Raw genomic sequence first — 57,052 nt, 5'->3', positions numbered from 1 at the left:
GCGGCGGGGCACAACGTCCGCGCGAGCGTCTCGGGCTTCTTCTCGCGCTGAAGCGCGCCGCTCGAGCAGCCCGCCGGGACGGGTGCTCGAGCGGCGAGCCGTTCGAGCCGTGCGATCAGCCAGCCTCGGGCGGCACCGGCGTGTGGAGCAGCTGCTGCTCCCACAAAAACGCGATCCCGCTGCCGGCGAGGTGGTCGATGAGCACCTCGGTCAGCTCGCCGGCGTGCTCGGTCCGCGCCCAGTCGCGCTGCCACTCCGCCGCCAGGGCCAGCCAGGTCATCATGTTGGCCCCCGCCGCGATCATCCGCTGGATGGCGACCTCGTGGGCCTCCACCGAGATCGCGCCGGAGGCGTCGGTAATCACCGTCACGTCCCACCCCTCGCCGAGCGCCTGGATGACTGGCATCGCCACGCAGATCTCCGTCCATAGACCGGCGATGATCAGCTGCTTGCGCCCCGTCGCACGGACCGCGTCGACGACCCGGGCGTCCTCCCAGGTGTTGATGAAGGTTCGATCGATGACCTCCTGATCGGGAAAGACCTTGGTGATCTGCGGGAAGATGAGGCCGCCGCGCTCGGCGACGACGCTGGTGAGGATCGTCGGGACGCCGAAGGCCTTGGCGGACTTCGCCAGCGCCACCGAGTTGTTGACCACGGCCTGGGGGTCGTGGCTGTTGAGGTTGGCGAGCTGGTAGGGCTGGTGGTCAATCAGGACCAACACCGAGTCTTCGGGTCGAAGGAGGGAGTCGAGACCGTTGCGAATCTTCATGGAAGGAGGATTGCCGGTCCCCGATACGATACGGTAGTGTCCCAAACTGCGAAGGTGTGTCGCAGAAGGTGGAACGCCGGCTTGGACATCGACGAACTCAGGACCTTCGTGGAAGTGGCCGATGCGAAGGGTATCTCCGCGGCGGCGCGTCGCCTCGGCATCTCGAAGTCGATCGTCAGCCGGCGGCTCGCCCGGTTGGAGGCCGAGCTGGGCGTCCAGCTCCTCGCCCGGAGCACGCGCGGAGCGGCGCTCACCGAGGCTGGCGCGCTGTTTAGCGAGCATGCCGCGAGGGTCTGCGCCGAGCTCGACATCGCCGAGGAGACCATCCGGCCCGAGGGAGACCTACGCGGGCGCCTGCGCATCGCCGCCCCGCTCTCGTTCGGACCGACCCACCTGGCCCGGGTGATCGCCGACATGGCGCGACGGCATCCGCGGCTGCACCTGGACACGTCCTACAGCGACCGCTTCGTCGACCTCATCGCGGAAGGCTTCGACTGCGCGATCCGGTTCGGCTACCTGCCGAACTCCAACCTCCTCGCCCGGCGCGTGGGACCGTTATTCGGCCAGCTCGTGGCGAGCCCCGACTACATCGCGTCGCACGGCCAGCCCGAGACGCCGTGTGAGCTCGTCGATCACGAGGCGCTGATGCAGGGCACCGAGGCCTGGCTGCTGACGGACGGGGACGAGACCGTGTCGATCCATCCGCGGGGGCGCTTCAAGGCCGACAACGGCACCGCCTTGGTCGCAGCGGCCGTCGCCGGACTCGGCATCGCCTACCTGCCCGACGCCCTCACCAAGGCGCACCTGGCCTCCGGCGCGCTCGTGCCCGTGCTGACGGACTATCCGCCGCCTCAGGCAGGGGTCTATGTCGTGCGTCCGCCGGGGCAGCATTCCTCGCGGAAGGTCCGGGTGCTCACCGAGATGTTGATCGAGTGCTTCGAAGGGCCTTGATGGATCGCTCAACTACGCGGGCAGCAGCAGCTCGGGCGTGCCCTGGGCCTCGCCGCGAGCTCCTGACGCAGTGCCTGCTGCATCCTGACCTCGCGCAGATCGACCCGCTCGACCGTGGCCGGGAGTCGCTCGATGACCTTCTCGAACCCCGAGATGTAGGGCAGCGAGTCCCCGAGCGCCCGGAGCTTCAGCTCGCGCAGGCGGCGAAGCAGGGGCGCTCGAGCATCTCGAGCAGGTGGCGATGCAGCGGGCCCTTTTGCTGATCCCAGTAGTCGTGGGTGTGGGTGGTGAAGCCAAACCGCTCGATCGCGGGAGCCTCGAGGTGGTCGAAGGCGGCGGCCGGGCTGTCGCCGCCTCGAGGTCGAGGACGAGTGGCATCCCCGCCGGAGCCGGTCACGTGGCTCCAAAATGCGCTTGACACCGCATCTGCTTGACACCGCATCTGGTTGATGACTACGGTGTTAGGATGCGAAACCTGAGAGAGACGCGGCAGGGTAGGATATGGTTCACAGCTCCGTTTGTGGGGGCCGGCATTGGCGTCGCTAGTGGAATTTTTGCACCCACCACAGGATGCCTGCTACCCGACTACTGCATCAAAATTGTCGCGGCAGGAGAAAACAACTGTAACTACCTGGCCGACGCCGTGATGTGGCCGGCGGGAAAACCGGAACTGGCCGAGCCAGTGCCTGGGTCACACAGCGCGCCCGGTCCGGCGGGGTGCACGTGTCTCAATGCTGCAGAGCAGGAGATCATCGATTTCGAGGTTCCCGCTCCGCAATACGCCGCACTCTTCGACGATATCGAACTTGCCACCCGACAGGCATGCGACGCGATCGTTCCCGCAGGTTGGAATCACAATTGCTTATCGACTCTGGAATGGACGCTTCGACCATTGTGCTGAGCCACCCGTTTAAGGATGGTCTGGGGGAGTGTGTCGGCGACTGTGCGTACGCCAATCCTCCCCCAGGTGGAACCTGCCCCGATCCAAACCCTTATGAGTGCGACGAAGGGGGAGGAGAGACTGGCGGCGGAACTGGCACTGAAACCGATACTGAAACTGACACCGAAACCGAAACCGATACTGACACCGAAACCGAAACCGATACTGGCAGCCCTCTCGGCGCAGGCGACTACATCGACTGCGACGGGAACACGTGTGACATCGACCTCGGTTTCGCGCAGATGTTGTTGGCAGAATGTCTCTGCTGCTCGGCGAGGACACCACGCTCGTCTACGACACGACCGCTAGCCGGTTCGCGTTTCAAGGGGTCACGACGGGGTCTCTGTCGGCAGAGCTGGGTCTACGAGATGGAGATCGGCTCGAATCGGTCAATGGCACCACGATCGACGACCTCGAAGCGGCGCTATACGCGATCTCCGAGAATGATACTGCGACCGAACTTCGCGTTCGGGTCCAACGAGGAACACAATGGGTCGACTTCACATACACCTTGGTGCCCTGACGCTTGGCTTCGCGTTGGCGTTGACCATGGCCGCGTGCCAGGACGACACGGTCGTGGCCGTGCCGGACGAAGGTGAGCGAGCCTGCGCACGGCCGTTGTCGTACGGTCACTGGGAGGATGGCACCCTTCGCGCGATCGGGGAGGCCCGTCACGTTTGCCTGTGCATGACAAAGTCCGAGTACGAGTCGAAGTCTCGCATCGCCGAGCTCAACGAGGCGCTGCTCGCGGACTGTGAACTCGACGCCGACCAGTACGACTTCGACTGGAACGATTGCGAGCAAGACTTCGCTTCGAATCAGTGGGTTGGTGAATCAGGCGAGAGGATCACTTGGCCGACGACAACCGGTGTCGTCAATCCGCCCGGCTCGACGCTCGTGTGCCGGTGAGTCTAGATCGTGCAAAGGGAGGCCGCGGCCGCGTGATGGATGTTGAGTGTGCCCACGGTACCAGAGTAGAGGGCCTGCCAATCGACGGCGTTCGACCATGGCGACGTCAACGCTCTGGACCATCGAGCTTTGCCTTCAGATCCCCGTCACCCGCCAGGACCTGCCGGGCGGGTCACGAGACGTCAAGTTGGCGTGGACGTCGCGCGACCGCCGGTTGCACGTCGTGTAGCTTCGTGTGGCGGCCGCGCGTGCCTGAGCAGTAGCGAGACCTATTTGCGCTGCGAGTCGAGCGGCTCTTGGTTCCTCTCGACCTCCTGCGCGTTGTGGTGGCTCTCGAGCAGCAGCTGGTAGCTCGGAGCGACGCAGGCGAACAGCTCCGCCCACGCTTGCGCGTCGCCACGGTTCCAGGTTCCCTGGACCTCCGCGAGCGCGGCGGCGGTGTCGATCGGCACGACGCCAGCCTGCATCAGACGTGCGAGCGTCACTTCCTGGGCCATCTTCGAGTAGTCGCCGGAGGCGTCGAACACCGCGAAGACCTTGTAGCCGTCGTGCGCCGCCGCGATCGCCGGGAACGCCACGCACACGCTCGTGAGCACGCCAGCCATGATCAGGGTGTGCCGGCCTGTCGCCTTCACGGCGGCGACGAATTCTGGGTTGTCCCAGGCGTCGATCTCACCGCGACGCGGCACATAGGTAGCATGCCGCGCATATTGCTGTATCTCGGGTATCATCGGGCCATTGGGCCCCTGCGGCACCGAGGCGGTGGTGATCACCGGGATGTTGGCCAAGGTCGCTGCTTTGGCCAAGACGGTGACGTTGGCGCGCACGCGGCTCATCGGTGTGTCTTCGACGAGCTGGAACAATCCGCTCTGATGGTCGATCAGCAGGATGACCGCGTCGTCCGAATTGATGGTCGGTTTGGATCCATTGAAATTGGCTGGGCTACTCATTGTTTGAAAGGGTGCTGTGCAATGCGGGGTAGGGGCACCACGCGTCGCACGGCCAAATTTGCTGCTGTCGACAATTTGCCCTCTGCGATTTGATTGGATCCCCGACGCAGCGGCGCGCCAGTACTCCTGGACGAGCCGCTCGAGGTCGACGAACATCTCGAAGGCGTCCCTGAGGCTGGCTTGCGCCCGCTGGAACCCGCCGGAATCCCCTTGGGCGCGGGCGCGGCACCGGGTGGGTCGCGGTCGCGGCGATCTACCGGGTCACCCCGCGATACAGACCCCGACATCCTCATAACCCATCGGCGCAGCATCAGGCTCGAACATCGGCACGCAGCTGGTCCCGGGGATCGCGTCGCACTGCGCATCGCCCACCAGCAGATCGCAAAACTGCGCGCAGCAAGTGGCATCACCACAACCTGGGACCACCTCGCCATCGAGGCAGATCAGCCCGGCCGCGCAGCTGTCGACGACGTCGCACGCACCACCGGGCGGCACGGCGGGCGCTGTGTACAGACAGAAAAACCCCGAGCCGGTCCACATGCAGGCTTCGCCGGGCTCGCAGTCTTGCGTGAGCGGATCACAGCTGGGAACGCACAGGTTCACGGTGCCTTGGAACCCGGTGAGGCACCCGTTCGGGGCAGCGCACATCGGGTCGTCGGGGGGGCCATCGCAGAACTGTCGGCAGGTGCCGCCGACCCACTCGCGATCTGACTCGTGGGCGTTCCAGCAGAAGCTGTCGGCGTCGCAGTCGTCGGTTGACTCGCTGGGCCCGCCGAACATGCAAGGTTCGCCCGGCGGGAGGTCGCCGAGGACCGGCACACAGATGGTGCAGTCCCAGCTGACGCCGAACGCGACTGGCACGCACTTCTCCCCTTGGGGACAGTCTTGCGCCCAGTTGTCGCAGCTGCATCCATCGGTACCGAACTCTGATATGGGGACGAAAGTCAGGCTCCCATCGTCGCTGGTCTCGGTGGTCTCACCGTCACCATCACCGTCGCCGTCGCCGTCGCCGTCGCCGTCACCATCACCATCACCATCACCATCACCGTTGCCGGTACTCGTCTCGCTCGTCGTGCCGGCTCCGGCTCCCGGTATCGGTGGCCGCCCGCAGGCAATGATCGGGAGCATCAACATGACAGCGAGGAGGGTAATACGATACATGAGCCACTTCGCAGACTGAGCCACGGCCACGATCCGCGCACTGGGCCGGTCCAAACGGTCGGCCCGCGCTGACCACTCACTCTTCGTTCGCAACGACCTCGAGCACGCGCGCGAGCTTGGTGCCCTGCAGCAGCCGCGCGAGCACCTCGGCGACGCTCTCGCCCCCCAAAATCGCCAGCGGCGCCATGCTCTGGGCCATCTTCTCGGCCAGCGCCTGATCCCCAAACGCCTGCAGCGCGGCGATCAAGTCGGGCGAGATCGCCTGGGCCTTGTCGGCGACGGCCTTGACCTCGGCCTCGAGCTCGCGCAGGCGCATGGCCAGCTGCTTGTCAGAGGTCTCGAGGTCCAGCGTGCTGCTGCGCCTGTCCCGGGCCAGCTTGGCGTCGTGGACCGCGTCGACGGACTCTTGCTCGGCGCGCTCGGCCTCGAGCCGGCGCTTGCGGCTGTCGAGCTCGGCCTCGATCTTGGCGAGGTCGAACCCGTGGAGGGCCTCGACCTCGCTGCGCTGCAGGCCCAGCCGCTTTTGCTTGGTGGTGGCCTCGATCGCGTCGATCTCTTGCTTGATCGTCTCGCGCTCGCGGGTCTGCTCGAGCCGGCGGCGGTCGCCCTCGAGGGTGAGGGTCTGCTCGACGACCGCGTGCTGGGCCTCGATCAGCAGCTTCTCGATCGCGTCGTCGCCGATCTCGACGTCGAGGACCTCGACGTCGTAGATGCGCATGCCGTTCTCTTCGAATCGCCGCCCGGGTCGCTTGCCGTCCTCGCCCTGGGGCCCGAGCACGACGTCGCGGACGTCGCGGGCGACCTGTGGATGGAAGCTCTGGACGGTGCGCTGCTTGATCGCCGCGCGCAGCAGCGAGCGCAGGTGCTCGGTCAAGAATTTCACGTAGTTCTCTACGTTGAACCAGTGCTGGGGGTCGCCCTCGAAGTTGACGCGGTACGACAGCCGCACGCGGACCTGGACCAGGTCAGCGGTCTCGGCCTCGACCACGTCGGAGACCTTGTTGTAGAGCACCCGCAAGTACACGGTGCGCGCGAGCCTGTCGTCGGACTTGGGCGTGCCCGTGCTCAGCTCGGCGGCCTGCAGGACCTCGTCGTACTCGAGCATGTAAGTGGAGGGGCCAACAATGACCTTGCGCTCGCCGGTCTTGCTGACCACCAGCACCGCGTAGCCTGTCCACACGCCGACGCTCACGGCCCCGTCGTAGCGGGTGTCGAGCGTGATCGTGCGTGGCGGCGTGTAGGTCTGACCACGGTTGAAGTCGTCGCCCGCGTACTCGTCGCTGACCTCCTTGCGCCGCTTGCCCTTCTTGGTGGACGACGACTCCTCGAGCTCCGCGTCTTCGACGAAGTCGCGCTTGCCACCCTGGACCGCGGCGAGCCGCCGGTTGTGGGCGAGGGCCTCTTCATTGCCGGGGAACCACAGCTGGACGTGACGCGGATCCAGGATCCGGCGGACGATGACCTCGCGGCGGGGGTCGGGCAAGAAGATGCTGGGGCCGCGCTCGAGCCGAATGTGCCCGGTGTTGCGATCGAGCACGTAGCGGGCCTCGCCGGCCGGGATCGCAACTGCGTAGCTGATTGTGTGATCCCCGTATTTGATCGCCGCGTGCTCGGGCCGGGGGAAGTAGATCATTTGATCTTTGCCAGTGATGAACAGCTCGTCGCCGACGTCGTGCGACACGCCGGGTTGGTCACCCTTGGGATCGTCGCGGTATGGCGCGATCACCTTGACATAGATGCCGCTGTTCTCGTTGAGCTCGATCGCCCGATACTTGTTGGCCCCGCCGCGCTCGACGAAGGTCTCGGTTGGGCTGGGGAACACGACAGCCGGGCCTTGCAGATAGCTCTTGTTGCCGTCCTCGTCGAGCAAGATGCAGTATTCGAGGCGCTCGAGGGTCACGGCGTCGCGCACGTACTCGCCCGATTCGTCGGGGACGACCTCGATCCCAGTCGAGGGAATGTAGAACGACACATCGGTGCCCTTGATGACCAGCTGCTGGCCCATGGTGAGATCCGGGGTGAGCTCCGCCGCGCTCGGGACCTCCGCCGCTGAGGCCTCTTCGCCGCCCGCGGCCTTGGGCTTGATCACCGCGTTCTTCCAGTTGGCCTTGGCCGCCTCTTCGTCGTAGACGCGGACGATCAGGTACTGGTTGGAGCGCAGGTTGTGGCCCTGGATCGTCCGCACCATCTGCCCAGGCCACAGCGCGAACGCGGCCGGGCCGGGGCGGTTGACCTTGCGGCCGATCTCGAGCTCGATGAGGTTGTTGATCGCCCCGGTCTTGGGGTGGGTCCCATCTTTGGCCGGGTTCTTGAGCACCAGGTACCAGCCCGCTGGCGCGACCGCGAACGCCCGGGTCGCCGCCTCGAGCGAGCACCGCTCGAAGCGCTTGCTCTCGGGGTTGAAGACGACCGGCTGATCCGTGTTCGCGAGGCTGGTCTTGTAGGGGCCGATATAGGCGTTGATGTTGCCCTTGGTCTCGTCCGCGATGAACGCGTACTCGTTGGGTGCGAGGATCAAGTCTCGTTCACGGGCGCGATCGTTCATGGCGGCGCCGAGCATACTCGCGGGGGGTGCCGGCTGCTCGTGAGATCCGATCCAGTCCCCGGGGTGCGACCACGCTTGGCCTGGTTCCACTCGGCCTTGGTCGAGAGCCGCTTGGCCGCTCGGCCGGGCTTGGGACGAGGTTCGCGACGCGGTCACGCGCCCGCAGCCGAGCGAGCGAACGCGAGCGTGCCGAACCGCTCGCGCCGGAGTACAGTCTTTGCAGTGCTGTTCCACTCCGCGACCTTTGCGGTCTTCTTCGCCGTCACGTGGGCGCTTTACTGGGCGCTGCGCAACCACGCGCGGGCAAGACTGATCCTGCTGACGCTGGCCAGCTGGGGGTTCTACTCGGCCTGGGACTGGCGCTTCACGGGTCTGTTGCTGCTGTCGACGGGCGTCGACTACCTGTGCGGCAGGCAGCTCGCGCGCAGCGAGGGGTCGCGCCGTCGCTGGTTGTGGCTGAGCCTCGTGGTCAACCTCGGGGTCCTCGCAACGTTCAAGTACCTGGACTTCTTCGCGGCGTCGACGGCCGCGGTGCTGCAGTCGGTGGGGCTGGAGGCGGACTGGGTCTCGCTTCACATCGTGTTGCCCGTGGGCATCAGCTTCTACACGTTTCAAACCCTGGGCTACACGATCGACGTCTACCGCGGTCGCACCCAGGCAACCGACGACCCGTGGCAGTTCGCGGCCTATGTGGCGTTCTTCCCTCAGCTGGTCGCGGGTCCGATCGAGCGCGCGTCTTCGCTGCTGCCTCAGCTCGTGAGCACGCCGCGGCTAGGCGCCGCGGATCAGCTCGAGGGCGCGCGCCGGTTCGTGGTCGGGCTGTGGAAGAAGATGATCATCGCCGACAACCTCGGCGCGTATGTTGATTGGGTGTTTGTGATCCCAGCCGATCAGGTCGCGCCGCATCAGGTCTGGCTGGGTGTCCTCGCCTTCGCAGGTCAGATCTGGGCCGACTTCTCTGGTTACACGGACATGGCGCTGGGCGTGGCGCGAATGCTCGGTATTCGCCTGGCCGAGAACTTTGACGCGCCCTACCTGGCTCGGGGACCCCGCGATTTTTGGCGGCGCTGGCATATCAGCTTGTCGACCTGGCTGCGCGACTATCTGTACATTCCGCTGGGTGGCAATCGGCGCGGGCCCGTGCGCACGCAGATCAACCTCGCGGTCACGATGGTGTTGGGCGGTCTGTGGCACGGCGCCGCCTGGACCTTCGTGGCCTGGGGGGCCTTTCATGGGTTGTGGCTGGCGCTCGAGCGCGGGGTGTCGCGGTTGCGCGGGGCCGCCGAGCGCGAGGCAACCGGGCTCGTGCGGGCGTCGCTGGGTGTCGCGTTGACCTTTGTCGCGGTCTGTGTCGGCTGGCTGTTGTTTCGAGCGCCGAGCTTGGGGGTCGCGTGGGGGTTTGCTGGGGTCGCCGTCCAGGGTCTGGGCCAAGCGGCGAGCTGGCGCGATCCGGCGGCCTGGGTCGACGGACTGTACGTGCTGCACTTCTTCGCGCCCGTGGTGATCGTCCAGATCATGCGCCGGGCGATGCGGGCCGACGACGGATCCGCAACGAGCGAGCGCACGCGCGCCTACGTCGGCTGGGTGCTCGCCGCGTACGCCCTGCTCGCTCTGTTCACCGAACCACACGCGAGGCCTGATGCCCCCTTCATCTACTTCCAGTTCTGAGCCCAGCTCCGAGTCCAGCCCTGGGCCCGAGTCGGCCCGGACCCGCGCGGGGCTGGCAGCTCTGGTCACGCTCGCGGTGCTCGCGGGGACGAGCTTGATCCCGCTCGAGCCGCTCACGCACAACCTCGCGGGTGCTCGCGTCGCGTATCGGCATGAGATCTACGAGCTCGATCCAGCCTGGGTCGCGGACGCGGGGCCGCGATCTCGCCACGCCAGCAATGGTCAGGGGCTGCGCGGTGACGTGATCGTGGGTCGAGGGTTCGAGGTGCTGGTGCTTGGGGGCAGCACGGTCGAGTGCAGCTTGCTCGACGAGCCCGACACGCTCACGGCCCAGATCGCAAGCGCGGGCAGGTCCCAGAGCGATCCAGGCGTGCGGGCGGCGGCGCTGGCTCAGGCCGGGCTACCGCTGAGCGAGCTGTTGCCCGAGCTCGAGGTGTTCACCGAGGGCGGGCGGCGGCCCGAGCTGTTCGTGGGCATGTTTGGCGCCAACGAGGCCCAGGCGTTCTTCAACCATGCGCCGTGGGTCGGCTCGGCACCGGGCGCGGCGTGGGACGTGTGGCTGGATCCGGCCTCGCCGTTTGGTGTCGAGGGTCGAGCGCAGACCTATCGTGGTTGGTATCGGCCGGGAAATCACGGCCAGTTCCTGGCGGCTCCGCGCGCGGCCTATGCCGATCCGCGCGGGTGGGTCGTCGAGCTGCACCCTGGGCACGTTGCGATGCTTCGGACTGCGCTGGCTGACTATGTGCAGAGCCTGGTCGCGCTCGACGAGCTCGCTCGGGGTCGGGGCGCGCGTCTGGTGCTCGTGACCCAGCCGGTCGCACCGTGGGCGGAGCCGAGCGCGGGTCGGGGTTGGGCGCCGTTCATGTATGCGGGGCAAGGGGAGGGGTTCTTGCCTTCACCGGACCTGACCCGGCAGCTGGTCGAGGCCTTCAACGCGCAGACGCGAGGGTTTGCGCGCGAGCATGAGGTCGTGCTCGTGGATCTGGCGGTCGAGCTCGAGGGGTGCGCGGATTGTTTTTATGATCAGTGGCACTTCAGCGACACGGGGGCCGCGAGGGCTGGGGCCGCGATCGCTGCGGTCAGCCAATGACTCCAGGGGCCGGGCCGTCACTTCAGTGGCTGTGACAAGGGCGGGTCAAGGCCCCTCGGCTGGGGTGTTCACCCCAATCACAAACGCCGAGTCGCTTTGCACCGCGTGTCAGACCACGGCACAATCGGGGCGTGCCACCGACATCGCAGCGCATCCGTGTGGTGCTCGCGGATGATCACCAGCTGGTCCGCGAGGCGCTCGCGCGCTTGCTCGACAGCGAGCCCGACATCGAGGTCGTGGCTACATGCGCCGATGGAGACGAGGCCTTCACCGCGGTCGTGCGCGAGCGCCCGGACGTGGTCGTGCTCGACGTTTCGATGCCGCGGCGGACGGGGCTGGAGGTCGCGGAGCTCCTCACCGAGTCCGACGCCGTGCCTGCGGAGCTCCGAATCGTCATCTTGACCGCGCTGCGGGCCCCGGAGCTGGCCCGTCGGGCGTTCGAGCATGGGGCCCAGGCGATCGTGCTCAAGGACGACGCGTTCGCGGATCTGACCGAGGCGATTCGCTCGGCCGTGATCGGGCAGGCGTTCGTCAGCAGCGCGCTCGGAGGGGCGGTGCTCGAGGCCGAGGCCACGGGTCGCGTCTTGCTCAGCGCGCGCGAGCTCGAGGTCCTGCGACTGATCGGCCAGGGCCTGACCAACAGGCAGATCGGGGTGGCGCTGTCGATCAGCGCCAAGACGGTCGACAACCACCGCACACGAATGATGCGAAAGCTCGACGCTCACGCGGTCGCGGATCTGGTCCGTCATGCGATCCAGATCGGGTTGGTCGAGGCTTGAGCGCGAGCCTGCTGGCGCGGATCTTCGACGCCATCGTCCCCAAGTCAGATGGGCTGCACGTGGGTTTCGAGCGCTACGCCCAGCGCCTCGCCCAGCGCAACGGCGTGGTCTTGTGCGGGGCATTCTTCATCGCCACGTTGCTCGGCTGGCCTTCGGATCTGCTGCTGTTCCCCGATCGCCCGGAGCTCGTCGACGCGTTCACTCGCTGGCGCATCCAGATCCTGATCATCACGGCGCTTGCGATGGTTGCGCCGCGTGTGGTCGCGCGCCAGCCATCGCTGACCTCGACGGTAATCGGCCTGATCGGGGTCGCCCTCGCCGTGTCGACGGGGGTGATGCTCGCGGCCGCGGGTGGGCCCGATCGGCCATGGTTTCACACCTCCTACATCGCGCCGCTGGCGATCCTGCCCCTGAGCCTGCCGCTCGGCGCCCGCGTCCTGATCACGGTCATGGTCAGCGCGGCGCTCACCGGCGCGTACTTCGTCGCGGAGCCGGCGTACCTCGGGGTCGACGGCCTCGGGACCGTGGCGATCGTGATGGTGTTGACGACCGTGATCGCCTGCGTGCTCGGGCACCTGCAGTTCCAGTTGCTCGGGCGCTCCTATGATCAGCAAGTCCTGCTCGCCAGGACCAACGAAGATCTCGAGCGTCGCGTCTTCGAGCGGACCCGTCGTCTGCGTCAGCTCGCGGCGCACCTGCAGCACAGCCGCGACCAAGAGCGGCAGCGTCTCGGACGCAACCTCCACGACGAGCTCGCGCAGCTGCTCACGGCGATGCGCCTCGAGCTCAACTTGACCCGGCGCGAGGCTCCCCCCCACACGGCCAAGGCGCTCGACACCATCGACGGGATCGTCGCCCGCCTGTTCGACGCGAAAGAGCGGCTGGTTCGTTCGCTCAAGCCGCTCGCGTTCGAAGAGCTCGGCTTCGCCGGAGCGCTGCGTCAATACGCCGACGAGTTGCGTGAGCGCTCGCAGCTGCAGGTCGAGCTGCAGCTCCAGCTTGGTGAGCCGCTGCCATCAGAGGTCATCACGATTGCGATCTGTCGGATCTTGCAAGAGGCGCTCAGCAACGTCGCACGTCACGCGAAGGCCCAACGCGTGCAGATCAGCGTGCGCCAAGTCGACGTGTTCGTGGAGCTCGAGCTTCGCGACGACGGCGTCGGCTTCGACCCAGCGAAGGTGCCGGAGGGCCACTTCGGGCTGCTCGGGATCGGCGAGCGCGTCGAGGCCCTGGGCGGGCAGATCTCGATTGAGTCGAAGCCGGGTCAGGGCACACGGATCCGCGTGCGGCTGCCTCCGGCCTCTGCCGACGCTTCCTATGTGTAGGTCAGCCATCCGCGGTCGACCCCGGTGAGGGACCGACCGCGGCAGCCAACCTGGTGAAGTCAGCGAAAGCCCAGCTGGGCGGGCGGCCCCTCGAGCGGTGCGGCGAGCCCAGACACGGGTGGCGCTGGCGCGCCAGCGTTGGCCTCTCCGTCGAGCTCGACCCAGTCCGTGAGATCCTCATCACCATCGAACTCACCGTTCGTGCAACACAGCAGGTTCTGGTCGCGCTCGGCCTGGCTGATGATGGCGTCCGCGCGCGAGGTGATGCCACCACGGGCCTGGAACTCGGCGAGCAGATCGTCGGAGATGAAATCAAACCATGACAACAGCCGGCGCTGACCGTCGATCTCGGTGCTCACGGCGATGCCCGAGTAGGTGTCGCTGCCATAGTGGGTGCCGAGGACCTCGCCTTCGAGCAGCATCGCGCCCACGGCCAGCGGTGACTCGAGCTCGATATGCCACAGCAAGAAGTCGAACTCGGGGTGCTCCGTCGAGCGGATCTGCACGCGCGTGCCGAACATCTCCTCTTCGACCGCGATGACCTCGCCGGCGATCGGCGAGCGGATCTCCACGGTCGCCCAGTCCACCTCATCCAAGGGGTGGTGGTAGTGCTTCATCGCTCGGCAGTACTCGAAGTCGTCGGAGTAGTCGAAGCCGATCGTCGACCGGTACTTGCTGATCCAGCCGATGTCGTCGAGGTCGATGTAGCTGGTGTCGACAAAGTGCGGCCAGTCGTCGGCGGGTGGGTCTGGCAGCGGCCACGGGGCGGGGTTCGGGCACTCTTCGATGTCCGTCGCCCACTTATCGACCAGGTGCTGCTCGATCTCCGCGCGGTCGCTCTCGGGCAGGACGCCAGCAAAGATCACCAGCTCGGCGAGCTCGTAGTCGACCGCGTACGCGCCCGCGTAGCCGTCCCAAGCGTACAGCAGCATGCCGAGCCCGACTCCGTCGGAGCCCTCTGTGTAGACCTTGCTCTCGTCGGTCATCTGACCGCCAGCGAGCCAGTGGCGTCGGCGGTCGTCGGGGGTCCCCTCCAGCACCAGCGACGACACGACGCGCGTGCCGAGCGCGGCCCCAGTCGGGGTGTGCGAGCGCTTGTTGAACCCGTTCTCCTGGGCGACCCAGATGTTGGGATAGCCGCCGAGCCGACGGACCACGGCGAACGCGGTGATCGCTTGGTGTGTCGAAGGCCGCAGGTCGAGATCGCGGATCTCCATGAAGTCCTGCTCGAAGCGAACGGCCGGCCGGCCGCCGAACGCGCTGGTGTCGAGCTCGGCCTTCTTGCTTGGTGCGTAGGCGATCGCGTGGTGATCGTGGCCGCTCTTGTCGCGCCACTCGTCGATCTCTTGGCCGTCGACCGCGGGCTCCGAGTTGGCCAAGGTCTGGGCGCGGTCGGCCCCATCGAGCCACAGCAGCAGGTCGGGCCCGCAGTCGAGCGGGTCGTCGCCGAGCCGCTCGACCGGGCCGCAGATGTTCCCGAGTACACGAAAGGCCATGTCGCGGTCCGGAGTGGGCTGGTACCCAAGCGAGTACGACATGCCGTCGGGGTACGGGTCCAGGCATGAGCCGTGGGCGCCCGACTCGCCCCATTCATGATACAGGCGCATCGTATAGGCGCCGGGCTGGAGCAGAGGCGCGTCGAGGAAGGTGAATGTCTGCCAGTCCGGGACCTCACCGGGGAGCTCGCCGTTGTCCCGGGGCAGCAGGTTGACGCGCTCCGACGTCGCGATCAGCGAGCCCCCGGGGCCGTCGCCTGTGGACAGCTCGACGCGCAGGTGGGTGGGGTCGTGTAGATGGGGGATAATCCACAGCTCGATCGCGTCGAGCGAGGTCGCGTGTGAGAGCAAGAAGCTCTGCGAGACCGTGCCGCTGTTCGCGAGCGAGTAGCAGCCCTCGACATCGACTTCAATGATCACCTCGCTGTCGCCCGACAGCCCGGATCGGATTGCGTCGTGGGTATTGGGCTCGTCGCTGTCGCAGCTGGTCGCGAGCGGTGCGGCAGCGGAGAGGGCAACGAGCATCGCCGCCCGCTGGCCTCGCCCCCGGGGAAACATCTGGTGTTGGTTGCGCATGCTTCACTCTGGGCCCGGTCGGTGATCGGTGCGATGAGGTGAAGCCGCCGTGGCCGTGGGGGTGAATCCCTCATTCGGCGATCGACCTGTGGGGTTGACTCAGTAATCGTCCGCGTCGTCGTCGGAGTCATCGAAGCGGATCTTGGCGACCAAGCTGACAGCAGCCTGCGACTCGTCACCCTGCGACACCCGCACGAACGCGTCGCGGTCGAGGCTCAGCAGCTTCGCGCCGTTGGGCCCGGCGCGAACGGTCGTCGGTCGCGGGCGGCCGTCGATCAGCCCGATCTCGCCGATACAGTCGGGCGCCTGGATCACCCGCAGCACCCGCGGCTCGCCCATCAGGCTCTCGGCCAGCTCCTCGAGCGACCCCGACGCGACCAGGAAGTAATTCTCTGCTGGGTCGCCATGCCGGAACAAGGTCGTGCCGGCCTCGAGCTCGAGCTCGAGCACGTGCCCGTGGCGACCGAGCCGAGGCATGCGCCGACCCGTGTCGAACAGCTGGGCGATCAGGGCGCCCGCGTGGCGACGCACGGCCAGGTCACCGAGCTCGCGGGCGGTGATGTCACTCTCGACGACCGCGCGGGCGAAGGTCTCTTCGTCGACGCTCAGCAGCGTGACCGGCCCCTCGGCGCGGACCGTGGCGACCCGCGGCAGCCCATGCAGGATCCCGATCTCGCCGACGACCTCGCCCGGCCCCAGGGTTGCGAGCTCGACCACCTCACCGTCGCCACGATCGGTGGAGACCCGCAGCTTGCCGTCCAGGATGAAGTACAGGCAGTCGGGCTGATCACCCTGGGCGAACAGCAGCTCGTCGTCGGCGAGCGTGACCTCGGGGGCCCCGTCGATCGCGTCGAGCATCGCGGCCGACAGCGAGTAGCGCTGGGTCGGGCTGCGACGACGCACGCCGGGCGGCGGCGCGACCGTGCGCCGCTCGATGACCCGCATCTGGTGTTTGGGGTCGGGCCCCGGCAGCGCGTCGAAGATCGTGTTGAGCTTGTACGGTGCCTCGAGCTTCCAGCGGTACAGCACGCTGCCGACCACGACCATGGTCAGCGCCTCGAACACCCCCTGGGCGACGCACGCGTGGTGGCCCAGGCCGAACGGGTTGTAGACGTAGCGCTGGCGATCCTCGCCGCGCTCGGGCGAGTAGCGATCGATGTCGAAGCGCTCGGGGTCAGGAAAGAACTCGGGCAGGAAGTGCGTGGCCGACAGCGGGGTGAACAGCCGATCCCCGACCTCGAATTGATACCCACCAAACTCGAACGGCTCGCCGACCGTGCGCTGCAAGGTGACGGCGGTCGGGAGGATCCGCAGGGTCTCCTTGACGGCGGCCTGGGTCGCCTCCATCGAGGCGATCTCTTCGAGCGTGAGCTCGTCGTCGGCCATCACCCGATCGATCTCGGGCAGGACCTGCTCGAGCACCTCGGGGCGCTGGACCAGCTGCATCAGCACGTGGTTGATGACCCGCCCGGCGTAGACGCCCATGTTCTTGAACGGGATCTGGCCAAACACCACGCGCTCGCGCGCGGGCAGGGGCGAGCCGTCGGGCAAGGTGCCGCGCAGCAAGAAGTCGAAGTAGTCGGGAGCGCGGTCGCGACCGGGCGGGGTCTGCTCGTGCTCGGCGAGGCGCTGCTCGATCATGCCGTCGAGCGCCTCGCGGGCCCGCTTGGTGCGGCCGAAGTTCAGCGCAGCCAGCGGCCACCCCAGCGCGAGCACCTGCGTGAACGAGATCGCGTACTTGCGGATGTCCTCGCTGTCGCCGTCGAGCTCGCGACCGGTAGCGAACAGCGAGATGCAGTTGAGCCCGATCCGCGAGGTCTCCTCGGTCACGCGGATCACCTGCCCCGGGCTCCAGCGATCCACGTACTCGCGCACCCACGACATCATGGCCGGGAGGTGCGGGTCCGCGGCTTGGCGTGAGAACCCCGGCGCGACCTGCCGACGAAGGTGACGCTGCAGCGCGCCCTCGGTGAAGCTCGGGTGTAGCTCCGTGCGCAGGACCTTGGGCGCCTTGGGGTAGGTCGCCTTTTGGTTGAACAGGTGCGCGCCCTCTTTTGCGACCAGCTCGTTGGCTTCGCGACCGGCGATCACGATCCACGGCTTGCGGTCGGTCGGGATCGCGACCCGGTAGACGGGGCCGAGCTCCAGGTACTTCTTGGGCCACCACGTGTAGGGATCGCTGCGCAGCTGAAGGGCCGAACGCAGGGGGATCTTGCTCGCACGCGGGGCCGTGCTGGCCAGCGGTAGGCTCGTCATCCGTCTGTCCTGGGATCTACCGCGACTCGCGGGCATCTGCCCAACTTCGGGGTCTCGACCGCGGTGCCCTCGAGTTCGGCGATTTGTTGCCACGTGCGGTCTGAGAATCTGTACAGTTGGTGATCATAACCCAGTGAACCGATCGACGGCGGCGCGGACCACCGACAACAGGAGCCAACCACCGTGATCCAAGACCCCAACCGATCCCCAGCGCCCACACGCCGCCCGCACTTCGCCCTCTACCCGAGCTCGGAGCTGCGTGGGCGGGCCCGACAGGTAGCGGTGGTCGGCTGCGCGATGGCTGCGTTGTTCGCGGGGCCGCTGCGTGCTGAGGCCGGCCAGCCGGACGCGCCGCAACCCACGCCTCCGGTCGCCAGCCCGACCTCGGCACCCGGCGTGGCGGTCGGCACGGAACCCGGGGCCGCCGTCCCAGCGCCGCGGGTCGACGACCAGCTGTCGCTCACGGGCCGCGCGCTGTGGGACGGGTTGCAGGATCAGCGCGTGATCCTGCAGCTGGTCAACGGGGCCCAGCTCGCGGGCACGATCGTGGCACACAGCGGCGCCGACCTCGCGATCGCTCGGGCCTCGGACGGCGCGGTGGTGTCGGTGCCCAAGGCCGAGGTCGCTGGGGTTCGGGCGCGACCTCGGGTGACCAGCGACAGTCGCGGCGACCTCCCGGTGGGGAACCGGCCGCTCGACTCGGGGCGCAAGCTGCATGGTGGTGGCGTCGCGCTGCTCTCGGTTGGTGTGCCGTTCAGTCTGGCGGGTACGGTCATGCTCGGGCTCTGTCTGTCCTGCCTCCACATTCACCTGCCGCTGTTGTTGCCAGGTATCGCGCTGGTCACGGGCGGGTCGATCGCGCTCAAGCGGTCCAAGCAGCGCAATCAGGCGTTTCGCCAGGCCTGGGGGATCCCGCTCGCGCGGCGCATGGAGCTGACGCCAATACTCGCGTTCGCGCGTGGTGGCGGCGAGGTAGGCTTCGCGCTGCGGTTCTAGATGTCTCTAGATGTCTGACGTTGCTCGCCTGTTCGTTGCCCTCGCCGTGTGGATGTTGGCGGTGCTGGCCTGTGCGCGCGTCAGCGGGCGCGACGAGCCGCGCGAGCGGTCGCGCTACCTCGGCGTCGGGATCGCAGCGATCGCCAGCGTGGCGCCGCTGCTGCTGCCGTCTGGGTGGATCGTGGGTCGGACGATCCTCGCGATGCTGGTCACGGTCAGCCTGGGTCGGGCGCTGGATCTCGCCCGGCGCCCCGCGGGGTTGTCGTTCTGGGGGCGCGTGTGGATGTTGACGGCGCTGTTTGACGTACGCGCGCTCCGGCGCCGTTCGTCGCGCTACGACCGGGCCGAGCTCGCGTGGTTTGTCGGCCACCTCGCGCTCGTGCTCGTGACCTGGGTCGCCGTCTTCGAGCTCGCGCCGGGTCTGCGCGGGGTCGGTCGCTGGGCGCTGCGGTGGGGCGTTGGCCTGGTGCTCTGCTACGCCAGCATCGAGACCGTGCACGCGCTGGTGCTGATGATCTACCGTGGCTTTGGCCTCGAATTTCCGCGGATCAACGACCGGCCGATCCTCTCGACCACGCTCAGCGAGTTCTGGGGGCGTCGCTGGAACCGGGCGGTGTCGGGCTGGCTCCACGACAATTTGTTCTTGCCGCTGGCGCGTCGCCGTCGCGCCACGCTGGGGATCTGTGCCGCGTTTGCGGCCAGCACCGCGCTGCATTTTTGGTTTGCGTGGGTGCCACTCGATCTCGTCGCCGGGGCGCTGATGGCCAGCTTCTTCGTCGTTCATGGCGCGGGGTTGCTGCTCGAGCGACACGTGGGCGTGGCTCGTTGGGGGATCGGCGCCCGTCGAGCGTGGACGGCCGCCTGGATCGCCGTGCCGTCGCCGTTGTTCGTGGAGCCAGCGCTGCGACTGTTGGCGGGCTTCATCCCGTCTTGATCCGCTACAATCTGGGGGGCCTGCGCGTGACAAGCTACACTTGCGTGAGGAACTGACATGAAGACGATTTTCCGAGTTTCAGGAGCGAGCTTGTTCACTGTCTTGTTGGCGTTCGGCTGCGGCGGCGACGACGTGGGGATCACCGGGAGCGGCGGCAACGAGACCAACGGCGACACGACCGGCACCGGGACCGACAGTCAGGAGGGGGCTGAGCAGGAAGGGGGCGACGGAGACGGAGACGGAGACGGCGACGGCGACCCGGGCGATGGTGACGGCGATCCGGGCGATGGTGACGGTGATCCGGGCGACGGAGATGGAGACGGCGACGGAGATGGAGACGGCGACGGAGATGGAGACGGCGACGGCGATGGAGACGGGGATGGAGATGGAGATGGAGACGGGGATGGAGATGGTGACGGCGACGGGGATGGCGATGGTGACGGCGACGGTGACGGAGATGGTGACGGGGATGGTGACGGCGACGGCGGCGTCTGCGATCCGGACCTGCAGGACACCCCCTGTTCCACGTGCATCAAGGCCAACTGCTGTGATGAAGCCGAAGCGTGCTTCAACGACGCGGCGTGCACCTGCGCGTACGACTGCGTACTGATGGGCGGCGATCCGCTGCAGTGTCAGGCCATGTGCAACGCGAACACCCCCGCGACCACGGCGTTGCTCATCTGCGGTCAGTCCAGCTGCGCCAACGAGTGCATCCCCTGAGTCCGCGGGGGCTCGAGCTGCCCGGCGCGCGGCCGTGTTCGATCAACGCGGCGCGTCGCTCGGGCGCTCGACGGTTGCTCGTCGGAACGGCGCTGGCGTCGGCGCTGGCCTGCGAGGGCCCGGCGCCAGCGCGTGACGTGAGCTACTTTCTCGAGCGCCTCCACAGGCTCGACGCGCTCCCGCTGCTCGAGCCCGGGCACGCGGAGCTGGCGAGCACGTACGACCGCGACGGCCTCAACGCGCTCGACGGCGCGACCTACCCGTGGGCGGACGGCCACCGCAACGTGTTGCTGTCCGTCGATGGGCCCGGCTGCATCCACCGGATCTCGACCGGGGACATCGCGGCGGTCGCCGACACCCGCGTCGAGATCATGCTCGACTACGGCGAGCTGCTGTCGATGACGGTCGGCGAGCTGTTCGATCCGGTCACGGGTCCGTTCGCGGGCGGCTTGGTCCACTCGGGGCCCTATCCGGATATCCACTACCCAACCGTGCGGATGCCGATCCCGTTCGCCGAGCACGCCGAGATCCGGCTGATCGACGCGGACCAGCGCTGGGGCGTGTTCTGGCAGATCGGCTACACCCGCTACGACGCCGACACCCCGATCGAGACCCTCACGCTGCCGCTCGATCCCGGCGCCGCGCGAGCGCTCGACGAGGCCGGGCAAGCGTGGAGCGACGCGGTCGCGGGTGCCCGGCGGCCGCAAGCGCCGAGCGTTCGCGTGACCGAGTCGCTCGAGCCCGGCGCCAGCCTGCGCTGGGAGGACAGCGGGTGCGGGACGATCGAGCGACTCAGCGTCGAGCTCGACCCGAGCCAGGCCGCCACCGCCTGGCGAGCGCTGCGGCTGCGGGTGATCTGGGATCGCGCAGACCAGCCCGCGATCGAGCTGCCGCTGGCCGAGTTCATGGGCGCGGGTGACAACGCCGACGAGCCCGAGGCTGAGTTTGACAGCCTGGTCATGGGCGCCACCCAACACCGCGCGTACCTGCGCCTGCCGATGCCCTACCGCGAAGCCGCGCGCATCGAGCTCCACAACGACGGTGACGCGCGCGTGGGCGTCGAGCTCGGGCTGTGGATCCGCCGCTGCGTCGAGCAAGATCCAGACTTCGGCTACCTCCACGCGCACGTGACCTCGGCCCCGGCCGCCACGCCAGCCAGCCCCCGCTCTGGACCCGCGCAGGTGCCCGTGCACCGCCTGTTCGATCACCGCGGCCGCGGCAAGCTCGTGGGGGTGCTGCTGCGGGTCGAGTGGCCGTTCGAGGATCTGTGGTGGGGCGAGGGCGACTGGCAGATCTGGACTGATCAGCCGATCGACGCGTGGCCGCCCCGCTATCACGGCACGGGCACCGAAGAATTTTTCGACGCCGGTTGGACGCACTTCGATCGCAAGGCCCTGGCCGGGGCGATCAAGGCGCGGCCGGGGCTGGTCAGTGTCTACGGGTTCATGCTCAACGACGCGTTCACGTTCGAGCGACAGCTGCGGGTGCAGGTCGAGACCGTGGGCCTGTGGCTCGGTGACCTGGTGATCACCGAACTCCATCCAACGTGGAGCAGCACCGTCTATTGGTACGACGAGCAGCCATAGCGGACCGTGGTGCAATGCCTCGCGTCGCCTCGCTTGACCTTTTCGCAGAGGATCTCTCCCAGCAGGTAACATCTCCCACCAGGAAACATCTCCCGTCGCACCAGATCGCGCTGGGCTCCTGACCCCCGGGGCCGTCTCCATCTCCATCTCCATCTCCATCGCCGGTGGTCGAGGTGTCAGTTTCGGTTCCGGTGGGCGGGGTCTTGGTTGGGCAAGCCGTGAGGCCGAGCGGAATCGAGCAGGGGATCGACGGTGTGTGAGTCGCCTTCATAAACTCCTATGTGGGAGACGGCGCAATCCGAATCCGAAAAATACGGATCCAATCTTCGGCGCACCAGCACCCATGAGCCATGAACCATTCTCTTCTTCCTCCCGTGCCCACCATCGCTCGACTCGCCTGTGTGGCGGGCCTGGCCGCGGTGGGCGTGGTCCTCCTCGGCGGCTGCCCGGGCTCCGGTTCTCCAAGCGGGACTGCCTCGACCACCGACACCACCGACACCACCGACACCACCGACACCGAAACCGACGCCGACACCGACACCGAAACCGACGCCGACACCGAAACCGAAACCGAAACCGAAACCGAAACCGAAACCGACGAGCCAGATTTGTGCGGCAACGGGACGCTCGATCCGGGCGAGAGCTGCGACGACGGCAACGACAGCAACTTCGACAGCTGCACCGAGCTGTGCCAGGAGCCGACCTGCGACGACGGGATCTTCAGCACCGGCGAGACCGATCTCGACTGCGGCGGCATTTGTGACGCGCTGTGCGATGACGGACAAATGTGCAACCAGTCCGACGACTGCGTGTCCGGCTGCGCCGACGGGACCTGCGTGACCGCGCTGAGCTGCGCCGATCTTGGAGCCCGGCTGCCAGACTCCGACACGTTCAATTACACGATCGATCCCGACGGCGACGACGGCTCGGGCGAGCCCTACGTGGTCTGGTGCGAGTTTGGGAATCAGCAGTTCGACTACGACGGCGGCGGCTGGACCTTGGTCCTGATCTCGGCCGACGACGGTGTCGACACCTGGACCTGGAACGGCCGCGAGTTACTGACCACCGATACCACCACGGTCGGCAACATCCCCGGGCCCAACGGCGCGGACTACAAGAGCCCCGCCTATCACGACCTTCCATTCACGGACCTGATGTTCCGCCACATCCCGTCCGGGGAGTGGGCGGTCTACAAGGACATCGGCGACGGCAGCGTCGACATCGGCGAGTTCATGGCCAGCCTGCCCTCGCCGCAGTGTGACGAAACTGCCGGCTATCCGATGGATCAGGGGACCGTCATGGTCCAGGACGAGCTATGCAGCACCGACCTCTACTTTCACTGCGGCGATCGTGACGGCTTCAGCGTCGCGCAGTGCGAGGCGCTGGCTGATCCGCTGCTGATGCGGCCCACCTACGGCCCATGCTGGAGCCGCGAGGGCAACAACGGCTGCCCGCTCGACGATACCGCCGGCTCGGGCATCGGGCCGACGACGGGCTCCCCCGACATCGAGGTCAACGGCCGCGGCTTCGGCTACGTACTCGGCCTCAACCCGATCGAACCCGCCAGCGACGGCACGGTGTGGTTCGAGATGCTCGTCCGCTGAGCTGCCGAGCGGGAGGCAGGGGCGGCTGGTGTGCCAAAGTAACCTTGCCTTCACTCGCCAAGGTACTTTGGCAGCATGTCCAGGCGCGCGTCGAGGTCGGGCTCCTCGGCCTCGGCTACGCGAGGCAGCTCGGCGATCCAGAGCGCGCCGCGTTGCTCGAGGTCGAGCTGCTCGACCACGTCTCGACCGCGCTGGACCTGGCCGGCGAGCCCGAGCGCGCTGAGTCCAGCTCACGTCAGGCGCTCGCCACACTGCTCGCGCTCGACGGCCCGCACGTGGTCCAGGAGGCCCGAGTCCGGGCGAACCTCGCGGTCGTGCTCAGCAACCTCGACCGCAACGCCGAGTCACAGGGCGAGATCGAGGACGCGCTGAGCCAGCTCGAGGCCGTGTGCTACGAGCGGGCGCTTGTGAGCCTCAACGCAGGCCGGCTCGAGGATTCATGCTCAACGACGCGTTCACGTTCGAGCGACAGCTGCGAGTGCAGGTCGAGACCGTGGGCCATAGTGCAGACGCGGAAGATTTGCACGATCGAGCGGCCTGAGCCCGCGTAAATCTCGCTGGCCTGGCGCGAATGCGGTGGGACGTTTGGAGATGTTCGCGTGTGCCCACGCGAACAGGGATCACGCCGTGTCACGGATCGTCTACGGAATCTATCCGAACCGCGAGGCAGCCGAAGCCGCCAAGCGCACCTTGCAGACAGCGGCCACGCACCGCGATCGCGAGCACGAAGTCGCGACCGCCGCGATTCATGAGCACGAGATCCGCCCCGAGGATCTGCCGCCGGCGGGCCGCTCCGTGCGAGAGGCGGGGTTGATCGGCGGTGTGTTCGTCGCGCTGTGCGTCGCCCTGGTGCTCGGCCTGCTGCGGAGTGGGGCGTTCGCTGGGGTCGGTGGACCCGACGCGCTCCTCGGTGTCAGCCTGGGTGGCGTCCTTGTCGTGTCGCTCGTCGCCGGCGTGTTCGGCGGGGTGGTGTCCGGCCTTGGCGGCTCGGCCGAGAACCGCGCCGAGTTTCGGCGGCTCGAGAACGCGGTGGCGACCGGCAGCGTCCTGCTGACCATCGAGACCACGCGCGAGCGGGTACGCAAGCTCGCGCGCGCGATGAAACGCAACGGCGCGCGCCGAACTGGATCGATCTGACAGGTATGAACGAGACATCGACTCCCCACAAACACACGCGGGCGCCACGGGTATCGGGTGCAGGTTTTCGGCTTGGGCGGGCATTCGGCGTGGAGATCCGGGTGGACTGGAGCCTGCTGATCATCTTTGCGCTGATCGCCGGCGAGCTCGGCTTGGCCGTGTTCCCGCGCTGGCACGCCGACTGGCACCCCGCGTTGATCTGGACCACGGCGCTCGCGGCCGCGCTCGCGTTCTTCGCCTCGATCTTGGCCCACGAGCTGTCCCACGCGATCGTCGCCAACGCCCGGGGGATCCCGGTGCGTGCGATCACCTTGTTCTTGTTCGGTGGCATCGCGCACCTCGAGGCCGAGCCCGACTCGCCGAAGTCCGAGTTCCTGGTCGCGATCGTCGGGCCGCTCACCAGCTTGGTGATCGGCCTGAGCGCGACGTTTGCCGCGCTGTGGCTCGCGGGTGATCCCTTGCGTGCGGCGGCCGCCAGCGGTGATCTCGAGGCGACCCATGCGGCCCTGACTCTGATCGGACCCGGCGCCACGCTGCTGCTGTGGCTGGGCCCGATCAACGTCCTGCTCGCGCTGTTCAACGTGATCCCCGGGTTCCCGCTCGATGGCGGTCGGGTCCTGCGCTCGATCCTGTGGGCCATCACCGGGAACCTGCGCAAGGCGACGCGCTGGGCCTCGCGCGTGGGCCAGCTGTTCGCGTGGACGCTGATGGCCTTCGGGGTGATCGAGCTGTTCGCGGGTGCCTTGATCTCGGGCTTGTGGCTGCTGCTGATCGGGTGGTTCCTCAACAACGCCGCGCGAGCCAGCTACCAGTATCTGCTGGTGCGCGAGGGGCTCGAGGACGTGCCGATCAGTCGCGTGATGCGGTCCTCGCTGGCGCGCGTCAATCCGGGGCTGAGCGTGGAGCAGTTCATCCGCGACTACGCGCTGCCGAGCGAGCAGCTGACCTTCCCGGTGGAGAGCACAGACGGGCGTCTGCTCGGACTCGTCAGCCTCGAGCAGATCGGCAACCTCCACAAGACCAGCTGGGCGAACACGCCGGTCGCCGAGATCATGCTCCCGGCCGAGAAGCTGAGCACGCTGCCGGCCACCGCCGAGGCCGGGCGCGCGCTGAAGCAGCTCATGCGTGGCGAGGTCGATCCGCTCGTGGTCAGCGATGGCGATCACCTGCTCGGGCTGGTCAGCCGCAGTGACTTGCTGCGCTGGCTAAACGTGCACGAGCGGGCCGAATTCACGGGTTCTTAGGCAGATTCTCGGGTTCGCCCCGATCTTGCCGCGTTGCTGATAAATTCGGCACATGGCTCGATCGCATGCCCGTGTTCTGGTTTTGTGCTGTTCGTCCGTGCTCGCGTGCACGAGCGGCGGACCCGACGGCGCCGAGACTGACGCGGCCGAGACCGCCGACACGAGCAGCGGCGACGGAGACGGCGACGGCGACAACCCGGGCGACGGCGACGGCGACGGCGACGGCGACGCCCTGCGCCCCAACTGGCACCAAGACGTGGCCCCGCTGGTGACCGAGGCGTGCCAGGGCTGCCACACCGACGGCGGCATCGCCCCCTTCGCCATGCAGGACTACGCTCAGACCGCGCCATGGTCCGCGATCATGGCTGACCAGGCCGAGCAAGGGCTCATGCCCCCGTGGCACGCGCTCGAGACGGCGCAGTGTCAGCCGCCGATGCCGTACAAGCACGACGCCCGTCTGACCGACGCGCAGATCCAGCTGCTGCGCGACTGGGCCGATGTCGGCAGCCCCGAGGGCGATCCGGCCGACGCCGCGCCGCTGCCCTCGCCGCCCAACCTCGACCTCGCCAACCCCACGACGACCGTGACCATGGGCTCGCCCGTGTCGATCGACGCGCAGGGCAACACGCTCGACTTCTTCCACTGCCTGAGCCTCGACCCGGGCAACCCCGAAGACGTGTACCTCGACGGCATTCAGCTGATCCCGGGCAACCGCGAGATCGTCCATCACGTGCTGATCTACGTCGACGAGGCCGCCGCGTCGGCGAGCTGGCCCGGCGGGGTGCTGCAAAACTGCGGGGGTGGCTCTGGCGTCAGCGGCCAGCTAATCAGCGCTTGGGTCCCCGGCGGACTACCGATGGAGCCGCCCGCGGGCGTCGGGATCAGCTTGCCGGCCGGGTCGCGCCTGGTCCTCAACGTCCACTATCACGCGACCGGTGGCGGGCCCACGCCCGACGACGGCACCGGCCTCGCGCTGCGCTGGAGCACCGACAAGCCCGAGTACGGATCGATCTTCACGTTGCTTGGCGCGCCCGGGGCCGGCACCTCGCTGACCGGGCCGTTCTCGATCCCAGCGGGCGCGTCGGACCACGTCGAGGAGTACGAGTGGGTCGTGTCCAGCAACGGCAACGCGTTCCCCGACAGCGTCGAGGCCCGGATCTGGGCGGTCGCCAACCACATGCACCTGGTCGGGGTCGACATGCGCGCGTGGATCGAAGACCGCGACACTGGCGAGCAGACCTGTCTGGTCCACACGCCCAACTGGGACTTCAACTGGCAGCGAATCTACGAGTACGACGCGCCCGCGAACCAGGGCGTGCGGGTCAAGGCCGGCGACATCGTGCGGGTCCGGTGCGCGTACGACAACAGCATGAACAACCCGGCGCTGGTCAACGCGCTCGCCGAGGTCGGGCTCGACACCCCGATCGAGGTGAACCTGGGCGAGGGCACCCTCGACGAGATGTGCCTGACCGCGGTCGGGGTCGGCATCAAGGGGCTGTGACGCGGCGCCGCTCAGGCCCGATAGCGGCGCATGTACTGGCGCATCAAGAACCGCCGAAACCAGATGTTGAAGCCCGCGAGCGGGAACACCAGCCGGCCATACACGATCAACGATCGCCCCCCGATGCTGACCCCATGCGGAAAGTCGGACCACAGCGGGTGCGGCTCGAGCGGTGGCACGCCGTCTGGGTAGTCGGGCGGGTGCCGGGCGAGGGTGAGGATGTTGGCGGCGATCGTCTTGGCCGCGAAGATCGCCTCGATCGCGCGCTGCATGGTCGGCCAGCGACCGTCGCCGCCGTAGACCCGGGCGACGTCGCCACCCGCGAACAGCTCGGGGCGCTCAGTCGAGCTCGACACGCACTGCAAGGTCGGCCCCACGCGCAGCCAGCCGTCTTCGGTGTGGGGTAGATCGATCGCTGCGAGCACAGGCGGCGGCTGGAGTCCGCCAGCCCAAAACCCGAGCGCGCAGGGGATCACGCGCTCGCCCTCAGGTCCGTGGACCGTCGCCGAGTCAGCGCCGACCGAGACCAGCCGGGTGCCGAGCAGCAGCTCGACGCCCTGAGCCCGCAGCGCGGCCTCGGCCCGCTGGCCCGCGCGCGGCGTGAGCCCGGGCAGCAGGTGGTCGCCGCCGTGGACCATGACGAGCTTCGGTGCGCGCCAGGTCGACGGCCGCGCCTTCACCAGGTGCGCGAGCTCGCCCGTGATCTCGACCCCCGAGATCCCGCCGCCGACCACCAACACGCTGGGCGGCTCACCCTCGCCGGCCAACACCCGCTGCAGCGCCGCGCGACACTGCTCGAACTGCGCCTTGGACTTGTACGCCAGCATCCGCGCGCCGCCCGGCAAGCTCGCGGGCGCGCGGATCTCCGAGCCCAGACCAAACACCACGAAGCGCGCACGAAAGCGGCGACCGTCGTCGAGCTGGGCCTCGTGGGCGGCAGCGTCGAAGCCCACCAGCTCGCCCTGGACCCAGCGCACGCCCGGCGCCGCGATGGCGAAGCGCTCGGTCTCGAGTTCGGTGTCGCCCGCGACGGCGTAGGTCATGCGCTCGGTCAGCAGCTCGTGGCCGAGCGGAATGTACGGGTGCGTGCGCTGACGATCGATGACGATGACGCTGAGCTTGCGCCCGCGGCGGTGGTTGCGAACCAGCCGCAGCAGCTCGACGCCCAAGAAGCTGCCGCCGAGGATCAACAGGTCCGCGTCGTACCCGTTGTCAGTCATGTCCGAACACGAACACCTTGTCGCGCACGCTGGCCGGGAACCGGTCTTGCACGACGCGCTCGGCGAACGCTCGCGAGTGACGCAAGCTGCGGTGCACCAGCACCAGCGCCTCGCCCTCGAACTTCTCGACGTGCTCGATCATCTCGTCGACGTGGGTGTGGCCGTAGCCTCGCGTCGACGCCACGTCGCGCTGCTGATCCCAGGCCGTGACCTCGTGGACCAGCACCTTGCAGCGGCGCATCAGGTCGCTGCTCAGGAAGGTGTCGATCGTGGTGTCGCCGGTGACGCACAGCAGCGGGGTCACGACCTCGTGGGTGATCGGCACGCCCTGGGCCCGCAGCTTGGCCAGCTCGTCTGGCGGGCGACCGCGGTAGGCGTCGTCGAGCCGGTGGGTGGTTCGCTCGATCGCCCACGCCAGGCTCGGGACCCGGTGCACCGTGCGGATCGCCGTCGCCGTCAGATCGCGGCCGATCTTGAACCGCTCGCCGGGCTTGGCCGGGCGCAGCTCGTACTCGTACTCGAAGCCCTCGATCTGCGACCACGCGCCCAGCACCGTGTTCAGCGGCGCGACGATCTCCTCGGGGACATGCAAGATCGCCGGCCGCAGGCCCATCATCTTGCGCTGCGAGATGTAGTAGTGGATCCCGGCCAGGTGATCATTGTGGCCGTGCGAGACCAGCACGCGATTCACGTTCAGCGCCCCGTGGGGGACCATGCCCAGGTCGAACATCAGCTTGAGCTCGGGCACGCGGATGTTGGTCTCGACCCCGCCCTGGCTGATTCCCACCAGGTGCAGGTTGCAGACCTCGAGCTTGTCTTCGGGCGGGCGTGTCATCAGCTTTGACTGTCCCGGCCGGTCTCGGCCGCCTCCTCGACGAGCAACACGAACTCGCGCCACACCGTGCCCTGGCCGTGCTCCTCGGCCAAGCTCGCTGTCGCCTCGGCGCACTCGCACGCCTCATCCCAGCGGCCCTGCTCGAGGTGCTCGACTGCATCGCGGGCCAGCTGCTCGGCCTCGGCGGCCGGGTCATCGTCTGGATCTTCACAGGTCCACGTACCAGCCGCCCGCGCGCAAGCCTTGCGAGCTGCCGTGATCGACCGGACCGTACGAGGATCAGCGAACTCCATCACCGCGGCTCCTATCCTAGTACGCCTTCGCCATCAGCACGCGCTGCTTGGACGGCTGGCCCGAGAAGATGCACACGCCCGGCTCTGGCGCCGGCCCCTGACCCTCGAGGGGGACGCAGCGGATCGTGACCTTGGTCGCTTCTTTGATCGCCAGCTCGGTCTGCGTGGTCCCGTCCCAGTGACACCACGCAAACTTGCTGTCCTCGCCCGCGAACGTGGCCAGGAACTGGTCCCAGGTGTCGAGCGTGACCGTGTTCGCCTCGCGGCGCTCACGGGCTTGCTCGAGCAGCGCGGCCTGGTAGTCGAGCAGGCGCTGCTGCGCGCTGGCGATGAAGTCGGCCTCCGGCAGGAACTGCTTGCCGCTGACCGCGGGCGTGTCCACGCGCATCTTCAGGCACACCTGGCCCTTCTCGAGATCCTTGGGCCCCAGCTCGATCCGCATGGGCACGCCGCGGCGCTCCCAGTCGTAGAACTTGGCGCCGGGCCGCAGGTCGCGGTCATCGATCACGACCTCCAAGAAGTCGCGGAACCGGGCCCGCGGGGTCGAAAGATCGATCTCGCTCAGCGCGGCCTTGATGCGCTGGGCCGCCTCGAGGACCTGGGCCTTTTGCTCGTCGGTGCGGAAGATCGGGATGATCGCCACGTGGATCGGGGCGACCAGCGGCGGCAGCACCAGGCCGGCGTCGTCGCTGTGGGTCATGACGAGCCCGCCGATCAGCCGGGTGCTCACGCCCCACGAGGTCTGCCACACGTACTCGAGCTCGCCCGCCTCGTTCTGGAATTTGACGTCGAAGGCCTTGCCGAAATTCTGGCCGAGGTCGTGGCTGGTGCCGGCCTGCAGCGCCTTGCCGTCTTGCATGTAGGCCTCGATGCAGGTCGTGTCCAGCGCGCCCGCGAACCGCTCGGTCGCCGTCTTGGTCCCGCGGATCACGGGCATCGCCAGGACCTGCTCGGCGAAGTCGCCGTAGACATCGAGCATGCGCCTGACCTCCTCGCGGGCCTCGTCGTGGCTGGCGTGGGCGGTGTGCCCCTCTTGCCACAAGAACTCGGTGGTCCGCAGGAACATGCGCGTGCGCAGCTCCCAGCGCATCACGTTGGCCCATTGGTTGATCAGCAGCGGCAGGTCGCGGTGCGAGTCGATCCACTTGGCGAAGAAGTGGCCGATGATCGTCTCCGACGTGGGCCGGATCGCGTAGGGCTCTTCGAGCTCGGCGCCGCCCGCCCGGGTCACCACCGCGAGCTCCGGCGCGAAGCCCTCGACGTGCTCGGCCTCCTTGGTGATGAACGACATCGGCACCAGCAGCGGGAAGTAGGCGTTGCGGTGGCCCGTGTCCTTGAAGCGCCCGTCGAGATCGCGCTGGATCTTCTCCCACACCGCGTAGCCATGCGGCTTGATGACCATGCAGCCCTTGACGACCTTGGCCGGCTCGGCCAGCTCGCCGAACCGGATCACGTCCTGGTACCACTGCGGGTAGTCGGCAGCGCGCGTGGCGATCGCAAGCTCGTGCTGCTTGCCCTGCTGCTTGCCCTGCTTCTGGCCCTGCTTTTGGCCCTGCTTGTGCTTCTGGCCCTCTTGGGACATGGGGCGGAGTGTCGCTGATTACGGGCGGGGCGCAAGGGCAGGCGCTGGGCCGGGGCGGCCGTGCTGTGTACGCTGCAACCCGTGACCCGCGCCGAGAAGGCCCAGAAGATCCTCGCCATTTTGGACGAGCTCTACCCTGATCCACCGATCCCGCTGCGTCATCAGGACCCGTTCACGCTGCTGATCGCCGTGCTGCTCTCGGCCCAGACCACCGACGCGCGGGTCAACGAGGTCACCCCCGCGCTGTTCAACGACGGCCCCACGCCAGCGACCATGGCCGAGCTCAGCACCGCGACGATCCTCCACCACATCCGCACGCTCGGACTCGCGCCGACCAAGGCCAAGCGGGTCAAGGCGCTCGCCCAGCAGCTCGTCGACGAGTTTGGCGGCGAGGTGCCCCGCGACTTCGCCGGCCTCGAGTCGCTGCCCGGCGTCGGCCACAAGACCGCCAGCGTCGTCATGGCCCAGGCGTTCGGCGTGGCCGCGTTCCCGATCGACACTCACATCCACCGGCTCGCCGCGCGCTGGGGCCTGTCGAGCGCGAAGAACGTCGAGCAGACCGAGCGCGACCTCAAAAAGTGGTTCCCCGAGTCACGCTGGGCCGACGCGCACTTGAAGATCATCTACTTTGGTCGTGAGCACTGCCCCGCGCAGTATCATGAGCTCGAGGGGTGCTTGATCTGCGGGTGGGCGGCCAGCAAGAAACGGATCACCGCCGAGCGTCGGACCAACGATCGAGCGCGCCGCGACGCCAGCCTGAGGCTCCGCGCGGCCGCGGCTGGCAAGTCGTGATCCCGAAGGCCAAGGCGACATTCTCCCGAGGCGCCCTGTGGGGGTCGAGGATTCCCTGCTAGGCTGCAATTGTGTTCCTCGCCGAGCCCCAGACCACCAAGTTCGACCTGCACTTCTCGGTCGGCAAGATCCCCGTCCGGGTGCACCCCATGTTCTGGTTGATCTCGATCATATTCGGCGCCGTCGCCGTGCGTGGCGCCAGCATCAACATCTTCGTGGGCATGGCGCTGTGGACCGCGGCGGTGTTCGTCTCGATCCTCACCCACGAACTCGGCCACGCGGTCACCGCCAAGGCCTACGGGTGGCCGCCGCGGATCGTCCTGCACAGCATGGGCGGCCTGGCGATCTTCAGCCCCGGCAGCCAGAGCCGCAAGCAGCGGATTCTCATCGACTTCATGGGCCCCGGCGCCGGCTTCATCTTTGGCGGCCTGATCTTCGCGGGTGTGCTGCTGAGTGGACACAGCGCCAACTTGCTGCCGGGGATCGGGGTCCCGGTCGGCAGCGGGCCGCCGCTGTCGGGTGGCGGTCGGCTCGAGCTGTTCGTGCTGTTCCTGCTCTACGTGAACATCTTTTGGGGGCTGATCAACCTGGTGCCCGTGCAGCCGCTCGACGGCGGGCACATCGCCAAGGCGATCATCGAAAAGTTCCGCCCGCGTGACGCCTGGCCGATCGCGCTCAAGCTCGGGATCGGGACCGCTGGTGTGCTGGCTGTGACGGCGTTGCTCGTCAGCGGCGACTTCTTCATCGCGATCATGTTCGGCCTGCTCGGCTACAACAACTACCAGATGTTGCAGCAGGTCCAGGCCCATCGCTGACAAGCCTAGAGCGTTCCGAGCACCTCGCCGCTCTGGGTCTCGCACTCGCTGCGGCTGACCTTGATCCAGCCCTTGCCCTCGCACGCGTTCTCGCCCGCGCACGCGTGCTCGATCCCCAGGTCCGGCTTGTTGACGGCGCACACGCTCTCGCCCGAGCAGCTGTTGATCCCGAAGCACTTGACGTCTTCGTCGGCGTTCGAGGCTGGCGCGGTGGCGGTGGGCTCGGCGGTTGGCTCGGCGGTTGGCTCGGTCTTCTTGCAGCCACCCAAGAACAGGGCGGCGGCGGACAGGGCGAAGGCGGACACGAATTGCTTGTTGTTCCTGGTCATGGCGTCGGTTCCAAGCTTGGCGGGCGTGAAGGCGCAGGGTCAAACGCCAACGCCGAACGACCGCGAGCGTTGCCCCTCCCAGGCTCTGGCCCCCATTCGCGTGGGGGGCCCCAGGTCAGTCGCGCCAGCACGGGCGACAAACCCGGCCGACGTGGCCGCACCCGCGACCAAGTTTGCGGGTCGCCCGATTGGCAGATTGTTCGACATGCTCGCGTGTACCTGCGTAGACTGAACGCTCGTTTGCGCGATGACGAGCCCGAAACATGGCACCGACCGGCCCTACATCGGGCATGGGGTCGGCCTGAGGACCCGGCACTACGCTCGCGCGCTCGACGGTGAGCTCGACGTCGACTGGGTCGAGCTCGTGAGCGAGAATTTCTTTGGTGACGGCGGGCGACCGGCGCGGGTGCTCGAGCGCGTGCGCGAGGCCATGCCTGTGGTCCTCCATGGGGTGTCGTTGGGGATCGGCTCGATCGACGCTCCAGACCGCGAGTACCTCGAGCGACTGCGCGCGCTGATCGATCGGGCCGAGCCCGCGTGGGTCTCGGATCACCTGTGCTGGTCGACCCACCAGGGCCTGCACAGCCACGCCTTGTTGCCGCTCCCGCTCACGCAGGCGAGCCTGGCCGCGGTCGCCGAACGGGTCGCGCGCGTGCAAGACGTGCTCGGCCGCCAGCTGTTGCTCGAGAACACGTCGAGCTACGTGACCCACTGCGGCGACGAGCTGCGCGAGTGGGAGTTCTTGTCGGAGCTGTGCGCTCGCACGGACTGCCTGCTGCTGCTCGATCTCAACAACGTGCTTGTCAGCTGCACCAACCATGGCTGGGATCCGCAGGAGTACCTCGACGGGGTCCCCGGCGAGCGCGTGTGGCAGCTTCACCTGGCCAACCACAGCGATCGCGGCCACTACAAATTCGACTCCCACCTGGGGCCCGTGCCCGATGACGTGTGGGCGCTCTACCGCGACGCGCTCACGCGCTGGGGGGCGATCTCGTCGCTGGTCGAGTGGGACGAGGACACGCCAGCGTGGTCTGTGTTGCGGGCCGAGCAGCGTCGGGCGGCGCAGATCGCCGAGCAGGTGCTCGACCAGCTGCCCGAGCACGCGCCGCCTCAGCCACGGCCCGCGCAGATCGATCTGGATCGGCTCCACGCCGAGACCCAGGCCACCGACACGAGCTCACTCGCCGCCGCCCAGGCGCTGCTGTGGAAGGTGATCTGCTTCCCGACCGGCGCCGCCGACATGCTCGAGTCCAGCCCCGCCAGCGTGCGCGAGGCGGTGGCGCGCACGTTCGCGGAGACGGACACCTTCGGCCGCGTCGAGCGGCTCGAGGTCTACGCCAACGACTATTACTGGCGGCTCGCGGGCGTGCTCGAGCAGCACTTTCCCACCGTCGCGTGGATGCTCGGTCACGTGCAATTTCACAACCTCGTGACCGACTACGTGCTGGTCAGCCCGTCGCGCGAGCCGGACCTGCGCCGCTACTCGCGTGACTTCCCGAGCTTCATCAGCCAGCACGAGGCGGGCGTGAATCAGCCCGAGCTGATCGAGGTCGCGTGGATCGAGCTCGACCGCGCGCAGATCCTCGCCGTCGCCGATGAGCGCCCGCTCGCGCCCGCGGACCTGGCCGAGATCGAGCTCGACAGCTGGCCGCAGCTGCGCTTTGTCGCGGGTAAGACCGTGCGCCTGCGCGCGACCACGCGGCCATTCTCGCCCATGTTCACGCTCTGCCGCGAGGGCCAGTCGCTCGAGCTCGCGCGCAAACATCACCCGCCCAGGCTTGGACATACACTGATCTGGCGGCGGGACCTGACCGTGTATCACCGCGACCTCGAAGCCAACGAGGCCGCGGGCCTGCAGGCGCTGCTCGAGGGCAAGTCCTTCGTCGAGATCTGCGTGGCCGCCTCGGGGGCGGGGATCGATGCCGACAGTCATGATGGGATCAATGATGCAGAAGCCGGCGACGCCGCGAGCCCCGAGCAAGTCGCTCGCTGGCTGCGGGATTGGGTCGAAGCCGGATTGATCGCGGCCGTGGCTCCCCACATCCCGTGAGTGCGGGCTGGCCCGCCGTGATAGCCTTCCCGCCGCCATGCAGATCTTTCGAACTTCAGTGGTCGTGTGCGCGCTCGCAGGCGTGGGCGCGTGGGGTTGCAGTGGCGATGACGGCCGCAACCTCAATCCCTTTCTCAGCGCGGGTGACGGTGATGGCGACGCCGAGACCGACAGCGGAGACGGCGATGGAGACGGAGACGGCGACAGCGACGGCGGCAGCTGTGGGGATGGCGTGGTCCAGCCCGGTGAGCAGTGTGATCTTGGCCCGCAGAATTCCGAGCAGGGCCAATGCACGCCGAATTGCTTCATCGCGTCGTGCGGTGACGGCTACGTGTACGAGGGCATCGAGGCCTGCGACGACGGCAACCCCGACAACACCGACGACTGCGTGGAGGGCTGCATGGTCGCCAGCTGTGGCGACGGATTCGTGCACATGGGCGTGGAGGAGTGCGACGACGGCAACGACATCGACGGCGACGAGTGCAACAGCCAGTGCATGCCCGGCACCTGCGGCGACGGGGTGCTCCAGGCTGGCGAGCAGTGCGACGACGGCAACGTCGACACCACCGACATGTGCCCAGCCTGCGATCTGGCGTTCTGCGGAGATGGCTACACCCAGGCCGGGGTCGAGGAGTGCGACGACGGCAATGATCTCGACACCGACGCCTGCCTGACCACCGTTTGTGCGCTCAACGTGTGCGGCGACGGCTACGTCCACGCGGGCGTCGAGGGGTGTGACGACGGCAACGACGATGACACGGACGCCTGCCCCACGAGCTGCGCCGAGGCCACCTGCGGCGACGGGTTCGTGCAGGCGAACGTCGAGGAGTGCGACGACGGCAACAACGTCGACGACGACGGCTGCGCCAACGACTGCACCGCCAACAACTGCCTGCAGGACTGGCTGGTCGGCGAGCTGCCCTGCAACCCGATCCACGGTCCGTGCCAGGACTCCGAGCCCGGCTACCACTGGAAGGGCTTGTTCATGCAGAACAACGTGCAGTACGCGTGCTGGTGGCACACCAAGAACCAGGGCTGGAACACCAGCTCCAACACCAACTTCTGGAAGCTCGCCGAGCACTTCTTGCTGAACACGGGGTCTGGGACCTCGAAGTGGTGCTACCCGTTCGCGTCGAATCCATGCAGTACCGGCGCCTGCGCGCAGGGGCCCGACCCGGCCAGCTACTTCATGCAAAACAACGTCGGCGCCTGGGGCTGGTGCGGCGGCAACCCGCTGGAGAGCGGCGGCTTCGTGTGTATCCCGGCGCCGATGGGTGTCGCCTGCGAGTGAGCGCTGGCGGGAGCGGGCCGATTGGGGGCCGCCGGGGCCTGTGACTGCGCGTCTGGCCAGGATGTTCGCGGAACCGATTCGGGCCAGACCCTCCCGCGATGCGTGCAACCTTCGGTTCAACCCACGATCCTCGCGACGCTCCGTGATACCCTGACCACACATGGCGCGGCGAACGGCACCTCAGCGACGTGTGGTCGTGGGCGGCGAAGGGGGCGCCCGGCGGATGATCATGGCTCCGTCCGTGGCCCCGCTCGACGAGCTCGCGCTCGATGATCGCCCGCTCGCGATCGAGCGCAGCGCAGACGCGCGCCACCTGATCGTCACGCTCCCCTACGAGCTGTGGATCATCGACGCCAAGACGCTCGCGGAGCAGCGCACGATCCCGCTGAGCATGGCCCGACCGTCGGTCGTCGAAGGCTGGGAGGGCACGCTGTGGATCGGCGGCCAGCATTTGTTCCGCGGCAGCCTCAGCTCGACCACGGTGACCAAGGCCGGCACCAAGCTCGGCGGCTACGTGGATCACGTGACGCTGGTCCGCGACGATCTGCTGTGTGGCGTCGGGACCCAGGGTGAAATGCTGTGGGACATCGACCGCGGCGCGCCCGTCCACAAGCGCAAGTCTCCGGGCCCCGCTGCGATCGCCGTGGTCGCCAGCGCCGACGGCCGCGCGGTGTTCAGCGATGGCAGCGCGACCGCGTGGGTGATCGATCCAGCCCACCCCGCTGGCTACGCGCAGCTACGCCTCAACGCGACCAGCCCGGTGCCCGTCAAGGCCGAGTCGATCGTGTGCCTTGGTCGCACAGATGGCACCCGCGGCGGTCGGGTGTTGCTCGCGGCCAAGGACGGCGCGGTCGGGTGGACCGCACGAGATCTGCGGCTGGCCGGCGAGCGGGTTCCAGCTGGCAAGCGCGACATGACTCCGCTGGCGATCGCTGGCGACGAGCGGTGGGTATATGTGCTGCGCAGCCGCGGCACCTTGCAGCGGTTCCTGATCGCCCAGCCCAACCCAACCCGCGGCGGCGCGGCCGGCTCCAAGCACAAGGGCAAGAAGCGTCACCCCCAGCAGCCGCTGCCCGGTCAACAGACCGGCGAGCTCGAGCCGCCGCCGCTGCCCGAGGCGCAAGAGGTCCGGCTCGACAAGTTGGCCGAGTGCATGACCTTGCTCGTCGACGACGACAAGCGCAGCTTGGTGCTTGGCGGGCCCAAGTCGGACGCCCGGCTCGGTCGGCTGTGGACCGTCGATCCAGACGCGCTCGAGTGGACCGAGCTGCAGCTCGGCGAGCGCACGCTCGAGCCGCTGCCGCCGCCACCCGACCCAGACGCCGAGCCACCGCCGCCGCAGCGGCCCAGCTTCATCGCGACCAAGCACAAGCTCAGCGGGCCCAAGATCTCCGCCGTGTCGGTCGACGACATCGTCGGCAAGGTGGGCGACGCAGGGGTCGAGTACTGGCTGACCCACGGCAGCGGCACGCTGCTAGATCGGCCGACCGAGCGCCGCAGCGTCGAAGACACCCTGCCCGGCGACGCGATCTTGCTGCCCGCGATGGTGCGCTTCAAAGCGGGCACCGCCCGTCCAGCATTGCTGGTCTGGCCCGGCGTCGTCGAAGACTACGACGGCGCGCCGCCGGAGCCCCAGCTGCTGGTCTGGGGCGACGATCCACGCGCCTGGATGGCCCTCGAGACCCCGCAGCTGCGCGATCAGAAGTGGGCTCGGACCGACGTGTTCCCGATCCAAGTCGCGCTCAGCGGCGTGCCCCAGGGGCTCCCCGGCAAGCGACACCCGCTCGATCCCAAGTGGAACGATCCGCAGCACTTCGAGGCCATGGCCAAGGAGTGCAAGAAGCTGCTCAAGGTCCTGTGGTAGCTCGGCTCAGGCCGAGGCAGGCAGGTCGGGCAGCTTCCGGTTCGCCGGCCGCAGGAACCACGACGCAAACGTCAGCGCGACCAGGACCAGCGGGGCCACGATCTCACTGGCTTCGTTCGACATGATGTGCGCGTAGGCTGCTCCGACAAAGTCGATCACCACCCCGGCGTAGGCCCACTCCTTGAGCCGCGCGAACTTCGGAGCCAGGATCGCGGCCGCCGCCAGCAGCTTGGCGACGCCCAGCAGCGGCGGCAGATACAGCGGCAAGCTCAGCCGGGCCATGGCCTCGACCAGATCCGGCGGGCCGACCAGGTCCATGATCCCGCTGGCGATCAAGACGAGGCCGAGCAGGCCGGTCGTGACCCAGTAGCCAATCTTGCGTGCCTTGGAGTCTTCGGACATGGCGCAGTCTCGCTCATGTCGTGGGCTGGGAGCCAACTTCGTCGATATCAGTCGTGCGTGAGTGACGCGTGCCGGGCCTTCTCGCTGCATGTATGATCTCGGAGCATGGGCGAGCCAGCGACGCATGCGACCTACGCCGAATACCTCGCGCTCGAGGCTGCCAGCGAGGTGCGCCTCGAGTTTGTCGACGGGTGCGTCTACGCCATGGCGGGCGGGACACCCGAGCATGCTCGTTTGGCGATGGCGATCGGGGCAGAGCTGCGCGTGATGCTCCGCGCCAAGGGCTGCGCGGTGTACAGCAGTGACCTCAAACTTCGCATCGACGCGACCAACCGCAGCACCTACGCGGACGTCGCCGTGGTCTGTAGCGAGGAGCAACGCTCGGACATCGATCCAAACGCCGTGACCAACCCGGCGATCATCGTCGAGGTGCTCTCGCCTTCGACGGAGGCTGCCGATCGCGGCGAGAAGTGGCGCCACTACCAGCGCCTGCCCTCGCTGCGTGAGTACGTGTTGATCTCTCAGGGCGAGCCCTACGTAGAGGTCTTCCGGCGCGAGGGTGACGAGTGGATCTTGCGGACCAGCGTCGCGGGAGGGTTGCTCGAGCTGCCCTCGCAGGGGGTCTCGATCGCCGTCGACACGATTTACGCGGATCCACGCTCAACCTAGTCGCCCCATCCAGATGGCGGCGGGCGCGAGTGGCGCGAGCCACGGCGCGGTCACGTGAGGTAGACTCGAAGGGTGAGTGAAGTCAAACCTCGCTCGCGCTTCGAGCAACTCTACGAGGAGTACCGCGCGCTGCCGCCCCACACCCGGGCCGAAATTGTCGCAGGCGAGCTCCGGGTACTTCCGCGCCCACGGCCTCGCCACACACGCGCCGCGAGTGCGCTCGTCGTGCGCCTCGGTCACGAGTTTGGCTGGGACACGAAGTCGGGCCCAGGTGGCTGGGTGATCCTGGTCGAGCCCGAGCTTGCCTTCGGTGAGCAGATCCGCTGTCCGGACCTCGCTGGCTGGCGGGTCGAGCACTACGTCGAGCCGGAGGACAACCCGATCACGCTGGTCCCCGATTGGATCTGCGAGGTGCTCTCGCCCTCGACTGCGCGCAGCGATCGCGTGGAGAAGATGCCCCTGTATGCCGAGCACGGGTCGGACACCTGTGGCTGGTCGATCCCCTCGCCGAGACCCTCGAAGTGTACCGTCGCGAGGGCGCGCTGTGGCTCGTGGTCTCGACCCACGGGGCCGCGCCCGACGCTCGCCCCGAGCCCTTTGGTGCCGTGCCTTTCGACGTCGGGGCTCTGTTCCGCAAGCCGGGCTAGGACCGCAACCTCGAGGTTCTGGTGGTTCTTGGTTCGTGATCTGCGTCTTCACCCGACACGCAAGTGCGAACCGCGAGCGTCGCCGTCGCTGATCTGACTCTCTTACGAAAAGTTACGCGTCGCGTTGCTTTGCGCGAGAGGGTTAGCAATGGCGAGTCCGTGGGCGCACGCTACGGTCAGGCAGGAAGAGCCTGGGGGTTCACCCACTCAACCGGGAGGAAGTCAGGGTCGAGAGGCAGGAAGTCCTTGTCCGTGGTGAGAAGCCACCCGTTCGCGGCCACGGCGACCGCCGCGATCCACAGGTCGTTCTTGCCCATCGTGTTCCCGTTCTTCCGCGATGCGAAGTCGATGTCCGCGTAGGCGTCGAGGACGCTCGAGTCGTTGATGTCCACGACGACGAGCTGTTTCAACAAGTCGAGGAGTACCTTCTCCTTCTCGGATCCCCAGCCAAACTGCTTGGCGAGAGAGAGGCACTCTCCAACGGTTGTCACCGAGATGAGGGGCCGTACCGCGGCCGAAGACAACTCGTAGGTGCTGTCCAGGTGGCGGCCGGGGGCCTTGCCACGGACCAGATGAACCAGGATGTTCGTGTCGAGTACGACCAGCCCCGGCCTAGCTGTCACGAGATCTGCCCCAGAGCGGCTGCGATCTCATCGTCAGTCTCTTCGCCGGGCCACTTCCCAATGATCGCGGCAAGCCCCGAGCGCGGACCCTGAGCCACGCGGTACTTGTCCGGGCTCGTCCTCTCCTCCAACAGCGGCCGGGGAATCCGGGACCAGATTGAGGTGGTCTCTCCGGCGGGCTCCAAGTGCTTTGCTTCAACGCGGAGGAGGCTCCCGCTGGGCCGGAAGACCGCTTCGCCGCTGACGATGACGAGCCGACCGAAGTGTTCAGCAAGCTCGTCCGGCGAGATCGAGTCATCGGCGACGCCGTTCAGCGAGCCCTCGTCCATCAGAAGCGTGAAGCGTCGGTTGCTGTGCTTGATCTGCTCGAGCTTGCCCGCGACACGAACCTGTCGGGAACCGGGCACCGTGGCTTTGAGGCTTCCGATCGCACCCATGCGCTCGGAGTCGATGACCAGCTTCTTGGCTCCGTCGAACTCGATCTCGGCGAAGCCGCGACGAAACACGCGGTCCAAGCGGCCGAACGTCCGCAGCAACCCCGCGTCGAAGTAGTCGCTGTTGGTCTCGTTCGCCGCAGCGTCGCCCAGTCCGACGAGGAACAGGTCGAGCGCCGACTGCTCCGTATCCACCTCGTCGAACATGTCGGTCTGCGCGAAGTAGTCCGGTGCCGCCGTCCTCAGCGGCTGCGTTGCGACCACCACTTGGGTCGAGCCCTCGCGGATTCCGGTCACGTCGAACGCCGCAGCTTGATCGAGCCACGCGGGGGGTTGTCCGCGGGCGGAGGAGCGCCCCTCGCAACGGAGCCTCACTGCTTGCTGGCAGCCCTGGAGGACGACATCGAGGAGGTCTCGCAGAACGGCGGCGGCGACGACCGTGCCCCGAGCGGCGGGTCCGCGGAGTGAGATCTTGTGTTCAGTCATCGTCGCCTCCTTCGTCCTGGCCTTGGGCGGCACAGCAGGGAGTGTAGCTCGGAAGCCGGCAGCGAGATCCTCAGCCTCGCCGGACCGGAGGCCAAGGAACTCGTCGGCTCGACCGTCCGCGAGGTCCGAGTTCACGCCGACCGCACGATGCACGCGGACCTCTACGAGGCCCGGACCCGCCGCGCCACCATGCCCCAAAAGCAAACCCCGCGGGGACCGTGCCAAGCGGTCCGATGCGGGGTTTGTCTCAGGTAGCTCCGGCAGCAGGACTCGAACCTGCGACAAGTCGGTTAACAGCCGACTGCTCTACCAACTGAGCTATGCCGGAATAGCAGCTCTGTCTGACGCGGAGCAGGGGTCTAGCCGACGCTCGCGTCACCGTCAAGCCTCGACGGACGCTCCCCTGCACAGCTGGAACGCAGACGCCGCGGGCTTGGATCCGAGCCCCGCGCAGGCCCACCGCGGTCCGCGTGCCCCCAGGTCCACGGGTTCGCGCGGCCGCAAACAACCCAGCTGTCGCTGTAAGTCGGGTTTCCAGGCCTGCGTTCGCCGCCGCACCACGGACACCCCGCCATGCGACGCCTCTCGATTCAGCTCACCTGCCTGCTCCTTCTGCTCCCCGCCCTCGGTCTTGGCTGCGCCGCCCAGAGCCCCGAAGACCACGCATACCCGAGCCCCTCCGAAGAAAAGACGGCGATGGAGCCGTCGTACGAGGGAGACTACGCCGAGGCGGCTCCCGGGAGCTACGACTACGCCGATGACATGGCCGCTGGCGAGGCCGAGAGCGCGCCCGCGCCCGCTGCCCCCGCAATGGATGGCCCGAGCGGCGGGTCCGGAGCGACCAGGGCGGCGTCCGGCGGCGACGGGGTCGGCGGCATGGCGATGATGGACGAGGCGCCGTCCTCCGCCAGCCCCAGCCCCGCCAAGTCCAAGGCTGACAAGAAGGGAGAGGGTGCCATGCGCGAGCGCCCCTCCGAAGAGTCCGCCAAGATCGCCGCCGAGCACGACCGCCGCGATCGCAACATCCAGTCCGGCACCCTGACCGCCGGCAGCTTCGATGACAACCTCAACCCCTGGGTGTTCGACAAGTTCGTCGACCAGGCCCGCAGCCAGGCAGATCTGTCGCAGCTGGCCTCGGCCTTTGCGACCCAGCGCACGGTCCTGCGGGTCCAGGACACCCAGGGGCGCCCGGTCGGCAACGCCAAGGTCGAGATCGACGGCAAGCACATGATGACCCGCAGCGACGGCCGAGTGGTCTGGGTGCAGGGCTGGGACAGCGGCCGCCAGGGGCAGGGCAAGGCCAAGATCAGCCACGGCAACGCCAGCGCGACGGTGAGCATCAACGACCAGATCGAGCAGCTGGTGACCCTCAAGGACACCCAGGGCACGCTCCCCGATCAGCTCGACATCGCCCTGGTGATCGACGCGACCGGCAGCATGGGTGACGAGCTCGAGTTCCTCAAGGTCGAGATCCGGGACATCGCCGCGGCGATCGAGCATCACTTCCCCGGCGTGGATCAGCGCTTCGCCCTGATCGTCTACCGCGACACCGGTGATCAGTACACGACCCGCGTGTTCGACTTCACGGGCAACCTCGAGCGGTTCCAGAAGGATCTTGGCGCGCAGTCGGCCAACGGCGGCGGCGACTACCCGGAGGCGATGGACGCCGCGCTGGTGGCAGCGGAGAAGCTCTCGTGGCGCAACGGTGACACCGCGCGCGTGACCTTCCTGGTCGCCGACGCGCCGCCCCACGCCAACAAGGTCGACGACACGCTCGACGCGGTCGACGGTCTGCGCAGCATGGGCGTGGCGGTGTACCCGGTGGCCAGCTCCGGCGTCGCAGGCGAGGCAGAGTTCGTGATGCGGGCCGCCGCGATGCTCACCGGGGCCCAGTATCTGTTCCTGACCGACGACTCGGGCGTCGGCAACCCCCACGCCGAGCCGCACATCCCCTGCTACACCGTCGAGCAGCTCGCCCCGCTGATGGTCCGCACCGTCCGCTCGGAGCTGGCCGGGCGCCGGGTCGAGGCTGAGCCGCAGTTCTCGATCCGCACCGTCGGCGAGGGTCAAGGCGGCGTGTGCAGTCAGCCGCGCCGGACGACCAAGCTCGCCAAGTAGCTCGCCAAGTAGCTCGCCAAGTGGCTCGCCAAGTCGTCTGCCAGCTAGCCGACCAGTCGACCGAGGTCTCACTCCCGCCGCCCTGCGCTCGCGCGCACGGGCGGCGTCCTCGTTTCACGGGACCAGCAGCACCTTGCCGAAGTTGTTTCGGCCCTGAATATAGGCGTGGGCCTCGGCGGCCTGATCAAAGCTGAACTCACGATCGATCACGGGCGTGAGCGTGCCGTCGCCGACCTTGTCCATGACCTGCTCGAACAGCGTGCCGAGCCGATCGATCTCGTGCCACAGGTGCCCGAGGTTGATGCCAAACACGCCGCGGTTGTTGTCGAGCAGGTCGAAGGGCTTGAACTTCGGGGTCTTGACGAGACCCTTGAGGATCGGCATCAGCCGGCGCTTGTCCGAGGGCGCGAAGCTCGAGGCCCCGAACATGAACAGGCGCCCGCAGTGGCGCAGGCATCGGTAGCTTTTGGAGAACGACTCACCGCCGACGGCGTCGAGCGCGATGTCGACCCCGCGACCCTCGGTGATCCGCATGACCTCGGCCTCGAAGTCCAGGTTGCGGTAGTCGATGCAGTGATCTACCCCGACCTCGCGCAGGCGCTCGTGCTTGCCCGCGCTCGCGGTGCCGATCACCGAGGCCCCGCGATGCTTGCAGATCTGAAGCGCGGCCTGGCCGACACCACCAGCCGCCGCGTGGACCAGCACGGTGTGGTCCGCGTGGACGTTGCCCAGCTCGACGAGCATCAGCCACGCGGTGAGGTAGTTGACCGGCACCGCGGCGGCGGCGGTCATGGAGATCCCTTCGGGGATCCGCACGGCCTGGGCGCGAGGAATGCAGACGACGTCCGAGTGCCCGCCGAACCGAGTCAGCGCGACGACCTTGGCCCCGAGCTCGATGTCGCTGGCGCCCTCGCCGACCGCGTCCACGACACCCGAGACCTCGTAGCCCACGACGCAGGGGATCGGCGGCATGTCGGGGTATAGGCCCATGCGCGCGCTGATGTCCGCGAAGTTGAGGCCGCTGGCGGCGACGCGGATCCGGATCTCGCCGGGTCCAGGCTCGGGGTCCGGCGCCTCGCGTAGCTCGAGCACCTCGGGCTTGCCGGCGCGACTGATCCAGATCTGCCTCATGGGCGCGCAGCTTAGTTCAGCAGCGGGCCGCTGTCGTCATCATCGTCGTCATCGTCCTCTAGATCGTGCAGGCCTGGCTCGCGGCCGCCAATGAGCTCGAGGGTTCCGCCGCTGTAGTGCGAGCCAAAGGTCTGGACCAGCGAGGCGACCTGATCTAGCGCCGAGACGGCCAGCGTGAGCTCCAGCGAGCTCAGCGGATGGATGAACGCCGCGAACAGCAAGCCGTTGGAGCTGCCATAGCGAGCGTCGAGCGCTGTGTGAAAGTTGGCTTCGAGGACCGCATTTTTGGTCTCCTCGTCCATCTTGCTCAGCTCGGTGACCGGCGCGATGAAGCGCATGCGATCGAAGCTGGGGTCCGTCAGGCACGCCATCGGGACGCCTTGATGCGCGAACTGCCAGTGCGTTTCGGTACGCCGAAAGTCTTCGGTGGTGCGCGCGAGCAGGGCGGCGAGTTCATCGAGGGTCATGGCTTCAGTCACCTTAGCGCGACGTCAGCGCTGAACCACGACAGTGCCGGCGATTAAGTCGTGCAGGGTCTGCCGCTTGTCGGTGAACAGCGCCAGCAGATACCCACACCCCAGGGCCAGTCCCGAGACCCAGCGCCCGACCCAGCGGATGCTGGCCTGGGTGAAGCTCAGCTGCCGGCCGTCGACACCCTGGACCGCGAGCCCCATCGCGCGCTTGCCGAGCGTGGCCATCCACCCGCTCGACTCCTGGACGGCGAAGTACAGCCAGCTGATCACCGAGGCGACCACGCCGTGGCTGTCGGTGCCGAGCAGGCCGCTGATGATCGAGGTCACAAACCCGATCAACACGAGATCGATGAACAGCGCGACGGCTCGCGGTGCCATTCGTCCGTAGCCAGTCATGAACCAACTCTACGACGATCTCGAACCAATAAAAAAGCACCCAACTGGCGATGCCAGCTCGGTGCTCTTTTACTGGCAGAGGTCCGACGCTTTAGTAGCGGAGGCGGACGACGTCTCGCTCGAGCACGACGGTGTCGTGGCCGGAGCAGGGGTAGACGACCTCGAGCTCGACGGGGGTGCCCTGCTCGCCGCGGATCATGTTGGTCCACTGCTGCATGTGCTTGGGGCTCTCTCCGTCGACGCTGAGCAGCACGGCGCCGGGGAACAGCTTGCCGTCGGCGGGGCTGCCCGCGAACACGCGAGCGACGACGAAATCACTGCCATCTTGGGTCAGCTCCACACCGATGCCCGAGTAGCTGTAGTAGCTCTGGACGTTGGCGCGCTGCGACATGCTGCACGGATGTGCGGCGATGCGCTGGGCGACCGCGGCGGCGGTGGTCATGGTGCCGGCGACGACGATCGCACCAAGTGAGATGCGACGAGCGAGGCGCCAACGGGCGAGGGCAGACGAGTCAGTCTTCATGGGGGTCCTCCGTACCAGGCCCCAGTGTTTCACAGACCCCGACGCGTTGCCAGTGTGGGTTATCAGCTCGGGCCAGGTTTCTGGCGCGCCTGCGGGCAGCGTTCGCAAACTGGGTCATTGGCGGGAAACTGACACCGGTTGGAATCGAGCTTCAGCGCCGAGCGTCGGTCTCGCCGGCTGAGCGTCGATCTCGCCCGTCACCGCGCTCCACTTATTTCCTTGCCAGATCGAACTCAGTTAGCTTCGCCGCCATGATCCGACCTTCGACCGTCCGCGCATTGGCGCTGTTCACGCTTGGCGCTACAGCGCTGTTGGGCTGCACCGAGCCGTCTGGCACGGGTGGAACAGTCGACGCACCGTCGCCCGCGGTCGAGCCTCAGGCGCCCACGCCCCCGGCCACCGACGCAGCCCCTTCAGAGGATCCAACCGTGCTGGCGACGGGCGATCCCGCGGCCGTCGGTGAAGAAGATGCAGCGGCCGACGCCGTCGCGGTTGGCGACGAGGCCGAAGCCGCAGCAGACGCACCCGAGCCGGTCGCGCTGCTCGAGCCCCGTCGCGTGTTGATCGTCGGCTCGTCGTTGGCGGCGACCGGGTTCGGGGCCGTGCTCGAGGACATGCTCGACGCCAACCCGGACATCGTCGCGTATCGCAAGGCCAAGAGCGCCTCGGGGTTGTCGCGTCCAGACTTCTTTGACTGGGATGATCAGGGCAAGCGCCAGGTCGAGTTCCGCAAGCCCGATCTCGTGATCGTGTTCATGGGCGCCAACGATGGTCAGGACATCGCGCCGTGGAAGAGCGAGAGCCGCGTGGTGTGGGACACCGACGGCTGGCCTGCCGCCTATCGCGGTCGGGTCGACGACTTCCTGGCCAGCGTCACCACCCCCGTGGACGGCGAAGATGGCGCAGAGGTGCTGTGGCTCAGCCTGCCACAGGTCACCAGTCCCAGCCTGGAGCGCAAGCTGAAGGTGATCCGCGAGATCCACGAACAGGGCGTCGGCGCGCTCGGTGACGCCGGTCTATACTTGGACACCAACCAATATCTGGTCGATGAACAGGGTGCGTTGCTGAAGACCATCAAGGTCAAAGGCAAGCAACACGAGCTGCGCAGCGAGGATGGTGTGCACTTCACCATGCCAGGCTGCGAGTATCTGGCCGCGAAGATCTACCCAGATGTGCTCGTCGCGCTTGGGTTGCCGGCCGAGCCATCAGCCGAAACAAGCGAATGATCAATGCCGAGTGAGCCCGAGCGAGAGTCATCACAAGCCGAGCCGCCCCCGTCGGTCGCTCATGGTCGCCCTCGCTCGTTGTGGCTCGCTCTGCCGCTCACGCTGACCTTCGGGTTGGGCATCGGCTCGCCTGCGGTCGCGACAGCCTCGCCGCCGAGTGATCGCGGCAGGGTCAATGCCGAGGTCAATGCCGAGGCCGAGGTCGAGTTGGGCGATCTGCCCTCACCCGAAGATCTCCCCGACATCCTGCCGGAGGTCACGGCCGAGTCGAGCCCGCCCCCGCAGGCCAAGTCGAAGTCGGACAAGCACGAGCCCGACGAAGACGAGCCTGACGAAGACGAGCCCGACGAAGACGAGCCCGACGACAGCCCGAGCGCGGCCGAGCCTCCGCCGCCCGAGCCCAAGGTCGCGGCCCCCAAGATCAAGAAGCTCAAGAAGCCCAAGTGGATCAAGCACACGATCCTCCCGGGCGAGCGGCTCGATGACATCGCCACCCGCTACGACGTCCGCACGGGCTCGCTGATCCGCTGGAACAAGCTCGACGAGAGGCGGCCGCAGCTGTTCGCGGGCCGCGATCTCGCGGTCTACACCAAGCACATCCCGCCGCCCCAGCAAAAGCTGATCTACACGGTCAAGTCGGGCGACACGTGGAACAAGATCGCCAGCGCGCACCACGTCGACGTGGATCTGCTGCGCTTGCGCTGGAACTCCAAGGTCCCGCGCAAGTTCAAGGCCGGGCAAGAGCTGGTGATCTGGGTCGACCCGCTGAACAACCCAGATCTTCTGCGCGACGCCGACGAGACCCGGACCAAGGCGAGCGCGGGGACCAGCGCCAAGTCTGCCAGCGTGAGCTCGTCGAGCACCGCGAGCGCGGCCTCCGTGTCTGCTGCCAGGCTGCCGCTGGTCAAGATCAAGACCGGCTCGGTCTCGGTCGGCAAGCCCAATCGCGGCAAGCTCGTCAACGCGCTCGCGCTGCCCGAGAACAAGGTCCTGTACACGATTCGCAAGCCAGACGAGTGCTTTGGCAGCAGCCACACCCTGCACAATCTGCAGCTGGCGATCGCCAATTTTCGCCGCGCGACGGGGTTCAGCGGTGAGTTGGTGATCGGCGCGATCAGCAAGCGAGGTGGCGGCCGGCTCAAGCCGCACTCGTCGCACCAGAGCGGCCGCGACGTCGACGTCCGGCTGCCGGTCAAGTCGGCGAGCGGCTCGTCGGACAACATCGACGACGTCGACTGGGACGCGACCTGGGCGCTGATCCAGGCGCTAATCTCGACCGGCGAGGTCCAGTACATTTTCTTGAGCACGAGTCGGCAAAAGCGGCTCTACAAGGCCGCCAAGAAGGCCGGGGCGAGCAAGGACATGCTCGAGCGCACGATCCAGTACCCCAGCAGCTCGGGCACCAACAACGGGATCGTGCGCAACGCGAGCGGCCACACGGCGCACTTCCACGTCCGCTTCAGCTGCGCCGCCAACGAGACTCGCTGCGAGAGCTACTGACTCGCCCGCAGCCGAATTTCGGCGGGTCGCAACTCGCGGGCCGGGCCGTGGTATTTCATCGCCCGCATGGACCCGCGCACCTATTTGCTGAGCATCGACCACCTGCTCGACGATGACGAGCGGCTGACCTGGAAGGCCGCCCGCGACTTTTGTCAGACCCGGGTGATGCCCGTGATCGAGCAGCACTACGAGGCCGGCACCTTCCCCAAGGAGCTGATCCCCGAGTTCGCCGAGATGGGCTTCCTGGGCTGCTCGATCGAGGGCTACGGCTGCGCCGGCCTCAACCCGGTCGCGTACGGCACGATCATGATCGAGCTCGAGCGCGTGGACTCGGGCATCCGCTCGTTTTGCTCGGTCCAGACCGCGCTGGCGATGTATCCGATCTCGGCCTACGGCACCGAGGAACAAAAGCAGCGGTGGTTGCCGCGCATGGCCGCTGGCGAGCTGATCGGCTGCTTCGGCCTGACCGAGCCCAACTCTGGCTCGGACCCCGGCTCGATGCGCACCCACGCCAAGCAAGACGGCGAGGGCGGCGACTACATCTTGAGCGGGCAAAAGATGTGGATCACCAACAGCCCGATCGCGGACCTGTGCGTGGTCTGGGCCCAGACCTTGGATCACGGCTCGGACACGCCGGTGATCCGCGGGTTCGTGGTCGAGCGCGGCATGGCTGGGCTGAGCACGCCCGAGACCCACGGAAAGCTGAGCTTGCGGGCGTCGATCACGGGCGAGATCGTGCTCGACGAGGTCCGCGTGCCCAAGGACAACATGTTGCCGGGCGTGCGCGGGCTCAAGGGGCCGCTGAGCTGTCTGACCCAGGCGCGCTACGGGATCGGCTGGGGGGCCGTGGGCGCGGCCATGGACGTGTACGAGCGGGCCCGCCAGTACACCCTGGATCGCGTCCAGTTCGGGCGCCCGATCGCGGGCTTTCAGCTGACCCAGCAAAAGCTCGTCGAGCTGCACAACGAGATCGGCAAGGGGCTGCTGCTCGCCTATCACTTTGGCCGGCTCAAGCAGGCGGGCCAGCTCGATCCCTCGCAGGTCAGCTACCTCAAGCGCGACAACGTGCGCATGGCTCGTGAGGCCGCCCAGACCGCGCGGACCATGCTCGGCGGCAACGGGATCATGGGCGAGTTCCACATCATGCGGCACCTGTGCAACCTCGAGACGGTGTTCACCTACGAGGGCACCCACGAGATCCACACCCTCGCGATTGGCCGCGCGCTCACGGGCCTGAGCGCGTTCTCCTGAACGCGAGGGGTTTGCATGGCGGGCCGTGTTCGGATCTTGCCCGCGCGTGGGCAGCTGCTGATCTCCACGGATCTGCACGGCAACCACGAGGACTTTCGGCGGCTCCGCGCGGTGTTCGATAGGCTGTGCGAGGCCGCCGAGCACCCGGATCTGGTTCACTGGGCGTCGCTGGGTGACCTGGTTCATGGGCCCAGCCCGGTCGCCCGCCAGCGTGACGCGCTGCGGTTTGGCTACCCCGACGAGAGCGCCGCGCTGGTCGAGGCGATGATCGAGCTGCGCGCGCGATTTCCCGCCAACTTCCACTTGCTGCTCGGCAATCATGACCACGGGCACATCGGCGGACCGCACACCAGCAAGTTCTATCGTGATGAGGTCGAGATGCTCGAGCGACGGATGTCGGCCGACGCGATCGCCCGGATGCACGCGCTGTTTCGTGGCGCGCTGCTGGCCGTGGCGGCGCCGTGCGGACTGCTGCTGTGCCACGGCTCGCCCGACGAGCAGATCCCTTCGCTCGATCAGCTCGGCGCGCTCGAGCCATCGGGCGAAGCCGAGCTGGCTCAGCGATCGATGCTGCGGACCTTGCTGACCAGCTACGGTCAGGCCGGCGAGACCACCAACAAGCTGCTGCGCCAGCTGTCGCAGCCAGGGCTGGACCTGCGCGTGGTCGTGCATGGCCACGACGTCGATCTCGACGGTTGGTACACCGAGCACGGCAACCAGGCCTGCCCCGTCTTGTTTGGTGCGCCGCCGTCCAAGCGGCGCTACCTGGTGGTGGACCTGGGCGCCCGCTACGAGCGGGCCGAGGACCTGCGGGAGGGCTTCGAGGCTCGCCACCTGTATCCCGAATTGGTGTGACACCCGCGTCTTGGTGGCGGTGCGCTGCGGAAAACTGCGAAGAATCCGGCTCCAGCTGAAGATCGTTGGCGCGAGCGCCGGTGGCATGCAAGCTACCAAAGCTGTCATGACCTACGCACCTTCGACCTTGATCTCTCGTCTGTTCACCTTGGCGCTGCCGGGCATGCTCGCGCTCGCGGCCTGGTCTCCGCAGGTCGCCGACGCCTGCGGCGGGACCTTCTGCGACGCCGGCCCGCAGGTCATGCCGGTCGATCAGACCGGCGAGAGCATCATCTTTTGGATCGACGAGAGCGGCGGCCAACCACACACCGAGGCGCACATCCAGATCCAATACGAGGGCGACGCCGAGCGGTTCGCGTGGATCATCCCGGTGCTCGAGGTCCCCGAGGTGTTGGTCGGCTCGCAGGCGCTGTTCAACAACATGCTGCAGGCCACGGTCCCGACCTTCACGATCAACAGCACCTCGATCGGGGATTGCGGCGGGTCGTTCGGGATCGGCTGCGCAGCCGCAGATTTCTCGGCTGGTGGTGATGGACGCAACGAGGCCTTCAGCAGCGGGGGCGACGGCGGGGACACCGACGGGCCCGAGATCCTCGATCGTGGGTTCGCGGGCGCGTTCGAGTACGTGACGCTGACCGGCGACAACATCGCCGAGATCACCGACTGGCTCGATCAGGCCGGCTACGCGCAAGACCCCGACGCGCCGCCGATCCTCGAGGAGTACCTCGAAGAGGGCTTCGTGTTCGTGGCGGTCAAGCTCGCCAGCGGGGCCGGGGTCGACGAGATCCATCCGCTCGCGGTCCGCTATCCGGGCGTCGAGCCCTGCATCCCGATCCGGCTGACCCGGATCGCGGCGGTCGACGACATGGCGATCCGGGCGTTCTTCCTGGGCGACGAGCGGGCCGCCCCGCAGAACTGGCCGCACGTGGAGATCAACCACTCGCGCTACGACTGGGTCAACGGGCCGAGCACCAACTACAACGAGATCGTCAGCCTCGCGATCGACGAGGCGGGTGGTCGGGGGTTTGTCACCGAGTACTCGGGCACCGACGCGATCATCTCGACCTCCGGCGTGTTCGAGTCGAGCTGGAGCCTGTCGGCGCTCGAAGGGATCGCCGCGGTCGACGTGGTCGACGAGCTCACGTCGCAGGTCCTGATGACCTGCGACGGGCTCGAGTGCATCTTCAGGCACCCGCAGGTCGAGGCGCTGCTGAACATCTACCTGCCGGCCCCCGACGGCGTCGCCGCCCACACCTATTGGAGCTGCGTGTCCTGCTACGAGGGGCTGATCGATGAGACCGCGTGGGGCACGCAGCCGGGCTTCGCCGCGGACTTCGAGGCGCGGATCTACGGGCCTGCCCAGCACGCGCTCGAGATGCTCGACAACGCGACCCAGCTGACCCGGCTGTTCACGCTGCTGTCGCCCCACGAGATGATCGAAGACCCGCTGTTTCACACCACCAGCGGGCTGCCGACCGTCGACAACAACATCGGCGCGACGCGGGTCAACGACTGCGATGGCGGGCCGTCCTACATCGAGCTGCCGGACGGTCGCACGATCGCGCTGGACAGTGGCGGGTCGATGCCTGAGCTCGACGGCAACCCGGCCGCGCTGCGGATCGAGCAGGTCCCGATGATGGGCCCGCCGCAGGTCGAGACCGACAACGGCGACGACATCGACGGCCTGCTGAAGGCCTGGAACGACGACCAGCTCTCGGGCCCCGAGCCGGGCTGCTCGATCGGTCGCGTCGGCCTCGAGGGGATGCTGGCCATGTTCGGGATGTTTGGGATCGCCTGGTTCAGCCGCGGGCGTAGGCGCTAGAGCTAGAGTTAGAGATAGTCACCAGAAAGAAGCACCGACATGCTGATTCGCAACTCAATCAAGCTGCTCGCGCCCGCCCTGTTGGCGGCTGTGGTCGTTCCTTTGGTGGTCGCCGCGCCAACCACCGCCGAGGCCTGCGGCGGGACCTTTTGCGACGCGGGTCCGCAGGTGATGCCGGTCGACCAGACCGGCGAGAGCATCATCTTTTGGATCGACGAGACCGGCAGCGAGCCCTACACGGAGGCGCACATCCAGATTCAGTACGAGGGCGACGCCGAGCGGTTCGCGTGGATCATACCGGTGCTCGAGGTCCCGGAGGTGTTGGTCGGCTCGCAGGCGCTGTTCGACAACGTGCTGCAGGCGACGGTCCCGACCTTCACGATCAACACCACGTCGATCGGGGACTGTGGGGGGTCGACCGGGCTCGCCTGCGCCACGGCCGAGTCGAGCGAGATCGACTTCGCCGACGACGGTGGCGGGACCGGTCTCACAGGTGGGGACACCGACGGGCCCGAGATCCTCGATCGCGGGTTCGCGGGCGCGTTCGAGTACGTGGTGCTGACCGGCGACAACATCGCCGAGATCACCGACTGGCTCGATCAGGCCGGCTACGCGCAAGACCCCGACGCGCCGCCGATCCTCGAGGAGTACCTGCAAGAGGGCTTCGTGTTCGTGGCGGTCAAGCTCGCCAGCGGGGCCGGGGTCGACGAGATCCACCCGCTCGGGATCCGCTATCCGGGCGTCGAGCCTTGCATTCCGATCCGGCTGACCCGGATCGCGGCGGTCGACGACATGGCGATCCGGGCGTTCTTCCTGGGCAACGAGCGGGCCGCCCCGCAGAACTGGCCGCACGTGGAGATCAACCACTCGCGCTTCGACTGGGTCAACGGGCCGAGCACCACCTACAACGAAGTCGTCAGCCTCGCGATCGACGAGGCGGGCGGTCGTGCGTTCATCACCGAGTACGCGGGCACCGACGCGATTGTCTCGACCTCCGGGGTGTTCGATCCGCAGTGGGACCCGGCGGCGTTCGAGAACGCCGAGCTGCTGACCTTCATCGATCTGCTCGTGTCTCGCGGCCTCATGAGCTGCACGGACGGCGAGTGCACGTTCGCGCACCCGCAGCTGGAGGTGCTGTTGAACATCTACCTGCCGGCCCCGAGTGGCGTGAACGCCCACGAGTTCTGGAGCTGCCTCGAGTGCTTCCAGGACCAGATCGACCTGACCGCCTGGGACGCGCAGCCGGGCTTCGCGGCGGACTTTCAGACCCGGATCGTCGGCCCCGGTCAGCACGCCCTCGACATGCTCGACGACGCGACCCAGCTGACCCGGCTGTTCACGCTGATCTCGCCTCACGAGATGATCGAGGATCCGCTGTTTCACCCGGCTGGCGGGGTGCCGACCGTCGACAACAACATCAGCGCGACGCGGGTCAACGACTGCGACGGCGGGCCCTCGTACTTCGAGCTGCCGGACGGACGCACGGTCGCGCTGACCAACGGAGGCACGATGCCCGAGCTCGACGACAACCCGGCCGCGCTGCGGATCGAGCGAGTCCCGATGATGGGCCCGCCGCAGGTCGAGCTCGACAACGCCGCGACGATCGACGCCACGCTCAGCGCCTGGAACGACTCGCAGCTGACCGGCCCTGGCCCAGGCTGCTCGATCGAGCGCCTGGGTCTGCAGGGCCTGTTTGGGTTGCTGGGGATCTTCGGGATCGCGTGGTTCAACCGCCGCCCCAAGTCGGTGCTCTAGCGAACGCTCTGGGTCCACTCGACCGCCCACACCGTGCTGCCTTGCAGCGCGACGGTGGTCCGCAGTGACGCGCGGACGGCCTCGATCCACGGTCGCCCCTCGGGCCCGACGCTGGCCGCGAGCTCGTCGATGACCATCCCGATCCCGATCGGCAGCGAGTCGGCGCGGGCCCCAGCTTGAACGGCCACGAGCTGCTCGAAGCTGCCGAGGATGTCCTTGATCGTGGGCTCGCCCGGGTAGACCTCGAGACCGACGTCGGGCTCGACCTTGCCGAGCTTGGCCGCGGCCGCCAGCGCCTGCTCGAGCCCGCCGAGCTCGTCGACGAGCCCGCGCTCTTTGGCGGCGACGCCGGTCCAGACCCGACCCTGGGCGATCTCGTGGACGGCGTCGCGGTCCATGTTGCGACCGGCGGCGACGCGCTGGACGAACACCTCGTAGGTCTGCTCCATCATGGCGTAGACGATCTCGCGCTCGTCCGGGGTCCACGCCTGCATCGGCGACCACAGCAGCGCGTGCTCGCCCTTGGTCACCGCGAAGCTCTTGATGCCGAAGCTCTCGAGCGCCTTGCCGAGCACCAGCTTGCCGCCGACGACGCCGATCGACCCGGTCACGGTGTCGGTGTCGGCGAAGATCTGGTCGGCGCCCGCGGCGATGTAGTAGCCGCCCGAAGCCGCGACCCCGGCCATCGACACGACCACGGGCTTGGTGGCCTTGAGCCGTTCGACCGCGTGCCAGATCTGCTCCGAGGCCTGGGCCGACCCGCCGCCAGAGTCGATGCGCAGGACCACGGCCGCGACCTTGTCGTCGGCGGCGAGGCGGTCGAGCACGGGGACCAGCTGACCCGAGGCGATCTCGGTCGTGGCTCCGATCGCGCCGCCGCCCTTGCCGTCGATGATGTTGCCGACCGCGTAGACCAGCGCGACGTGGGGCTCGCTCGGGCGCTTGGGCCCCGCCATGCCCAAGAAGCGCTGCAGCGCGAGGGGGTCGGACCACGGCTTGTCCGTCAGCGTGACGTTCTTCCACCCGCGCTCGCCCGTGACCCGGGTCAAGAACGGCTCCCACGCTTCGACGCTGTCGATCAGGCCCCGCTCGGCCGCGGCTTCGGACGTGAACAAGCTCTGGTCGATCCACCCGGTGACCTCGGCTTCGGGCTTGCCCCGACCCTGCGCGATGCCGCTGACCATGGTCGCGTAGGCCTGATCCACCAGCGCGCCGAGGGTCTCGAGCATCTCGGGCGAGGGCGCGTCGCGGGTCAGGGGCTCGGCCGCGCCCTTGAACGCGCCGACGTGCAGGAAGTCGGCTTGGACCTCGAGCTTGTCGAGCAGGCCCTTGAGGTGGATGGGCGTGGCCGCGGGTCCGGGCAGCATCAGCGTGCCGACGGGGACCATGGCCAGCTCGTCGCAGACCGAGAGCAGGAAGTAGCTGGTGTTGTTCAGCGACTCGGCGTGACAGTGGAGCTTGCGGGCGCCCTCTGCCTTGAACTCGGTCAGCGCCGCGCGCAGCTCGACGCCGCGGGCCATGTCCAGGCTCAGATCCCCCACTCGCAAGACCAGGCCCTCGAGCTGCGGCTCGGCGGCCAGCTCGCCGAGCTTGTCGAGCAGCGCCCGGGTCCGCAGGCTGCCGCCGCCGCCGCCCGCGAACGCCAGCGGATCGAAGGACTCGACCTCGCCGACGCTGCCGGACAGGTTCAGCACGCGCAGGTGCGGTTGATCGGCGGCGTAGTTGGGCGACTGCTTGGGTGGATCGTAGGGGCCCGGCTCGTCGAGCTTCTTGGTGAACATCGCCGCCAAGGGGTTGTTGGCGAGGCCCGCGAGCGGGTTGCTGTCGTCGTCTTTGTCGCTGTCCTCGTCCTTGGACGCGCGGTCCTTGTCGTCCTTGTCGTCCTTGTCGTCCTTGGACGCGCGGTCCTTGTCGTTGGGCGAGCTGTCACAGGCGGGCAGGCAGAGCAGACAGGAGGCGGCGAGGGCGAGGCTGAACTTGCGCATGGTGACTCGTGGGTGCGGTCCCTGCGGAGTTTCGCACAGGATTCCGCCGACCCAACCGGGGGGCCCAGACCAGGCTGCGCGCGAGCGATTCCCGCCTGCCGCGTGAGCGCGTATGGTCCGGCGCATGAGCTCCCCACCGACCACGCGCGGCGGCCTGGCGATCGTGTGGTGGGCGGTCCTGGGGATCGTCGCGCTATTGCTGCAGGCGATCGTGCGGTTGCTGCCGCGGGCGCTCGAGCCGGTGCTCGATGGGTCGCTCGAGCTTGGTGGGGCGCTTGCCTACGTTGGGTTGATCGGCTTGTTCGCGTACAGCGAGGGGTACCGGGGGTTTCAGCGCAGCTTTTCGCCGCGGGTGGTGGTGCGGGCGTTTGCGTTGGCGCGGCGGGGAGGGTGGATGGTGGTGGTGGCGCCGGTGATGGCGATGGGGTTGATCCATGCTTCGCGGCGGCGGTTGATTGGGTCTTGGGTGTTGTTGGTGGGGATCGTTGGGTTGATCTTGTTGGTCGGGCAGCTCGAACAACCTTGGCGGGGGGCGGTGGATGCTGGGG

51 protein-coding genes, 1 tRNA gene and 1 pseudogene are annotated in these 57,052 nt (G+C 67.7%); 32 read left to right on the top strand and 21 right to left on the bottom strand.

Going from position 1 to position 57,052, the window contains the following annotated elements:
• Positions 1 to 115: 115 nt before the first annotated feature.
• Positions 116 to 769 carry a hydrolase gene (locus tag ENSA7_RS38335; RefSeq protein ID WP_106094390.1) on the bottom strand — a complete coding sequence of 218 codons (654 nt, stop codon included), beginning with the start codon at positions 767 to 769 and terminating at the stop codon, positions 116 to 118.
• Positions 770 to 850: 81 nt separating this feature from the next.
• Between ENSA7_RS38335 and ENSA7_RS38330 the strand changes: the two genes are divergently transcribed.
• The gene (locus ENSA7_RS38330) at positions 851 to 1,720 is read left to right on the top strand and encodes a LysR family transcriptional regulator (RefSeq protein ID WP_106094389.1); all 870 of its coding nucleotides are present in this window, start codon (positions 851 to 853) and stop codon (positions 1,718 to 1,720) included.
• Between the two features lie 187 nt (positions 1,721 to 1,907).
• Here the strand turns inward: ENSA7_RS38330 and ENSA7_RS38325 are convergent, their stop codons facing one another.
• Positions 1,908 to 2,141 (bottom strand): hypothetical protein, encoded by a 234-nt coding sequence (locus ENSA7_RS38325; protein WP_181234519.1) that lies wholly within the window; start codon positions 2,139 to 2,141, stop codon positions 1,908 to 1,910.
• Positions 2,142 to 2,916: 775 nt separating this feature from the next.
• On the opposite strand from ENSA7_RS38325, the gene ENSA7_RS44660 reads away from it, so the two are divergent.
• Positions 2,917 to 3,183, top strand: coding sequence for a PDZ domain-containing protein (locus ENSA7_RS44660; protein WP_181234518.1), 267 nt, complete (start codon positions 2,917 to 2,919; stop codon positions 3,181 to 3,183).
• Positions 3,150 to 3,569 (top strand): hypothetical protein, encoded by a 420-nt coding sequence (locus ENSA7_RS44655; RefSeq protein WP_181234517.1) that lies wholly within the window; start codon positions 3,150 to 3,152, stop codon positions 3,567 to 3,569. Before ENSA7_RS44660 ends, ENSA7_RS44655 begins: the two co-directional genes overlap by 34 nt.
• A gap of 269 nt (positions 3,570 to 3,838) precedes the next feature.
• Here the strand turns inward: ENSA7_RS44655 and ENSA7_RS38310 are convergent, their stop codons facing one another.
• The 3 genes from ENSA7_RS38310 to ENSA7_RS38295 form a co-directional block, all read right to left on the bottom strand.
• Positions 3,839 to 4,519: an isochorismatase family protein gene (locus tag ENSA7_RS38310; RefSeq protein WP_106094385.1), complete on the bottom strand. Its 681-nt coding sequence runs from the start codon at positions 4,517 to 4,519 to the stop codon at positions 3,839 to 3,841.
• A gap of 261 nt (positions 4,520 to 4,780) precedes the next feature.
• Positions 4,781 to 5,653, bottom strand: a complete 873-nt coding sequence (locus ENSA7_RS38305; protein WP_181234516.1) for a ribulose phosphate epimerase — start codon at positions 5,651 to 5,653, stop codon at positions 4,781 to 4,783.
• Positions 5,654 to 5,756: 103 nt separating this feature from the next.
• Positions 5,757 to 8,225 (bottom strand): hypothetical protein, encoded by a 2,469-nt coding sequence (locus tag ENSA7_RS38295; protein WP_106094510.1) that lies wholly within the window; start codon positions 8,223 to 8,225, stop codon positions 5,757 to 5,759.
• 222 nt (positions 8,226 to 8,447) lie between these two features.
• On the opposite strand from ENSA7_RS38295, the gene ENSA7_RS38290 reads away from it, so the two are divergent.
• From ENSA7_RS38290 to ENSA7_RS38275, 4 genes are all read left to right on the top strand, one after another.
• The gene (locus ENSA7_RS38290) at positions 8,448 to 9,893 is read left to right on the top strand and encodes an MBOAT family O-acyltransferase (protein WP_181234515.1); all 1,446 of its coding nucleotides are present in this window, start codon (positions 8,448 to 8,450) and stop codon (positions 9,891 to 9,893) included.
• Complete coding sequence (locus ENSA7_RS38285) at positions 9,865 to 10,983, top strand: hypothetical protein (RefSeq protein WP_146158624.1); 1,119 nt, start codon at positions 9,865 to 9,867, stop codon at positions 10,981 to 10,983. Before ENSA7_RS38290 ends, ENSA7_RS38285 begins: the two co-directional genes overlap by 29 nt.
• Before the next feature lie 131 nt (positions 10,984 to 11,114).
• Positions 11,115 to 11,762 carry a response regulator gene (locus ENSA7_RS38280; protein ID WP_106094381.1) on the top strand — a complete coding sequence of 216 codons (648 nt, stop codon included), beginning with the start codon at positions 11,115 to 11,117 and terminating at the stop codon, positions 11,760 to 11,762.
• Complete coding sequence (locus ENSA7_RS38275) at positions 11,759 to 13,087, top strand: sensor histidine kinase (protein WP_106094380.1); 1,329 nt, start codon at positions 11,759 to 11,761, stop codon at positions 13,085 to 13,087. Before ENSA7_RS38280 ends, ENSA7_RS38275 begins: the two co-directional genes overlap by 4 nt.
• 59 nt (positions 13,088 to 13,146) lie before the next feature.
• Here ENSA7_RS38275 and ENSA7_RS38270 read toward each other — a convergent pair whose 3' ends face one another.
• Complete coding sequence (locus ENSA7_RS38270) at positions 13,147 to 15,108, bottom strand: hypothetical protein (protein WP_146158623.1); 1,962 nt, start codon at positions 15,106 to 15,108, stop codon at positions 13,147 to 13,149.
• Positions 15,109 to 15,258: 150 nt separating this feature from the next.
• Complete coding sequence (locus tag ENSA7_RS38265; RefSeq protein ID WP_181234514.1) at positions 15,259 to 17,415, bottom strand: cytochrome P450; 2,157 nt, start codon at positions 17,413 to 17,415, stop codon at positions 15,259 to 15,261.
• A 183-nt stretch (positions 17,416 to 17,598) separates the two neighbouring features.
• Between ENSA7_RS38265 and ENSA7_RS38260 the strand changes: the two genes are divergently transcribed.
• The 9 genes from ENSA7_RS38260 to ENSA7_RS38210 all read left to right on the top strand — a co-directional run bounded on the left by ENSA7_RS38260 (position 17,599) and on the right by ENSA7_RS38210 (position 27,137).
• Positions 17,599 to 18,411 (top strand): hypothetical protein, encoded by an 813-nt coding sequence (locus ENSA7_RS38260; protein ID WP_146158622.1) that lies wholly within the window; start codon positions 17,599 to 17,601, stop codon positions 18,409 to 18,411.
• 10 nt (positions 18,412 to 18,421) lie between these two features.
• Positions 18,422 to 19,345, top strand: a complete 924-nt coding sequence (locus ENSA7_RS38255; protein WP_106094376.1) for an MBOAT family protein — start codon at positions 18,422 to 18,424, stop codon at positions 19,343 to 19,345.
• Between the two features lie 57 nt (positions 19,346 to 19,402).
• Positions 19,403 to 20,065, top strand: coding sequence for a hypothetical protein (locus ENSA7_RS44650; RefSeq protein ID WP_181234513.1), 663 nt, complete (start codon positions 19,403 to 19,405; stop codon positions 20,063 to 20,065).
• Complete coding sequence (locus tag ENSA7_RS38245; protein WP_146158621.1) at positions 20,053 to 21,651, top strand: DUF2961 domain-containing protein; 1,599 nt, start codon at positions 20,053 to 20,055, stop codon at positions 21,649 to 21,651. Before ENSA7_RS44650 ends, ENSA7_RS38245 begins: the two co-directional genes overlap by 13 nt.
• A gap of 374 nt (positions 21,652 to 22,025) precedes the next feature.
• Positions 22,026 to 23,255 carry a hypothetical protein gene (locus tag ENSA7_RS38235; RefSeq protein WP_181234512.1) on the top strand — a complete coding sequence of 410 codons (1,230 nt, stop codon included), beginning with the start codon at positions 22,026 to 22,028 and terminating at the stop codon, positions 23,253 to 23,255.
• A gap of 44 nt (positions 23,256 to 23,299) precedes the next feature.
• Positions 23,300 to 23,806 (top strand): hypothetical protein, encoded by a 507-nt coding sequence (locus ENSA7_RS38230; RefSeq protein WP_146158619.1) that lies wholly within the window; start codon positions 23,300 to 23,302, stop codon positions 23,804 to 23,806.
• A 76-nt stretch (positions 23,807 to 23,882) separates the two neighbouring features.
• Positions 23,883 to 24,392: a hypothetical protein gene (locus ENSA7_RS38225; protein WP_146158618.1), complete on the top strand. Its 510-nt coding sequence runs from the start codon at positions 23,883 to 23,885 to the stop codon at positions 24,390 to 24,392.
• 101 nt (positions 24,393 to 24,493) lie between these two features.
• Positions 24,494 to 25,636 carry a site-2 protease family protein gene (locus tag ENSA7_RS38220; protein ID WP_219908134.1) on the top strand — a complete coding sequence of 381 codons (1,143 nt, stop codon included), beginning with the start codon at positions 24,494 to 24,496 and terminating at the stop codon, positions 25,634 to 25,636.
• Positions 25,637 to 25,733: 97 nt separating this feature from the next.
• Positions 25,734 to 27,137 carry a monooxygenase gene (locus ENSA7_RS38210; RefSeq protein WP_181234511.1) on the top strand — a complete coding sequence of 468 codons (1,404 nt, stop codon included), beginning with the start codon at positions 25,734 to 25,736 and terminating at the stop codon, positions 27,135 to 27,137.
• A gap of 11 nt (positions 27,138 to 27,148) precedes the next feature.
• Here the strand turns inward: ENSA7_RS38210 and ENSA7_RS38205 are convergent, their stop codons facing one another.
• From ENSA7_RS38205 to proS, 4 genes are read right to left on the bottom strand one after another with little or no spacing between them, the layout of a single operon-like run.
• Positions 27,149 to 28,357 (bottom strand): NAD(P)/FAD-dependent oxidoreductase, encoded by a 1,209-nt coding sequence (locus ENSA7_RS38205; RefSeq protein ID WP_106094367.1) that lies wholly within the window; start codon positions 28,355 to 28,357, stop codon positions 27,149 to 27,151.
• Positions 28,350 to 29,192, bottom strand: coding sequence for an MBL fold metallo-hydrolase (locus ENSA7_RS38200; protein ID WP_106094366.1), 843 nt, complete (start codon positions 29,190 to 29,192; stop codon positions 28,350 to 28,352). Before ENSA7_RS38200 ends, ENSA7_RS38205 begins: the two co-directional genes overlap by 8 nt.
• Positions 29,192 to 29,485, bottom strand: coding sequence for a hypothetical protein (locus ENSA7_RS38195; RefSeq protein ID WP_106094365.1), 294 nt, complete (start codon positions 29,483 to 29,485; stop codon positions 29,192 to 29,194). The genes ENSA7_RS38200 and ENSA7_RS38195 overlap by 1 nt, the downstream gene beginning before the upstream one ends.
• 16 nt (positions 29,486 to 29,501) lie before the next feature.
• Entirely contained in the window at positions 29,502 to 31,067 is a 1,566-nt protein-coding gene (proS, locus tag ENSA7_RS38190) for a proline--tRNA ligase (RefSeq protein WP_106094364.1), read from the bottom strand.
• An 81-nt stretch (positions 31,068 to 31,148) separates the two neighbouring features.
• On the opposite strand from proS, the gene nth reads away from it, so the two are divergent.
• Both nth and ENSA7_RS38180 read left to right on the top strand, forming a co-directional pair.
• On the top strand, positions 31,149 to 31,859 hold the full coding sequence (gene nth, locus ENSA7_RS38185) for an endonuclease III (RefSeq protein ID WP_106094508.1): 711 nt from the start codon (positions 31,149 to 31,151) through the stop codon (positions 31,857 to 31,859).
• Between the two features lie 71 nt (positions 31,860 to 31,930).
• Positions 31,931 to 32,674 carry a site-2 protease family protein gene (locus ENSA7_RS38180; RefSeq protein ID WP_106094363.1) on the top strand — a complete coding sequence of 248 codons (744 nt, stop codon included), beginning with the start codon at positions 31,931 to 31,933 and terminating at the stop codon, positions 32,672 to 32,674.
• 5 nt (positions 32,675 to 32,679) lie between these two features.
• On the opposite strand, the gene ENSA7_RS38175 is transcribed toward ENSA7_RS38180, so the two are convergent.
• On the bottom strand, positions 32,680 to 33,003 hold the full coding sequence (locus ENSA7_RS38175; protein ID WP_106094362.1) for a hypothetical protein: 324 nt from the start codon (positions 33,001 to 33,003) through the stop codon (positions 32,680 to 32,682).
• 247 nt (positions 33,004 to 33,250) lie between these two features.
• Here ENSA7_RS38175 and bufB point away from each other — a divergent pair, with 247 nt between their 5' ends.
• The 3 genes from bufB (at position 33,251) to ENSA7_RS38160 (ending at position 38,208) form a co-directional block, all read left to right on the top strand.
• Positions 33,251 to 35,053 carry an MNIO family bufferin maturase gene (bufB, locus tag ENSA7_RS38170; RefSeq protein ID WP_106094361.1) on the top strand — a complete coding sequence of 601 codons (1,803 nt, stop codon included), beginning with the start codon at positions 33,251 to 33,253 and terminating at the stop codon, positions 35,051 to 35,053.
• 37 nt (positions 35,054 to 35,090) lie between these two features.
• On the top strand, positions 35,091 to 36,344 hold the full coding sequence (locus ENSA7_RS38165; RefSeq protein ID WP_106094360.1) for a DUF4215 domain-containing protein: 1,254 nt from the start codon (positions 35,091 to 35,093) through the stop codon (positions 36,342 to 36,344).
• Positions 36,345 to 36,585: 241 nt separating this feature from the next.
• Positions 36,586 to 38,208 (top strand): hypothetical protein, encoded by a 1,623-nt coding sequence (locus ENSA7_RS38160; RefSeq protein WP_146158617.1) that lies wholly within the window; start codon positions 36,586 to 36,588, stop codon positions 38,206 to 38,208.
• A gap of 6 nt (positions 38,209 to 38,214) precedes the next feature.
• On the opposite strand, the gene ENSA7_RS38155 is transcribed toward ENSA7_RS38160, so the two are convergent.
• Entirely contained in the window at positions 38,215 to 38,610 is a 396-nt protein-coding gene (locus ENSA7_RS38155; RefSeq protein ID WP_106094358.1) for a DoxX family protein, read from the bottom strand.
• 105 nt (positions 38,611 to 38,715) lie between these two features.
• Here ENSA7_RS38155 and ENSA7_RS38150 point away from each other — a divergent pair, with 105 nt between their 5' ends.
• The 3 genes and pseudogenes from ENSA7_RS38150 (at position 38,716) to ENSA7_RS45950 (ending at position 39,926) form a co-directional block, all read left to right on the top strand.
• Entirely contained in the window at positions 38,716 to 39,279 is a 564-nt protein-coding gene (locus ENSA7_RS38150) for a Uma2 family endonuclease (protein ID WP_106094357.1), read from the top strand.
• Between the two features lie 72 nt (positions 39,280 to 39,351).
• A pseudogene (locus ENSA7_RS46025) lies at positions 39,352 to 39,705 on the top strand (Uma2 family endonuclease); the annotation flags it as partial.
• Between the two features lie 95 nt (positions 39,706 to 39,800).
• Positions 39,801 to 39,926, top strand: coding sequence for a hypothetical protein (locus ENSA7_RS45950; protein ID WP_280524067.1), 126 nt, complete (start codon positions 39,801 to 39,803; stop codon positions 39,924 to 39,926).
• Between the two features lie 176 nt (positions 39,927 to 40,102).
• On the opposite strand, the gene ENSA7_RS38140 is transcribed toward ENSA7_RS45950, so the two are convergent.
• From ENSA7_RS38140 to ENSA7_RS38130, 3 genes are all read right to left on the bottom strand, one after another.
• Positions 40,103 to 40,549 (bottom strand): type II toxin-antitoxin system VapC family toxin, encoded by a 447-nt coding sequence (locus ENSA7_RS38140; RefSeq protein WP_106094355.1) that lies wholly within the window; start codon positions 40,547 to 40,549, stop codon positions 40,103 to 40,105.
• A complete protein-coding gene (locus tag ENSA7_RS38135; protein WP_146158616.1) occupies positions 40,546 to 41,469 on the bottom strand; it encodes a hypothetical protein in 924 nt (307 codons plus the stop codon). Before ENSA7_RS38135 ends, ENSA7_RS38140 begins: the two co-directional genes overlap by 4 nt.
• A 255-nt stretch (positions 41,470 to 41,724) precedes the next feature.
• Positions 41,725 to 41,797 (bottom strand) — tRNA-Asn (locus ENSA7_RS38130).
• 245 nt (positions 41,798 to 42,042) lie between these two features.
• Here ENSA7_RS38130 and ENSA7_RS38125 point away from each other — a divergent pair.
• Positions 42,043 to 43,587, top strand: coding sequence for a vWA domain-containing protein (locus tag ENSA7_RS38125; RefSeq protein WP_106094353.1), 1,545 nt, complete (start codon positions 42,043 to 42,045; stop codon positions 43,585 to 43,587).
• A 114-nt stretch (positions 43,588 to 43,701) separates the two neighbouring features.
• On the opposite strand, the gene ENSA7_RS38120 is transcribed toward ENSA7_RS38125, so the two are convergent.
• From ENSA7_RS38120 to ENSA7_RS38105, 4 genes are all read right to left on the bottom strand, one after another.
• Positions 43,702 to 44,718: a zinc-binding dehydrogenase gene (locus tag ENSA7_RS38120; protein ID WP_181234510.1), complete on the bottom strand. Its 1,017-nt coding sequence runs from the start codon at positions 44,716 to 44,718 to the stop codon at positions 43,702 to 43,704.
• Between the two features lie 11 nt (positions 44,719 to 44,729).
• Positions 44,730 to 45,185 (bottom strand): hypothetical protein, encoded by a 456-nt coding sequence (locus ENSA7_RS38115; RefSeq protein WP_106094352.1) that lies wholly within the window; start codon positions 45,183 to 45,185, stop codon positions 44,730 to 44,732.
• A 24-nt stretch (positions 45,186 to 45,209) separates the two neighbouring features.
• Positions 45,210 to 45,587 (bottom strand): RDD family protein, encoded by a 378-nt coding sequence (locus tag ENSA7_RS38110; protein WP_106094351.1) that lies wholly within the window; start codon positions 45,585 to 45,587, stop codon positions 45,210 to 45,212.
• A gap of 91 nt (positions 45,588 to 45,678) precedes the next feature.
• Complete coding sequence (locus ENSA7_RS38105; RefSeq protein ID WP_146158615.1) at positions 45,679 to 46,110, bottom strand: PDZ domain-containing protein; 432 nt, start codon at positions 46,108 to 46,110, stop codon at positions 45,679 to 45,681.
• Positions 46,111 to 46,361: 251 nt separating this feature from the next.
• On the opposite strand from ENSA7_RS38105, the gene ENSA7_RS38100 reads away from it, so the two are divergent.
• From ENSA7_RS38100 to ENSA7_RS38075, 6 genes are all read left to right on the top strand, one after another.
• The gene (locus ENSA7_RS38100; protein WP_106094349.1) at positions 46,362 to 47,336 is read left to right on the top strand and encodes an SGNH/GDSL hydrolase family protein; all 975 of its coding nucleotides are present in this window, start codon (positions 46,362 to 46,364) and stop codon (positions 47,334 to 47,336) included.
• 78 nt (positions 47,337 to 47,414) lie between these two features.
• Complete coding sequence (locus ENSA7_RS38095; RefSeq protein WP_106094348.1) at positions 47,415 to 48,836, top strand: penicillin-insensitive murein endopeptidase; 1,422 nt, start codon at positions 47,415 to 47,417, stop codon at positions 48,834 to 48,836.
• A 66-nt stretch (positions 48,837 to 48,902) separates the two neighbouring features.
• Positions 48,903 to 50,087 (top strand): acyl-CoA dehydrogenase family protein, encoded by a 1,185-nt coding sequence (locus tag ENSA7_RS38090; RefSeq protein ID WP_106094347.1) that lies wholly within the window; start codon positions 48,903 to 48,905, stop codon positions 50,085 to 50,087.
• Positions 50,088 to 50,102: 15 nt separating this feature from the next.
• Positions 50,103 to 50,942, top strand: a complete 840-nt coding sequence (locus ENSA7_RS38085) for a metallophosphoesterase family protein (RefSeq protein WP_106094346.1) — start codon at positions 50,103 to 50,105, stop codon at positions 50,940 to 50,942.
• A 106-nt stretch (positions 50,943 to 51,048) separates the two neighbouring features.
• Positions 51,049 to 52,764, top strand: coding sequence for a DUF2330 domain-containing protein (locus ENSA7_RS38080; protein WP_106094345.1), 1,716 nt, complete (start codon positions 51,049 to 51,051; stop codon positions 52,762 to 52,764).
• A 39-nt stretch (positions 52,765 to 52,803) separates the two neighbouring features.
• Positions 52,804 to 54,519 carry a DUF2330 domain-containing protein gene (locus ENSA7_RS38075; protein WP_106094344.1) on the top strand — a complete coding sequence of 572 codons (1,716 nt, stop codon included), beginning with the start codon at positions 52,804 to 52,806 and terminating at the stop codon, positions 54,517 to 54,519.
• On the opposite strand, the gene sppA is transcribed toward ENSA7_RS38075, so the two are convergent.
• Positions 54,516 to 56,504 (bottom strand): signal peptide peptidase SppA, encoded by a 1,989-nt coding sequence (gene sppA / locus ENSA7_RS38070; protein ID WP_181234509.1) that lies wholly within the window; start codon positions 56,502 to 56,504, stop codon positions 54,516 to 54,518. The genes ENSA7_RS38075 and sppA overlap by 4 nt on opposite strands.
• A 124-nt stretch (positions 56,505 to 56,628) precedes the next feature.
• On the opposite strand from sppA, the gene ENSA7_RS38065 reads away from it, so the two are divergent.
• Positions 56,629 to 57,052: hypothetical protein (locus tag ENSA7_RS38065; protein WP_146158614.1), on the top strand; the 424-nt coding region annotated here is incomplete at its 3' end.

The sequence above is a fragment of the Enhygromyxa salina genome (assembly GCF_002994635.1).
Classification (GTDB): Bacteria; Myxococcota_A; Polyangia; order Nannocystales; family Nannocystaceae; genus Plesiocystis; species Plesiocystis salina_B.
Note: the sequence above shows the minus strand (reverse complement) of the source record. Positions and strands in the feature narration are given on the sequence as shown.

Excerpts from the sequence above, each read along its gene's own strand:
- ENSA7_RS38335 (WP_106094390.1), bottom strand. The coding sequence starts at position 769 with ATGAAGATTCGCAACGGTCTCGACTCCCTCCTTCGACCCGAAGACTCG.
- ENSA7_RS44660 (WP_181234518.1), top strand. The coding sequence starts at position 2,917 with ATGTCTCTGCTGCTCGGCGAGGACACCACGCTCGTCTACGACACGACC.
- ENSA7_RS44655 (WP_181234517.1), top strand. The coding sequence starts at position 3,150 with ATGGGTCGACTTCACATACACCTTGGTGCCCTGACGCTTGGCTTCGCG.
- ENSA7_RS38310 (WP_106094385.1), bottom strand. The coding sequence starts at position 4,519 with ATGAGTAGCCCAGCCAATTTCAATGGATCCAAACCGACCATCAATTCG.
- ENSA7_RS38305 (WP_181234516.1), bottom strand. The coding sequence starts at position 5,653 with ATGTTGATGCTCCCGATCATTGCCTGCGGGCGGCCACCGATACCGGGA.
- ENSA7_RS38295 (WP_106094510.1), bottom strand. The coding sequence starts at position 8,225 with ATGAACGATCGCGCCCGTGAACGAGACTTGATCCTCGCACCCAACGAG.
- ENSA7_RS38285 (WP_146158624.1), top strand. The coding sequence starts at position 9,865 with ATGCCCCCTTCATCTACTTCCAGTTCTGAGCCCAGCTCCGAGTCCAGC.
- ENSA7_RS38270 (WP_146158623.1), bottom strand. The coding sequence starts at position 15,108 with ATGCTCGTTGCCCTCTCCGCTGCCGCACCGCTCGCGACCAGCTGCGAC.
- ENSA7_RS38265 (WP_181234514.1), bottom strand. The coding sequence starts at position 17,415 with ATGACGAGCCTACCGCTGGCCAGCACGGCCCCGCGTGCGAGCAAGATC.
- ENSA7_RS38255 (WP_106094376.1), top strand. The coding sequence starts at position 18,422 with ATGTCTGACGTTGCTCGCCTGTTCGTTGCCCTCGCCGTGTGGATGTTG.
- ENSA7_RS44650 (WP_181234513.1), top strand. The coding sequence starts at position 19,403 with ATGAAGACGATTTTCCGAGTTTCAGGAGCGAGCTTGTTCACTGTCTTG.
- ENSA7_RS38205 (WP_106094367.1), bottom strand. The coding sequence starts at position 28,357 with ATGACTGACAACGGGTACGACGCGGACCTGTTGATCCTCGGCGGCAGC.
- ENSA7_RS38200 (WP_106094366.1), bottom strand. The coding sequence starts at position 29,192 with ATGACACGCCCGCCCGAAGACAAGCTCGAGGTCTGCAACCTGCACCTG.
- ENSA7_RS38195 (WP_106094365.1), bottom strand. The coding sequence starts at position 29,485 with ATGGAGTTCGCTGATCCTCGTACGGTCCGGTCGATCACGGCAGCTCGC.
- proS (WP_106094364.1), bottom strand. The coding sequence starts at position 31,067 with ATGTCCCAAGAGGGCCAGAAGCACAAGCAGGGCCAAAAGCAGGGCCAG.
- ENSA7_RS38175 (WP_106094362.1), bottom strand. The coding sequence starts at position 33,003 with ATGACCAGGAACAACAAGCAATTCGTGTCCGCCTTCGCCCTGTCCGCC.
- bufB (WP_106094361.1), top strand. The coding sequence starts at position 33,251 with ATGACGAGCCCGAAACATGGCACCGACCGGCCCTACATCGGGCATGGG.
- ENSA7_RS38165 (WP_106094360.1), top strand. The coding sequence starts at position 35,091 with ATGCAGATCTTTCGAACTTCAGTGGTCGTGTGCGCGCTCGCAGGCGTG.
- ENSA7_RS38155 (WP_106094358.1), bottom strand. The coding sequence starts at position 38,610 with ATGTCCGAAGACTCCAAGGCACGCAAGATTGGCTACTGGGTCACGACC.
- ENSA7_RS38150 (WP_106094357.1), top strand. The coding sequence starts at position 38,716 with ATGGGCGAGCCAGCGACGCATGCGACCTACGCCGAATACCTCGCGCTC.
- ENSA7_RS38135 (WP_146158616.1), bottom strand. The coding sequence starts at position 41,469 with ATGACTGAACACAAGATCTCACTCCGCGGACCCGCCGCTCGGGGCACG.
- ENSA7_RS38125 (WP_106094353.1), top strand. The coding sequence starts at position 42,043 with ATGCGACGCCTCTCGATTCAGCTCACCTGCCTGCTCCTTCTGCTCCCC.
- ENSA7_RS38120 (WP_181234510.1), bottom strand. The coding sequence starts at position 44,718 with ATGAGGCAGATCTGGATCAGTCGCGCCGGCAAGCCCGAGGTGCTCGAG.
- ENSA7_RS38115 (WP_106094352.1), bottom strand. The coding sequence starts at position 45,185 with ATGACCCTCGATGAACTCGCCGCCCTGCTCGCGCGCACCACCGAAGAC.
- ENSA7_RS38110 (WP_106094351.1), bottom strand. The coding sequence starts at position 45,587 with ATGACTGGCTACGGACGAATGGCACCGCGAGCCGTCGCGCTGTTCATC.
- ENSA7_RS38105 (WP_146158615.1), bottom strand. The coding sequence starts at position 46,110 with ATGAAGACTGACTCGTCTGCCCTCGCCCGTTGGCGCCTCGCTCGTCGC.
- ENSA7_RS38100 (WP_106094349.1), top strand. The coding sequence starts at position 46,362 with ATGATCCGACCTTCGACCGTCCGCGCATTGGCGCTGTTCACGCTTGGC.
- ENSA7_RS38090 (WP_106094347.1), top strand. The coding sequence starts at position 48,903 with ATGGACCCGCGCACCTATTTGCTGAGCATCGACCACCTGCTCGACGAT.
- ENSA7_RS38085 (WP_106094346.1), top strand. The coding sequence starts at position 50,103 with ATGGCGGGCCGTGTTCGGATCTTGCCCGCGCGTGGGCAGCTGCTGATC.
- ENSA7_RS38080 (WP_106094345.1), top strand. The coding sequence starts at position 51,049 with ATGACCTACGCACCTTCGACCTTGATCTCTCGTCTGTTCACCTTGGCG.
- ENSA7_RS38075 (WP_106094344.1), top strand. The coding sequence starts at position 52,804 with ATGCTGATTCGCAACTCAATCAAGCTGCTCGCGCCCGCCCTGTTGGCG.
- sppA (WP_181234509.1), bottom strand. The coding sequence starts at position 56,504 with ATGCGCAAGTTCAGCCTCGCCCTCGCCGCCTCCTGTCTGCTCTGCCTG.